This window comes from Microbacterium sp. CFSPD4_SD4 (genome assembly GCF_057364585.1).
In genome coordinates this window covers 386803-441576 of the sequence record NZ_JBNFOC010000002.1, presented here as the reverse complement: position 1 = coordinate 441576, position 54774 = coordinate 386803, and the positions used below count along the sequence as shown (strand labels likewise).

The window sequence follows — 54774 nt, the reverse complement described above, 5'->3', positions numbered from 1 at the left end:
GACCAGCCAGGACCGCGCCGTGTTGACCAGGCCCGCCCCGTCCGGCATCAGCGCGAGTTCGCGTGCACCGATCAAGTGATGCGTCTCCGGCAGGGTCGGGGCGTGCACCGCGACGATCTGCGCACGGCGGAGCGCGTCGTCGAGCGCCACGGGCTCCGCCCCGAGGGACGATGCCTCGGCCGCGTCGAGCGTGGGATCGACGAGCAGCGGCTCGGCGCCCAGGGCACGGAGCAGGTCGAGGTACGCCCGCCCGGTCCGGGAGGCGCCGATGACCGCGATGGGGGCGCCGAGGATCTCGTGCTGCACCCCGACGGCCTCCGCGTCCCACCATCCGTCGCCGGCGCGCAGCGCGTCGTGCATCTCCGGCACCCGGTGCAGCAGGGCGAGCGTGAAGGTCAGCGACACCTCCGCCACCGACCGGGCCATCCCCGCCCCGGCCTGCGTCACCCGCACGCCGCGGTCGAACAGCGCGTCGGTCGCGAACGGCTTGATCGTGGCACCCGTGTGCGCGATGAGCTCCAGCTTCGGGAGCGTGGCGAGCACCGCGTGGTCGAAAGGACCCACGCCCCAGCTCGTCACCACGACGCGCGCCTCGTCGAGCACCGCATCCGCGAGCCGGTCCACCCGCACGAACGTCCCGCCGAGCCGCGCCGCGACGGCCTCCAGACGCGCCGCATCGTCGGGCGAGAAGAACTCGGCGAACAGCTCCGCGGAGACGACCGCGACCACGGTCGGAGCGCTCGTCCCGGCGGTCATCGCAGCCAGGCCTCGAGGTTCTCGGCGATGAACGCGTCGTCGTTGAGCTCCGGGTACGCCTGCCGGACGCGGGCGATCTCCTCCGCCTGTCCCGGGGAGAGGCCCTCGGCCGGGTCGAGGCACCAGGTGCCCTCGAGAAGCCCCTGCTGGCGGAGCATCTCGTGCACCCCGGCGATGACCCCGTGGAAGTCGTTGCCCGGGTCGAACACGGCCTGGTTCACGTCCACCATGTCCGAGGCACGGCGTCCCACCTCGCGATAGGCCTCCGCGTCTCCCGCCAGGGCGCGATGCACCCGCTCCAGCAGCGCGACCGCCGCGTGCGTGCCGACCGCCCACTGACCGAGCAGCCCGCCGACGAACCGGAGGGTGCGCCGCCCGGACGGGGAGTCCACGTGGAACTCGGAGAGCAGGTCGGCGACGATCGCGTCGTCGTTGCCCGTGTACAGCGCGATCTCGTCGGCGCGGCCCGAGGCGGCCACGCCCCGTACGAGCTCCAGCGTGCGATAGCGGTCGAAGGGAGCGGCCTTCACCGCGACGACGGAGGGGATCGCGGCGAACTCCCGCCAGAACTCGCGGTCGAGCACGGGTCCGCCGATCGCGGTCTGCAGGTAGAAGCCGACCAGCGGCAGCACCTCGCCGACGGCGCGGGCGCGGTCGAGCAGGGCACGCTCGTCCGCACCCGCGACGCGGGGACTCACCAGCACGGCGTCGTAGCCGAGGGAGCGGGCGAGCTCCGCCTCGGCGACCGCCTGAGCCGTGTCGCCCGCCACGCCGGCGATACGGACGAGGGTCGCATCGTCGCGGGCGTCCATCTCCTCCGCGGCCAGTGCGAGCACCGGCTCGAAGAGCGCATGCTCCGGGTCGCGGATCTCGAACTGCGTCGTGTGCACGCCGACGGCGAGGCCGCCGGCCCCGGCGTCGAGGTAGTAGCGGGAGAGCGCCCGCTGCCGCCGCTCGTCGAGCGTGCGCGCGGCGGTGAGGGCGAGCGGATGGGCCGGGATCACGGCACCGCGGGCGAGGGTCGCGGCGGCCTCAGGGCGCAGCGACGGCACGGTCGCCGTCCGCGCAGCGGCGTCGGTCATCAGAACTTCCCGTCCCGGACGGCCCACTTGGTGGGCTTGGCGATCATGGGCAGCCCGTCGCGGATCCAGCCGGCCTGCATGCGGATGAGCTCCTCGGCGGAGACGGACGGGTAGCCGAACAGGGCCATGCAGCGGCGGGCGTCGCTGAGCAGCGCGGTCGGCTGCGGCTCGTCGACGATCTCGACCTCCCGCTCGAACAGCTCGCCGAAACGATGGGCGATCGAGGAGACGCTGAGCAGCTCCGGACCGGTGAGGTTGATCACGAAGGGGTCGGTGGAGGCATGCACCAGGCTGCGCAGCACGACCTCGTTCGCGTAGCCCTGCCAGATCACGTTGACGTTCGCGGTGGCGACCGAGACCGGCTCGCCCGCGTGCACGGCGCTGCCGATGTCGGCGAGCACCCCGTAGCGGAGGTCGACGGCGTAGTTCAAACGGATGATCGCGACCTTGGTGCCGCGCTCCTGCGCCCCGAACTCGAACACGCGCTCCCGACCGAGGCAGGACTGCGCGTACTCGCCGATCGGCGCGGGCGTGGTCTCCTCGGCGGCACCGCCCGAGGTGGCAGGGACGAACGGATACACGTTCCCGGTGGAGAGCACCGAGATCGCGCTGTCGCGGTAGCGGCGGGCGATGCGGTCGGGAAGAGCCGCGTTGACCTCCCACGCCCAGGAGGCGTTGGTCGCGGCACCGAACTTCGCGCCCACCATGAACACCACGTTCGGGGCATCGGGGAGACCGGCGAGGTCGTCGTTCTCGATGAGGTCGAACGGCACGACGCGGACCCCCGCGGCCTCCAGGCGCTCGCGGATGGCGGCGTCGCCGAAGCGGGAGACCGCGTACACGGCGTCGTCCGTGCGGCCGACGGCGTCCAGGCCGCGCCGGGCGAGCATCGCCAGGGTCGGTCCCATCTTGCCGCCGGCGCCGAGGATCACGAGGTCTCCGGAACCCTGGGAGAGGTCGGCCACGAGCCCGTCGCTCGGGGTGGCCAGCGCCTCCTCGAGCTCGGCCTCGGAGGCGAATGCGTACTGCGTCATTGTCGTGCGATTCCCTTCTTCTCAGCCCTTGATCCCGGTGCCGGTGACGCCCTCCTGCACGTACCGCTGAGCGATGAGGTACGCGAGGAAGATCGGCAGCAGCGCCACGACGGAGCCGGCGAGCATGGTGCTGAGCGGCACATCCTGCTGCTGCAGCGACGAGATGCCCACGGTGAGGGTGAACATCGAGTTGGACTTGGCGATGATGAGCGGCCAGAGGAAGTCGTTCCAGTGCCAGAGGAAGACGAAGATCCCGAGCGTCGCGAGGATCGGCTTGCACAGCGGCAGCACGATCCGCAGGAAGATGCGGAACTCGCCGGCCCCGTCGATGCGGGCGGCCTCGAAGAGCTCGTCGGGGAGGCCCTGGATGAACTGGCGCATGAGGAAGACCGCCTGCGCGTTCGCGAGCGTCGGCAGGATGAGGCCCCAGTAGGTGTCGATGCCGCCGAGGTTCGCCATGAGGATGAACGTCGGGATCAGCGTCACGTGGAACGGCACCATGACCATCGCCAGGAACGACCAGAACATGACCTCCTTGCCGCGGAAGCGCTTCTTGGCGAAGGCGTATCCGGCGAGCGCGGAGAGGAACAGCACCGCCACGACCGACACGAGCGAGTAGACGAGCGTGTTGAACAGCCAGACGAGGATGTTCTGCCCGGCGAGCACCTGCTCGTACGCCTCGAACGAGATGTCGTTCCAGGGGAGCAGCGAGCCGGGGAGCTCGACGAGCATGCCCGGCTTCAGGCTCAGCACGACCATGGCGTAGAAGGGGAAGAAGCTGAGGATGCCGGCGATGCTCAGCCAGATCCAGCGGACGGCGATGCCCCAGCCGGTCGGCTCGAGCGCGCGGAACGAACGGCGCTTCCGCGCGGCGGGACGGGTCGCGGGCGCCGTCGTCTGCGTCGGCGGCTGCAGGAGGGCGGTCATTTCTGCTTTCCGATCACGAGGCGCTGGATGAGGGCGACCACGAGGGTCATGAGGAACAGGGCCACGCCCACCGCGGCCGCGTAGCCGTAGTCGAAGTAGCGGAAGCCCTGGTCGTAGAGCATGTAGACGAGGGAGTAGCTGGCATTCGCCGGCCCGCCCTGGGTCATCACGTAGATGACGTCGAAGACCTGGAAGGCGGCCGTGGTCTCGATCACCGCGAGGAAGAAGAAGGTCGGGCGCAGGTGCGGGAGGATGATCCACCGGAAGCGCTGCCAGGCGTTCGCGCCGTCGACCAGCGCCGCCTCCTCCAGCTCGCGCGGCACGTCCTGCAGGGCGGCGATGAGGATCATCATCCCGTAGCCGAACCGGGACCAGACGCCCACGACGACGATCGCCGGGATCACGAGCACGGTGCTGCCGAGCCAGGAGCCGCCGAGGCCGAGTGGGGTCATCAGCGCGGACCAGGGACCGTTGGCGGAGAAGATCCAGACGAAGATCGAGCCGGCCAGCACGAGCGAGGTGATGACGGGGAGGAAGAAGATCGAGCGGAAGAACCGGGCGCCGCGGAAGGCGCGGCGCACGCCGAGGGCCATGATCGTCGACAGCACGAGCGCGATCGGCACCGCGAAGACCGTGTAGATGAGGGTGGTCCCCAGCGCCCGCCAGAACAGCGGGTCGGCGACGAGGCGCTGGAAGTGGTCGAGGCCGCGCCAGGCGATCTCGCCGGAGATGTCGTAGTCGAAGAAGCTCAGCGCCACACCCGCGATGCTCGGGCCGAAGCGGAAGGCGATGAACAGCAGGAAGGCGGGGAGCACGAACAGGAACGCGACGCGCGCTTCCCGTCGGGCGAGCACCCGGGCGACCCGTCCTGCGGGCTTCGGCGCCGTGGTGGCCGTCGTCATTGTCGATTCCTCACGTGGGGGGCGGGAGAGAGGGGGCGTGCGGCGGGTACCCGCACGCCCCCGGGTGTCACTTCTGCAGCAGCGGGGCTGCGGCGGCCGCGGCGTCCTTCAGGGCGTCGGCCGGGGACTTCTGGCCGAGCAGGGCGGCCTGGATCTCCGGCGAGAGCACGCCCATGAGCGCACGGGAGCTGGCGTCGAGCTCGCCCACCGTGGTGTCGGGGACGTACTTCTCGACCTCACCGAGGAGCGGGTCGTCGGCGTACAGCGGCTCGGTGGTGCTGAGCGCGGAGAAGTAGCCGGCGGCCTTGAGGTACGGCTCGACGACGTCGGCGCCGGTCGCGAACTCGGCGAACGCGGCTGCGGCCTCGGGGGCCTTCGAGCCCTTGAGCACGGACAGGGAGCCGACGGTGCCGTAGGCCACGGACTCCTTGTCGGTCAGCGGCGCGAGGACCTTGACGTTCTCCTCGCCCCAGAACGGCGCGACCTCGGTCACGGCGTTGTTCCAGGTGCAGGCGACCTTGCCCTGGGCGATGGCGGTCTGCTCCAGCGGGACGTTGGTGGTGAGGGCCTCCGGGTCGAGCGCGCCCTCCTCGGCCAGGTCGGTCAGGAAGGTGAGCGCCTCCTCGCCGGCCTTGCTGTCGAAGCCGACCTCGCCGTCCTCGGTGTAGACCTCGCCGCCGGCCTGCCAGAGCAGCGGGTAGTAGGTGAGGTTGAGGGTGTTCTCGGCCGACGCCGGGTAGTTGAGGGCGTACATGCCCTTGTCGATGAACGCCGGAGCCATCTCGGCGATGTCGTCCCACGTCTCCGGGTACTCGGTCACCCCGGCCGCCTCGAACGCGGCTGCGTTGCAGATGAGCGGCTGCGCGCTGGTGAGGATCGGGGCGCCGAGGATGTCGCCGCCGAGCGTGACCGACTCCTTGACGTTGGGGAGCAGGTCGCCCTGGCGCTCCTCGCTGAGCAGGTCGTTCAGCGGGGCGATCGACTTCTGGTACGCCGCGAGCTGGTCGGGGATGAGGTAGACGACGTCCGGTCCCTTGCCGGCGGCGATCGCCGTCTGCAGGGCCTCGTCACGGTTCGCCCACGGGAAGATCTCGTACTTCACGTTGACGTTCTCGTTCTCCTTCTCGAACGCCTCGATGGTCGAGTCCCAGAAGTCCTTGTGCACCGCCTCGTCGGCGATGACGGGGTAGAGCCAGACCGTGATGTCCTGCTCGCCCTCTGCGGTGTTGCCTCCGCCGGCCGAACATCCGGCCAACAGGGTGGCGGCCGCGACTCCCGCGACGACGCCGGTGATCTTGCTGACGCGCATGGTGCTCCTTTGCGTAAACCGTGCTGAGTACGGTTCATTATGACATTGGCTTTGGATAATTCGTCAAGCACAAGTTCTCAGAGCCTTGTTTCGGCCGTGTTTCTCGGCCGTGAACAACAATCCCCGATCTGAGAATCGGGTGTGCTAATTTGATCGCACCAACGGCGGAGACGAAGGAGGGACCCGATGGGCGCGACCAGTCCGCTCTCGATCGTGGCGCGGTCCGCACTCCGGCTGCGCGACGCCGGACCGGCGACGGTCAGCGACCTCTCCCGGTCACTCGAGGTCTCCCGCACCTCCGTCGAGAACGCCGTGGCGGTGCTCTCCGACTCCGGCCTCCTCGTCGACGCCCCGGCGCAGGTCGGCGGAGGTGCCGGTCGGCCCGCCCGCCGCTACTCGTTCCACACCGCCGCCGGCGTGGTGGTGGGCGTCGACATCGGCGTCGCGAGCGTGCGCGTCGTCGTCGCGGATCTCGCGGGCGTGGTCATCGCTCAGCGCACCTTCCCCGGCGTCGCCGAGCAGCCCGACGGCCCGGCCAAGCTCGCCGCCGTGATCGACGACGTGCGACGCACGCTCGCCCGGCTCTCGCTGCCGCGCACCGGTCTGCGGGCGATCGGCGTCTCCCTGCCCGGCATCGTCGACGACGACGGACGGGTCACCACCTCGGTCGTCATCCCGGAGTGGTCCGGCATCGACATCGGCTCGCAGCTGCGCCAGGCGTTCGGCTGCCCCGTGGCGGTCGACAACGGTGTGCGGCTCGCGGCCGTCGCGGAGCATCACCTCGGCGTCGCGCAGCTCGTCGATGACGTGATCTATCTCTCGGTCGGCAATCGCATCGCCATGGGCCTCATCCTCGGCGGCCGCCCCCGGCGCGGCATCCACAACGCGGCGGGAGACATCGGCCGCCTCGCCTTCCGGGGGCTGAACACCGAGACCGGGCAGATCTCGTGGCGCACCGCCCCGACCGCCGCCGAGGTGTTCGCCCTGGCGCGCAGCGGAGAGCGGGCCGCCCGGGAGGAGCTCGACGGCTTCATCGACGAACTCGCCCATGGGATCGCGACGCTGATCATGACGGTCGATCCGGCCATGGTCGTCATCGGCGGCGGACTCTCGGCCGCGCACGAGCAGCTGCTCGACCCCCTGCGCGCCGCTCTGCCCGGCCACCTCGGGCTGCCGTTCCAGGTGCCCGTCGCGGAGGCGCGGCTGGGAGCGGAAGCCGCCGCCCACGGCGCCGTCGTGCATGCGTTCCAGCGGCATCCGGGCGACATCTACGGCATCGAGGACATGCCCGCCCCACCGATCACCCCCCTGCCGCACGACCCCGCGGCCGGCGACGACCCCGAGGAGAAGCAGTGAGCACGTTGAAGGTCGGACTCATCGGCGCGGGCGGGATCTCCCGCGTGCACGCCGACGCCTGGAGGGCGCTCGGCGTGCAGGGCTTCGTCACCTCGAAGGAGGGCGCGGAGGAGATCGCCGCCGAGTACGGCTTCGAGGTCGTGGCCGACGTCGACGCGCTCCTGGAGCAGGTCGACGTCGTCGACATCGTCACGCCGAGCAGCACCCACGCCGACTTCGCCCTTCGGGCCATCGCCCGCGGGGTCGACGTGATCTGCGAGAAGCCGCTCGCCGCGACCGCGGATGCCGCCGCCGAGGTGACCGCGGCCGCAGCCGCCGCGGGAGTGCGGCTGTTCCCCGCCCACGTCGTGCGCTACATGGGGGAGTACGGCCGGATCAAGGCCGGGATCGACGCCGGGCAGATCGGCACCCCCGCCGTGCAGCGCTTCCGTCGCCTGGGCGCCGCGCCGCAGGCCCCCTGGTTCTTCTCGGAGCGGGCGGGCGGCGGCGTCATCCGCGACCTCATGATCCACGACATCGATCAGGCGCTGTGGTTCGCCGGCCCGGTCGACAGCGTCTACGCCGTGCAGAACCCGCCGACGGTCGACGACCGCGTGCCCGCCCCGGTCACGGCGCATGTCGTGCTCACCCACCGCAACGGGGTCATCAGCCACGTGCACGCGAGCTGGGTGCAGCCCGGCATGCCGTTCCGCACGAGCGTCGAGGTCGCCGGATCCGAGGGGCGCCTGCGCTACGACAGCGCCGAGGACCACACGCTGAGAACCGACGCCGTGCTCGTCGAGGGCGCGACCGACTACCTGCCGCCGATGTCACCGGAGGAGAGCCCGTACTACGCGGAGATCGCCGACTTCGTGGCCGCCATCGCGGAAGGACGCGACGCCGCCGTCACCCCGGAGGACGGCATCCAGGCGGTCGCGGTCGCCGAGGCCGCCTACGCCTCGATCGCCTCCGGAGCCCCGGTCGCCCTCCCCGCTTCGTCCCCCGCCGTCGCCGTCGCCGAGGAGGCCACCCGATGACCGCTCCCCGTCCGCTGCGGATCGCCGTGCTGTCCTTCGCGCACACGCACGCCCTCAGCTACGTGCACGCGCTGCAGCAGATGCCCGGTGTCGAGCTGATCGCCGCCGACCCCGAAGGCGCCTCCGCCCCGGACGACGCTCCGCGCGGTGCCGCCCTGGCCGCGGAACTCGGGGTGGCCTATGTGGAGACCTACGACGAGGCCTTCGCCTGGGGTCCGGACGCGGTCGTGGTGGCCGCCGAGAACTCCCGTCACCGCGCCCTCGTCGAGCAGGCCGCCGCGGCCGGCGTGCACGTGCTGTGCGAGAAGCCGCTGGCGACGACGGTCGAGGACGCGATCGCGATGCGCGACGCCTGCGACCGGGCGGGCGTGCTGCTCATGGTGGCGTACCCGGTGCGCTTCTCTCCCGCGGTGCGCGATGCCGTCGCCGAGCTGCGCAGCGGACGCCTCGGGACGATCCTCGGAGTCACCGGCATCAACAACGGCAAGCTCCCGCAGGACCGGGCCTGGTTCACCGATCCCGCGCTCGCCGGCGGCGGTGCCCTGGTCGACCACGTCGTGCACTGCGCCGACCTCCTCGACGAGCTCCTGGGCGAGCGGGCGCAGACCGTCCGCGCGGTGTCGAACAGCATCCTGCACGGGGAGCGCGACCTCGCGGTCGAGACCGGGGGCCTCGTGACGATCCAGTACCCGAGCGGCGTGATCGCCACGATCGACTGCTCGTGGAGCTGGCCGCTGAGCTCGCCGACCTGGGGCGGCCTCACCCTCGAGGTCGTGGCCGAGCGCGGGACCGTGACCGTGAGCCCCTTCGCGAAGGGCGTGGCCGGACACGATGCCCACGGCGAGACCTGGACCCCGGTCGGGGCCGACCTCGACGCCCTGCTGCTCGAGGAGTTCGTGCAGGCCGTGCGCGCGGGCCGTCAGCCTCAGCCCGACGCCGGTGTCGGCATCCGCACCGTCGAGATCGTGAAGGCCGCGCAGGAGTCCGCGTCCCGCGCCGGCACCCCCATCCCCCTCTGACCCCCGCCCCGTCCCTCGACCCCCGCACCTCGCGGGATCGAAAACGCTCCCCTTCCGGTCTCCCCCGGCACGTTTCCCGTCCCGCACCGTTCTCCCGCGCCCCGAGTTCCCCCCCTCGCGGGATCGAAAACGCTCCCCCCTCCGCCTCCTCAGGAACGTTTCCCGTCCCGCACGGGACGGTGCGCGCATGCCGGAGTCCCAGCCCCTCCCGTCCCGGAGCGAGCGGGCGGGCATGAAACCGGCGCGACGGGCGTTGCACCGGAGGTCGCAGCGACACGGAGGAGACAACATGCGCATCGACCTCGCCGGGAAGACCGCCCTCGTCACGGGTTCCACCCAGGGCATCGGACTCGCCATCGCCACGACTCTGGCCGACGCGGGAGCACGGGTCGCCGTCAACGGCCGGAACCCCGAGACGGTGTCGTCGGTCGTCGCCGCACTGCAGGAGGAGAATCCGGACCGGAACCTCGTCCCTGCTCCGGGCGACGTCACCACGGAGGACGGCGCCGCCCGCGTGCTCGCCGCCACCGGAGACGTCGACATCCTCGTCAACAACCTCGGCATCTTCGGGGCCACCCCCGCGCTCGACATCTCCGACGACGAGTGGCGCCGGTACTTCGAGGTGAACGTGCTCGCCGCCGTCCGGCTCATCCGCGCGACCCTGCCCGGCATGACGGAGCGCGGCTGGGGTCGGGTGCTCGACATCGCCAGCGACTCCGCGGTCGTGATCCCCGCAGAGATGATCCACTACGGGATGTCGAAGACCGCGCTGCTCGCCGTGTCCCGGGGCTTCGCGAAGGAGGCGGCCGGCACGGGGGTGACCGTGAACTCGGTGCTCGCGGGGCCGACCCACACCGGCGGCGTGGAGGACTTCGTGTACTCGCTCGTGGACCCGGAGCTGCCGTGGGAGGAGGCGCAGCGCGAGTTCATGCACGTGCACCGCCCCCAGTCCCTGCTGCAGCGGCTCATCGAACCGGAGGAGATCGCGAACATGGTCGCGTACCTCGCGTCCCCGCTCGCCTCGGCGACGACGGGTGCCGCCGTCCGGGTCGATGGCGGCTACATCGACGCGATCGTCCCCTGACCTTTCGAATCGCGCACATGGCGGCATCTGCGGCCGGAATGGGGCCATTCGGGCGATTTGAAACGGAGGGGTAAGCTGGCCCCCGGAGAAGCACGGAAAGGCGGTGATGGCGATGTCCGACGATAGTAACGACGCCGCCCTCGCTGCGTCGCGCTTCCCCGCGCACACGCGTTGAGCTCCTGCTCCGCGTGCGCGCCTCTCGCCTCGCAGTCATCGGCGGCGTCTCCCGCCCCCTGACGAATCCGCACGGACCCTCGCATCCGTGCGCCCGCGAGAACGGAGCCGCATCATGGCGCTCATCGACAACGGCGTGTACGTCCACGGACGTCGCGTGGAGACCCCGAAGAACCTGGACGAGACCTACCGGATGCTGGATGCCGCCGGCGGGATCGCGTGGATCGGCCTGTACCGACCGAGTCCGGAAGAGGTCGCTTCCGTCGCCCGCGAGTTCGACCTGCATCCGCTCGCCGTCGAGGACGCGCTCTCGGGGCATCAGCGCTCGAAGGTGGAGCGCTACGGCGACACCCTCTTCGCCGTGCTGCGCCCCGCCCGCTACCGCGACAAGGAGGAGTCGATCGAGTTCGGCGAGCTGCATCTGTTCATCGGCCCCGACTTCGTGGTGACGATCCGCCACGCGGAGTCGCCGAATCTCGCCGCGGTCCGCCGCCGGATGGAGGCGAACCCGGAGCTGCTCGCGATGGGACCGGAGGCGGTCTTCTACGCGATCCTCGACGAGGTCGTGGACGAGTACGAGCCCGTGGTGGCGGGCCTGGAGAACGACATCGACGAGATCGAGGACCAGCTCTTCGGCGACAGCGACGACGACGCCCTCTCCCGCCGCATCTACGAGCTCTCCCGCGAGGTCATCAACTTCCAGCGCGCGGTGCACCCGCTGAGCGGCATGCTGGAATGGCTGCGCCGCGGGTCGGAGAAATACCGCATCGACGAGGAGCTGCAGCGCTCCCTCCGCGACGTGCTCGACCACACGATCCGCGTGAACGAGCGGGTCGACTCGTTCCGCGCGATCCTGGAGAACGCCCTGACGGTGCAGTCGGCGCTGGTCGCCCGGCGGCACTCGGAGGCGGGGCTCGCCCAGAACGACGAGATCAAGAAGATCTCCTCGTGGGCGGCCATCATCTTCGCGCCCACGCTCGTCGGCACGGTCTACGGCATGAACTTCGACGTGATGCCCGAGCTGCACTGGGCGTTCGGCTATCCGATGGCGATCGGGGCGATGGCCGCGTTCGCGGTCGGGCTCTATGGGGTGTTCAAGTACAAGAGGTGGCTCTGACGCGCAGGCGGTCACGGGGAACGCCGGAACGCGGCCGATCTGCGGGCACGGAGCGCGCCCAGGAGCTCCCTCCGGCGTGAAGAACCAGGGCCCACGGCGGGCGAGATGCGCGAGACTGGAAGCATGGCGCTCGATCTCCTCCTGTCCCGCATCGTCGAGAGCGGTCTGCTCGAAGACCCCGTCTCCGAGAACGGTCTCGTCTACGGCCGGGCGAGCCTGGATGCGGCCGGCACCGTCGTGAACGTGAACGTCGACCCCGAGCTGGAGGGCGACGAGACCGGGGAGGACCTGGATCCCGACGAGCTCGTCGCGGCCATCGCGCGCGTGCTCTCGATGAGCGAGAAGCGCTGGCGAGCGATCGTCGAGGAGGTTGCGATTGACATCGAGGACGCGGTGGAGGACGAGCCCGTCGTCGAACAGATCGACCTGCGGGACGACCTCGAGGCCACCTCGATCGTCGTGTTCGCGGATGCCGTGCTGCTCGCGTTCGTCGCCCCCAAGCAGTTCCCGGAGTCGCGCATCCTCGTGCAGCTCGACGAGGAGCTGGAGGTCGACGGCATCGAGGTGCGCGAGCCCGACGGCACCGAGGTCATCGACGTCGACACGCTCGACGAGCTGATGGACCTCATCAGTCGCGCCGACCGGGACTGACGGGCGCGGGGGGCGGGCAGGGTTTCGGTGACGGTGCTCATCAGACCTCCACGGCGACGGATCCGTTGACGACGACGTGGGCCTCCGCGTTGCGGCGTGTCTTGGCCCAGCCGTTCTTGCGCCGGACGATCCGCAGGAAGGCCCGCGCGATGCAGATGTACATGTAGTAGACGTAGAGCCACACACCGAGACCCCACCCCAGTGCCGTCAGCCAGCTCGCCTGGGGTTCGCAGCGGATCTTGTACACGAACCCCCAGACCGCGAACGGGGTGACGGAGAACGCGAACAGCAGCCCGAGGACGCCGACGATGTCGCCGAGGGCGACCTGGAAGAGCTCGGGCTCCCGCACCCACCAGCCGACCTGCGCGCTGAAGAGGATGAGGAAGGACAGGCCGCCGAGCATCTGGAGGAACGGCAGCACGAGGTAGTACACGGTCTCGATGACGCCGGCGTTGTCGACGAACGGCGACTTCACCACCTCGCGGATGTACTTGACGCACTGGATGTTGCCCTGCGCCCACCGGGTGCGTTGCGTGAGCAGACGACGGATCGAGGGCAGCGCCTCCTGGTTCACGTGCGTGTCATAGACGTGCCGTACCTGGTAGCCCGCGAGGACGACATGGACGCCCAGCTCGTAGTCCTCGAGCAGGGCGCCGTGCCACGGTTCGCCGAAGCTGTCGCCGATCGCGTCGAGAACGGAGAGCCGCGTGAACTGTCCGTTGCCGCCCAGCCCCACCGTGCCCGTCTTCGCCCGGAGCGACTGCATGGCGGCGATCGTGGTGCGGAACTCCAGATCCTGCATCCGCAGCAGGAACCGCGCGAAACCGTTGGCGAACCGCCCGCCGTGCGGGTAGGGCTTCGGATCGTCCCGGTTCTTCATCCAGACCGCGATCTGCGCCGCCCCCACGCTCTCGTCGCCGAAGATGTCGTCGGCCGCGCAGATCTCCAGCGCGTTGGGCTCCATCTCGCCGTCCGCATCGATGACGACGATGACGATCTGGTCGTGGTCGGCATCGGCGGGGAGCCATGCGAGCAGTTGATGGTAGGCGGCGTTGAGCGCGTCGCCCTTCCCCGTCCGCGCCTGGGGTCGTCGGCGCTGGACGAGGTGCACGTGCTCGTCGTCCTCGGCCCATCGGCTGACGATCGCCGCCGTGGCATCCTCGCTGTCGTCGTCGATCACCCAGACGTGGGCGCCGGGGAAGTCCCGTCGCGCCCGGGAGACGGTCGTGTCGATCACGGCCTCCTCGTCGCGGCACGGGATGAAGAAGTGCCACTCGAAGTGCGCGGGGTCACCGGGGACGGTGTGCGGATAGCGGAGGTACGAGATGAGGATGAACAGGACGTACGTGACGAAGGCGACCCCCAGCAGCACGGTGAACGCACTCAAGACCGGGAGCATCAGGGTGTCCTCCCCTGCGCGGGGCCGTCTTCCCGTGCGGTGCTCCGGCGCGTCACCGCTATCACCCAGGTGGTCATCGATTCCGGGCCGGTGACGGCGAGGACGCCGGCCGTGGCGAGCGGGGTGGTCAGAGCGTTGCTGTACATCAGGACTCCTCGGGGCGGGGCGAGACGGCGGCGCGGATGTGCGCCGCGATCCGCGCGGTGGCGTGACCGTCGCCGAAGGGCGACGGCAGGGTGGCGAGCCGGGCGAGGGCCGGTCCGATCGCGCCGAGCAGGGCGGACGCGGCGGGCGCCAGCTCCTGCGGGGTCACGAGCCGGGTGAAGGATCCCAGCGCCTCGGGGCGCTCCGTCGAATCCCGGACGACGAAGACGGGACGGCCGATCACGGTCGCCTCCTCCTGGATGCCGCCGGAGTCGGAGACGAGGAGCGCTGCGTGCGCGGCGAGCGCGAGGAAACGCTCGTACGGGAGCGGCTCCTCGGCGATCAGGGCGTCGAGGAGGTGCGTGGCGTCCAACGAGGCGAGCATCGCCCTGGTGCGGGGGTGCACCGGGAAGACGACGGGCCACCCGGAGGCCGCGATCGCGGTGAACGCACGGAGCGTGGCCAGCAGGTTCTCCGGGGTGTCGACGTTCTCCTGGCGATGCAGGGTGGCGAGTACGTAGCCATCGGGGTCAAGCCCGAGCTCGGCGAGCACGTCGGCGTCGGCGGCCCCCGCGCGCTGCGCACGCACCGCCTCCACGACCGGGTTCCCGGTGACGAGGATGCGCTCGTCGTCGATGCCCTCGGCGAGAAGGTTCGCGCGGTTCGCCTCGGTCGCCGCGAACAGATCGTCGGCGATGTGGTCGACCATCACCCGGTTGTGCTCCTCGGGCATCCGGCGGTCGTTCGCCCGCAGCCCCGCCTCGACGTGCCCGAGACGCACGCCCGCCGCGTTCGCGGCGAGCGCGGCGGCGAATGTCGCATTCGTGTCCCCCTGGACCACGACGTACCGCGGTTCGAAGCGCGTGACGGCCTCGGCGATCTGCTCGGCGGCGCGCCCGATCTGGGCCGCCCGGGGGAGACCCCCGACGTGGAGCTGGAGGTCGACGCGCTCGATCCCGCAGGATCGCAGGAACACCCGCGACATGCCCGGGTCGTAGTGCTGCCCGGTGTGGACGACGTACGCGGCGTCGCCCAGTTCGCGGACGAGAGGGGCGAGTTTGATGATCTCGGGACGGGTCCCGAAGACGATCATGACGGAGCCTTTCGGCAGCGGGAGGGACGAAGTGGACGGTGTGGAGTGCATTTGTGGGTACCTCGATCAGCCCCCGGAGGGAGGTCCCCCGTGGCTGACGCGATCAGTGGTTTATCGGTGGGTCGTGCGGCGCGCGGCGACGACGAGGAGCAGAGCCCCACCCGCCAGCAGCGCGTTCGTAGGGGAGGGGGGAGAGCGGCGTGCCGCCGGTCTGCGCGAGACCCGCGGCGGGGCGAGCTCGGACGACGGCCGCCGCGCACGTCCGCTGCGCGTCGTCCGCGCAGGCGTGCGAGATCGTTTCCTCATGGCGATGTGGTTCCAATCTCGATCAGTTCATCCACCGGTTTCCGGAGAGGGCGGACTCCTACAGGACAGCGATGCGCAGGGGTGATTACGCGCGGCGCCGAAATCAATCCACGATCACCACCTCGGCGGTCGCCGCCCCAGAGATCCCGGCGACGGTGGACTGCGCGAAGCTCAGGGTCACCGCGGTCCCTGCGGGGACCGGGTACGCGTCGACCTGGAAGCTCGCCTGCCACCGCTCGTTCGCCGCGCACGTCCCCGCCGCCAGGGTGGCGCCGTAGGCCGACACCGTCAGGTCGGCACCCGGTTCGCACGCCACGGTGACGGAGAGCAGGTCGGTGCGGGAGACCTGTCCTGGCACGGCGATGAGGACCGGCGGGCTCGGCACGGCCGCCTCGGGGACCGGGTCCGGTGCCGGCTCCGAGGGGGGCGCCGCCGGAGCCGGCGGCTCGGATTCGGCCGGAGGCGGCGCGGTCTCGACCGGGGTGGCCTCCGGGGCCGGGGACGCCGAGGGCGATGACGTCGGGGTCGGCACGGTCCACGTCACGATCTGGCTGGCGGCCGGGGCCGCGACCACCGCGGTGCCGCCCACCACCGTGGCGGCGACGGTCGCGGCGAGGGTCGTCGCGGCGACCGCGGCGACGATACCGACGGTGGCCTTCGCCGCGGCCAGACCCGCGACGGGGGCCGCGATCGCGGAGGGCAGCGGAGCCGCGCTCGCGGAGAGCCCTGCGGCGGTGAGCGACTGCCAGATCTGGGTACCGGCCCCCACCGCGATGCCCGCGGGGAACAGGACGGACAGCATGCGCGAGCTGGCGTGGCGCGCCTCCTCGGCCTTGGCTCGGCAGTCGGCGCACTCGTCCAGGTGGGCGTGCACGCGCGCGGTGTCCCGAGGCGCGAGCCGCTGACGCGCATGCGCTCCCAGCTTCCCCATCGTCCACTGGCACTCCCGCGACGCCGGGGGCCGGGCCGCGACGTGCGCCGTGATCCAGGCCTGCCGGAGCCCCTCCCTGGCCCGGAAGGCGAGGACCGCGGCCGCCCGCTCGCTGATGTCGAGGCGCTTGCCGATCTCCTGCATGGAGAGGTGCTCGACCTCGCAGAACCACAGCACGTCCTGCCAGCGCTCCGGCAGGGCGAGGATGGCCTGGGAGACCAGGGACGCGTCGAAATCGGCGTCCGCCGCGGCATCCGTGCTGCTCGGGTCCTCCACCGCCTCGATGTACTCGATGGGAACCTCGCGGCGGGCGCGGCCCCAGCTGATCGCGAGGTTGCGCATGGTGGCGAACAGGTACGGCTTGAACGCGGCCGTCGGCCCCTTCCCCGCCTGGATCGCCTGATAGATGCGCGTGAACGATTCCGCGACGAGGTCGTCGGCGTCGGCCGACCATCGGTAGCTGCGGGCCACGGCAACGGCGGCGGGGGCGTAGCGCTCCCACAGCTCCGCATACGCCTGCTCATCGCCGCCGCGGACGCGGTCCAGCAGGTCGGCGTCGCGTTCCCTCTCGTCGTCTCTGCGTTCGTCACTCATGGCGTTCCCTTCCCCGAGGCATCTGTCGGCGAGGTGACGGACCTCGCCCGTGCGTTCGGACGGGTGGCGAGTGGGTCAGCATGTGTTCCTCCGGTGACAGCCGTGCACACGCGACGTGGGCACGGTCGAAGATGAGACACGGCGGGGCCCGACGTACTACGCGGGTTCCGCAGGATCGCGGAACCCGACCATGCCCGCCGCACGCGTCTCCCCTCCGCGCGGCGTCGCATCCGCCGCCCGCGGCGATCCCGCGGACCTCTCCGCCGGCCTGCAAGGTTCCCCTCCCTCAAGCAGGCCGCCCACGACGGTACCCCCCGCGCGGCCAATCACATGCCGTAGGAGCCACGCGAATATCGGCGTTCCGGAATGGGTACGCTGCGCGCGGCCGACGGCATGGGAGGTGCGGCCGGCCGGAGGAGCAGCCCGCCGCACGAGAGCCGCGCCCCTCGGGAAACAGGACGGGGACGGCGCCGCGGTACTACGCTCCCGCGCGAAGCAGAAGGCGGGCGACGGATAAGCTCTGAGGCGTGCCGATCGCCCCTTCCGCCTCCCCCGCCACCGCCTCCGACGACCTGGGTCGCCTCGCCGCCGCCCTCCGCGACCCCGCACCGTTGAACTGGATCATCACCGGCGACTCGATCACCCATGGCCTCGTGCACACCCAGGGCGGCCGCAGCTACCCGGAGCACCTCCACGAGCTGATCAGGGGCGAGCTCGAGCGCGTCCGCGACATCGTCCTCAACACCGCGATCAGCGGCAACCGGATCGTCGACATCCTCGACGACTGGGAGCGTCGGGTCGCCGGCTGGCAGCCGGACGTGGTCACCCTCATGGTCGGCACCAACGACGCCTCGGACGGCGGGCCGCGACCGGTGATCTCGCCGGACGACTACGCCTCCTCCCTCCACGACTTCGTGCGCCGGGTGCGCGAGCTCGGCGCCATCCCGGTGCTCCAGACGCCGCCCGCCATCGACGTCCGCAATGCGCCGGAGCGGGCGCGGATCGCCGACTTCGCCGAGGCCGTGCGCCAGGTCGCGGCCGCGGAGGACGTGATCCTCGTCGACCAGCACGCGCACTTCGCGGAGCTCGGGAACGGCGGCGTGCCGTGGGGCCTCATGAACGACCCGTTCCACCCCAGCGCGGTCGGCCACGCCGCTCTCGCCCTCGAGCTCGCCCGCGTCCTCGGCATCGCGCCGCAGGGTCCGCGCGCCCGCACGGCCGCGCTCCTCGAAGGCCTGGTCGGCACGGCCCGCGTCTTCGGCTGAGAGGCCGGCATTTCACCCGCCCCGGGTGACCGCTCTGGACGGCGGTGACGGCGCGACGCTAGGTTGAGCGCATTCACATCCGACAGTGAGGTGGGGGCATGTCGCACGTCGTCGCAACCGGGGCCGGCAAGGCCATGATGGAACGTCGGAACGATCCGACGCACGAGTACATCCTGAAGCTCACCGGCAAGGAGCGTCCCCGGGTCCTCTTCGTCGGCACCGCCACGGGCGACGACGCCGCCTACATCGTGAGCTTCTACTCCACGTACGACTCCGACAGATGCGCGCCGCACCACCTGCCGCTGTTCCACCGCGCGGTCGACGACCTCGCCGACTTCGTGAAGGGCTTCGACGTCATCCACGTCGGCGGCGGGAACACCGCCAACATGCTCGACGTGTGGAAGCGTCAGGGCCTCGACGAGATCATGCGCGAGATGTGGGAGGACCCCTCCTCGAACGTGGTGTTCACCGGCGGCAGCGCGGGCGGCATCTGCTGGTTCGAGGGCGGCACGACCGACAGCTACGGGCCCACGCTGCAGGTGCTCCCGGAGGGCCTGGGCTTCCTGCACGGCAGCTTCTGCCCGCACTACGACGCGGAGGACCAGCGCCGGCCCCTCTTCCACGCCTCGCTCCTCAGCGGTGAGCTGTCCACCGGCTATGCGGTGGGCAACCTCCAGTCGCTGCACTTCGAGAACGGCGAGTTCGTCACCGCGGTCAGCCCGGTCGAGAACCCGCTGGCGCTGAAGGTCGAGGCGGTCGACGGGGCGATCGTCGAGACCGAGCTGCCGGTGGAGGTCCTCACCGGATCGGCGCCGATCGTGAAGGGGCCGTCGTCGTGAACGACAGCGTCTGGATCCTCGTCGCCGAGCTCATCGTCGTCGTCCTGGCGATCTTCATGGGCACCCGCACGAGCGGGATCGGCCTGGGCGTGTGGGGCCTCGTCGGCGTCGCGGTGCTCGTGTTCGTGTTCGGGGAAGCCCCCGGCAACGCCCCGGTCGACGCCGTGTTCATCGTCATCACGGTCATCACCGCGGCCTCGACCATGCAGGCCGCTGGCGGTATCGACTGGATGGTGTCGGTGGCCGCCAAGGTCATCCGCAAACGCCCGAAGTCCGTCGTCTTCCTCGCGCCGGCGATGTCGTTCCTCTTCACGGTCGGCGCGGGCACCGGCAACATCTTCTATCCGCTGCTGCCGGTGATCTACGACGTCTCGTACCAGCAGAAGATCCGGCCGGAGCGGGCACTGTCGGTCTCGGCCGTCGCCTCGCAGGTCGGCATCCTGTGCTCTCCGGTCTCCGCGGCCACCGCATCGATGGTCGTGCTGCTCGCACCGCAGGGCGTCGATCTCGGCGGCCTGCTCCTCATCATGTGGCCGGCCTCGATCGCCGGCCTGCTCGTCGCCGCGCTGGTCATGATGCGCCACGGCAAGGACCTCGAGGACGACCCGGAGTACCAGAAGCGCCTGGCGGAGGGACAGATCAAGCCGCCCGTGGTCGACGCGCACGAGAACAAGCTCCCGGCGACCGCCGTGCTCTCGGCCTCGCTGTTCCTCGCCGGCGTCGCGGTGATCGTCTTCTTCGGCCTGTTCGAGAACCTCCGTCCGGTCATCGGCACCGACGACGACGGCGATCCGCTGCGCCTGAGCGTCACCGTGATCATCGAGGTCGTCATGGGCATCATCGCCGCACTGATCTTCGTGTTCTGCAAGGTGAAGGCCGCCGACGTGCCGAAGCAGTCCACCTTCCCCGCGGGCATCGTCGGCGCCATCGCCCTGTTCGGCATCGCCTGGCTCGCGAACACGTTCGTCGCCGCGAACCAGACCCTCATCGTCGACGGACTCGGCTCGGTGGTCTCCGGATCCTCCGCCTTCCTCGGAGCGCTGCTGTTCGCGCTGGCGCTGTTCGCGGTCGCCATGCTCACGACCAGCCAATCGAGCGCCACGAACGCGATCGTCCCGATCGGCATCACGATCGGGCTGCCCGCCTCTCTGCTGGTGGGACTGTGGCCGGCTGCGATGGGCATCTACACGCTGCCCGCCAACGGCAGCCAGGTGGCCACGGTCGCGTTCGACCAGACCGGGACGACGAAGATGGGCAAGTTCGTCCTGGACCACTCGTTCCAGCTGCCGAACCTCGTCTACGTCGGCACGGCCATCGTCGTCGGGGTGGCGCTGTCGTTCCTGTTCTGGTGACATGACCGACGTCGTCGACCGTTCGGCGCTGCGGCAGTTCCTGCTGGGGCTGGCGCAGGGGATGAACGCGTCGGCGGAGTCCGTCGACCGCATCCGGGACACGATCGCCGAGGTCGCCACGGCGTCGGGCGGAGACGGCGCCGACTTCGTCGTCCTGCCCACCATCATCATCGTGGAGACGGGGGACGCGGAGGAGCAGCGGGTCGCCTTCCGCTCGGCCACGAACGCCTCGTTCCGCTTCGATCAGATCGCCGCGCTGTACGACCTCATCGCGCAGGCGAAGACCGGCGACGTGGACCCGCTGGACGGCATCCGGCGGCTCAACGAGATCGGTGCGATGCGTCCGCGCCTCGGCTGGTTCACCCGGACGCTGGGCCATGCCATCCTCACGACCGGCCTGGCCCTCCTGCTCGCACCGACCTGGCAGGGCGCCCTCGTCGCCTTCGTGCTCGGATTCGGGATCGGCCTGCTCAAACTCGTGCGCTCTCCCACCCTGCAGCTCGTCATGCCCATCGCCGCGGCCTTCGTGTGCGCGGCTGCGGTGTTCCTGCTCGCGGAGGTCATCGAGATCGGCGACCCGATCCGCCTCCTGATCGCCCCGCTGGTCACCTTCCTCCCCGGCGGCGTGCTGACCACGGCGACGGTCGAGCTCGCGGCCGGGCAGATGATCTCCGGTGCCTCCCGCCTCATCTACGGGTTCGTGCAGCTCGCGCTCCTCGCGTTCGGCATCCTCGCCGCCGGCGCCGTTGTGGGCGTCTCGAGCGATTCGTACGAGGCCCTCGACGCCTCCTCCTCGTACCTCCCCTGGTGGGTGCCGCTGCTCGGCATCCTCGTGTTCGCACTCGGCAACTACCTGCACTTCTCCTCCCCGCCGTCCACGTTCGGGTGGGTGCTGCTCGCCCTGGTCGTCGCGTACCTCGGCCAGTGGGCGGGAACCGAGTTCATCGACCCGGCGGTCGGCGGCTTCGTCGGCGCGGTCGCCGTCACGCCGGTCGTGTTCTGGATCGCCGGGCTGCGTCACGGAGCCCCGTCGCAGCTGACGTTCCTCCCGGCCTTCTGGCTGCTGGTGCCGGGCGCCGCCGGGCTGGTGGGGCTCACCGAGGCGGTCGCGACCGACAACGGCCTCGCCGACTTCACCGCGGCCCTGGTGTCGGTCATGTCGATCGCGCTCGGCGTGCTCATCGGCACGGCGCTCTATCGCGTCGTGCACCATGGCGCGGAGGAGTTCGTCCAGTTCGCCGTCGCCCCGCCGCCCGCCGAGGACGAGGAGCCCGCGCCGACCCTCTGGCACCGCCTGTCCGCTCCGCTGCGCCGCTTGCGCCGCCGCGATCGCTAGCGATAGACCTCGCGACGGTGGCCGGCGTGCACGACGACGACCGTCAGGATCCCGTCCTCGATCCGGTAGAGCACCCGGTAGTCACCCGTCCGCACCCGCCACTCCGGTCGGCCGGTGAGCCTGCGTGCCGCGGGGGGCCGCGGGTCTTCGGAGAGGAGCTCGATGACGGCCTGGATACGTCGCCTCGCCTCGGGAGGGAGCTTGCGGATCGCCCGCACGGCGACAGGCAGGACCTGGACGTCGTAGGTCACGGCACGAGCCCGAGGTCCCGCTTCACCTCTTCCCACGGGATCGGCGTCTCGTCGAGTCGCGCGGTCTCGTCCCAGGCGGCATCGACCGCGCGGATGTCGGCCAGCTCCTCCGCATCTTCGAGGAGTCGCTCCAGCAGGCTGGCATCGACGACAGCCGCCACCGGGAGGTTTCGTCGGGTGAGGTAGACGGGCTCGTCACGCGCCTCGTCGATGATGGACGCCAGCCGCGCCCGGGCTTCCGTGATCGCGATCTCGCTCATGAGTACATGATAGTGCGAAACGTACAGAACAGCGCGGTAAGGACGATCGCAAACGGGCGACGGGCCCCGCGCCGCGGAGGCGACGCGGGGCCGGGTGCCGATCAGAGCGTGGCGAGGATCTGCTTCATCTCCGCGATCTCGGCGGTCTGCGCGTCGACGATGTCCTGCGCGAGGGCGACCGCGTCGGCGTTCTCGCCGTCCGCCACCTCCGCCTCGGCCATCGCGACCGCGCCCTCGTGGTGCGCGATCATCTGCTCCAGGAACAGCCGGGACGCCTCCGGGCCCGCGGCGGCCTCGAGCGCGGCGAGGTCGCCGTCGCTCATCATGCCGTCGCCGTGGTCCATCGCGGCCGGGTCACCCGCCTCGGCACCCCAGTCGTCGAGCCAGCCCTGCATCTTCTCGATCTCCGGACCCTGAGCGGCCGTGATCCGCTCCGCGAGGTCGGCGACCCGGGGGTCGACGTCGTCCTTCGCGAGCACGATGTCCGACATCTCGACGGCCTGCTCGTGATGGACGATCATCATGGACGCGAACATCGCATCGGCCTCGTTCGCGCCGGCCAGCGGAGCGTCCGAGGTGGAGTGCCCCATGCCGGAGTGGTCGGCCGGCCCCGCGGGTGCCGTCGAGGCGCATCCCGCGAGCGCGAGGGTTCCCGCCAGGACGAGGACAGCGGCGGCAGTGGTTCGATTGGTCATTTCTCTCTCATCTCTGTCTGTCGGAAGGGCGTCCGCGGTCGCGGCGCCCGGGCGCATCGGCGCCGATCAGGTCCGACTGATGCAGAGGACGTGGAGTGAGGGAGGACGAAGCGGGGCGGCGGCCGCGTCCACGAGCGAGCGGAGAGCGCGGAGCAGAGGTCCGGTCAGGAGAGCGCGAGACGGGCGCAGCAGCAGGAGGAGTCCGCCGAGCAGGGCGAGGACGCAGGCCGCCCCGCCGTCGTGCGCAGGGTCATCCGGGACGACGGCCTCATCCGCTCCGCCCGCCTCATGCGCTGCCGACGCCGCAGGGTGCGCGGGGGCCGCGTGCCCCGCGACGGCATGCGCCCCCGGGGTGCCGTGGGTGTCGAGGGCGTGCATGCCGAGGAGGCCGAGGAGGACGCCGCCCACGAGGAGGACGGCGAGCAGCGCCCCCTGGAGCACGCGACGACCGACCATGTGCTCATGGTACCCCGTGGGGGTATGTCGACCGGCATGCCGGCTCAGCGGGCGACGCCAGCGCGCCGCAGCAGTCGGCGGACGGCGAGCACGACACCCGCCACCGCGAGCTCCCCCACCACCCGGCCCAACAGCGTGGCGACGAGCACCGGCGGAACGAGGTGCTCGGGCGAGAACACCGGGAGGGCGACGACGAAGAGCACCGCACCGGTAACGGCGCCGGCGAGCAGGACCCGGGCCGGGCGGACGGGGGCGTCCCGCCGGAACGGCAGCGCCAGGTCGAGGACCACGCCGCCGAGGACGAGCGGCACGACGCCGAGCAGCCCGATGGGCGACACCGCGACCGTCAGCACGCCGGTCACGAAGGCAGCCAGTGTCGCCATCCCCGGCACGCGGGTGACGACGCGCGCGAGGAACGGCAGCGCGGTGTGGACGCCCGCGACCACCGCGTACGCGGGAGGGGACGTGGCGGCCAGCACGCTCGTGATCGGCACGACGCGGTGAGCAAGCACATCGGCAACATCTTCGCCAAGCTCGGGCTCGCCGCCACCGACAGCGGCCACCGCCGCGTCCTCGCCGTGCTCGCCTACCTCCGCAGCTGACGCCTCCGCTCTGGTGCTCGGCACGCTTCGATGCCATGCTGACCGGGATGAAGCGCTCCACCACGATCACCGCCGCCGTCGTCGCCGTCGCCGTCGCCGGCCTGGTCGTCGCGGCCGCTCCTGTCGTGGTCAGCGCCGCGTCCACCGTGTTCGACGTCACCTCGTGGGCGTCGGAGCGCTTCGCCGCCGAACCGTCACCGACCCCCACCCCGGCGGCCTTGAAAGCCGAGGACACGGCCGAGGACGAACTCGTCGACCTGGGTGACGGCATCAGCGTTCCCGCCGGCGGACCGGGGGACTGCTCCACCAACGCGTTCATCAACATCGGCAGCGACGACGGCTCTGCGCATCATGCGAAGCTTCTCGGCGAGCTCGTCGACATGGGCACGTCGGAACTGGCGCGCGGTCCCGTCACCCGGGATGCGGACGGGCGGATCTTCTCCTACGAGGTCCAGTCCGGCGACAGTCTGATCGCGATCGGCGAGCGCTTCTGCGTCGACTACGTCACTGTCGGCAACTTCAACCATGTGCGCGGCTTCGAGCCGATCGCACCCGGCGACGTCCTCTACCTCCGCCCGGACCCGGCTCTTCCGTTCGTCGACATCTACGCGCCGTACAACGCCCCGCCCGGCTCGTCCACCATCCCGTACTACGACGGCGTCGCCGCGTTCTCGACCGCCGTCGCGACCGCCGACCTGGGTGCCGCGCGGTGGCTGTGGCAGCGCCTGGAGAAGGACATGCCTCCGGAGACGGCTGCCGTGATCACGCAGGCGCTCCACGACGACGACCTCCCCCTTCTCCGCCGCCTCTTCCCCTAGCCCCCTCCTCCCTCCCCCCCGTCTTCCGCCAAGACCCCGGGCTGTCGTCGACACCCCGGGGTTTCTGCGTCTGTCGCCCGGGGTCTCGCCGCGTACCCGGGGTCTCGGCGGAAAGAGGGGTGAGAAAGTTCAGTATTCGGTGTTGCTAAGTACCGGTACTCAGTGTTACTTTGTACCGGTACTCAGCAACACTGAGTACCGAACGGAAGACACAGGAACGAGAGGAGGGACCGATGGGCAAGCAGATGACCGAGATGCTCAAGGGAACCCTGGAGGGCATCGTGCTGGCCCTCCTCGCCGAGCAGCCGGCCTATGGATACGAGATCACCACGCGTTTGCGGGAGCACGGCTTCACCGACACCGCGGAAGGCACCGTCTACGCCCTGCTGGTCAGGATCGAGCAGAAGAAGCTCGTCGACGTCGAGAAGGTGCCGAGCGAGAAGGGCCCGCCCCGCAAGGTGTACACCCTGAACGCGCAGGGCCGACAGGAGCTGGAGGAGTTCTGGACGACCTGGGACTTCCTCCGCACGCACATCGAACGACTCAACACGAACACCACGAACACCACGAACAAGGAGAACTGACATGGCCGCGAAGTGGATCGAAGCGCTCACCGGATCGCTCGAGCAGAAGAAGCAGTACAAGCAGGCGAAGGCGCGGATCGAGGCTCTGCCGGAACCGTACCGCACGGTCGCCAACGCCCAGCACCGCTACACGATGTACTACGGGGGGATCACCGACGGGGACACCCTCGTGCAGATCTTCCTCGACCTCGCCGACCTGTGGGAGCGCGCCGCGATCGACGGCACCCCGATCGACGACATCATCGGCGACGACCCCGTGCAGTTCGCCGAGAACTACGCCGAGGCCTACGGCGGCACGCAGTGGGTCGACAAGGAGCGCGCGCGGCTGAACAAGGCGGTCGCGGAGGCGAGGAAGAAGGAGGACGAGTCATGATGACGCCAGCCCTCTCGGTGCACGGCATCGAGAAGTCGTACAAGGACCTGCACGTGCTGCGCGGCGTCGACTTCGAGGTGGAGCGGGGATCGATCTTCGCCCTCCTCGGGTCGAACGGCGCGGGCAAGACCACCATGGTGCGCATCCTCTCCACGCTGCTGAGGGCCGACGCGGGCACCGCGACGGTGCAGGGCATCGACGTCGCGGCGAACCCGGTCGGAGTGCGCGAGCGCATCAGCCTCACCGGACAGTTCGCCGCGGTCGACGAGATCCTCACCGGACGCGAGAACCTCGTGCTGGTCGCGAAGCTGCGGCATCTGCCCGACGCCGGCGCGGTGGCCGATCGGCTTCTCGCGCGCTTCCGGCTCACGGAGGCCGGGGGCCGCAAGGTCGGCACGTACTCCGGCGGGATGCGGCGACGGCTCGACATCGCGATGAGCCTGGTCGGCGACCCCGAGGTCATCTACCTCGACGAGCCGACCACGGGCCTCGACCCCGAGTCGCGCATCGAGGTGTGGGACGTCGTGAAGGAGCTCGCGGGCGGTGGCACGACCGTGCTGCTCACCACGCAGTATCTCGACGAGGCGGAGCAGCTGGCCGACCGCATCGCGATCCTGCACGAGGGCCGCATCATCGCGAACGACACCCTCGCCGGACTCAAGCGGCTGCTTCCGGCCGCGAAGGTCGAGTACGTCGAGAAGCAGCCCACCCTCGAGGAGATCTTCCTCACCCTCATCGGCCCCTCATCCGGAAAGGAGAAGGCAGCATGACCACGCACTTCGCCGCCGACACGGCGACGCTCACCGGCCGCTCTATGCGGCACATCTTCCGCAGCCCCGACACGATCATCACCACCGCGGTCACCCCGATCGCCCTGATGCTCCTGTTCGTGTACGTCTTCGGCGGCGCGCTCCAGCAGAGCACCGGCGCCGAGAACTACGTGAACTACCTGCTGCCGGGGATCCTGCTCATCGCGATCGCGTCGGGCATCGCCTACACGGCGTTCCGGCTGTTCACCGATATGCAGAGCGGCATCTTCGAGCGGTTCCACTCCATGCCGATCGCCCGGTCGAGCGTGCTGTGGGCCCACGTGCTGACGTCGCTCACCGCGAACGCCATCACCCTCGCGATCATCTTCGGCGTCGGATTCCTCATGGGATTCCGCACCGGGGCGAGCGTCTGGGCCTGGCTCGGCGTGATCGGCATCCTGATGCTGTTCACACTGGCACTCACGTGGCTGGCGATCATCGCGGGCCTGAACGCGAAGACGGTCGACGGCGCGAGCGCCTTCTCATATCCGCTGATCTTCCTGCCGTTCATCAGCTCGGCGTTCGTGCCGACCGACACCATGCCGGCACCGGTGCAGTGGTTCGCCGAGAACCAGCCGGTGACCTCGATCGTCGACACCATCCAGGCGTTGTTCGCGGGGGAGCCGGTCGGGTCCGACATCTGGGTCGCTCTCGCCTGGTGCGTCGGGATCCTCGTGGTCGCCTACGTGCTCGCGATCATCTCGTACCGGAAGAAGGTCAGCTGATCGACGTCAAGCGAGACGGAACGCTCCGCCCGGGGACTCTCCCCGGCCGGGGCGTTTCGCCGCGCTCGGCGGCCGTTCGAATCGCCTGAATGGCTCCATCCGGCCGGGATTTGCCGCACAGTGCGCGACTCGAAGTCAGCGGAGGCCGACCGGACCGAGCACTACGCGGCGACCGGTCCGCACCCAGACCGCACCGTCGGCACGGTGCTCGGCGCGGGTCGTGAAGCGGTAGCGGTACGACACGGCGCGCACCCATCGCGGCCGCTCGCCGTGGAAGGGGTCCACGCGCAGCATCCGCAGCGTCGGGGCATCCGCCTCCAGCAGCCGCACGAGGAACACGGAGAACCAGTCGTCCAGCGAGTGCCCGAGCGGCAGGAACCACATGAGCCAGTCCAGCCGCAGGTGATACGGGGCGAACTGCCGCGGGATCCGCCGCACGTCCCCGGGCTTCCCACGGAACTCGTACTCGCGCCAGTGCCGGCCCTCCTCGTCGTCCGACCCCTCCACGACGATCTCGATCCGCTCCCGCGTGACCGTGCCGAAGGCTCCGTAGGCGTTGGCGAGCTGCCAGCGGTGGAAGCTCGCGTTCATGAGCTGTCGTCGCGCGAAGAGGTTGCGCACGGCGGGCACGCTCAGCACGACGAACAGCGCCCCGACCACCGAGGTCACCACGACCCACCACAGCGGCATGCCGGACACCGTCCACGGCAGCGAGGTCTCCGGCGTCCGCTCCGGAGTCCCGATGCCGGGGAGGCCGATCGCGGAGAACCCGAGCACGATCGTCGCCCAGTTCAGCCACGCGAAGTTCCCGGTGAGCACGAGCCACAGCTGCGTCGCGATCACGATCCCGCCCGCGACGGCACCGACCCACGCGACCCCTTCGACAAGCTCAGGGACCCAGCCACCGCTGTCGGGGAGCCACAGCGACAGCAGCGGGGCGAAGAGGAAGAACGGCACGACGAGCTGCGCGACGTGGTTCCCGACGACCTCGAGCTTGTGGAACCACCGCGGCAGCAGATGCGCCTGGCGGCTCAGCGGCCCGGGCATCGGCTGGGTCTCGTGGTGGAAGGTCATCGCGGTGAGGTCGCGCCACTCGCGTCCGCCGCGGATCTTGATCATCCCGGCGCCGAACTCCAGCCGGAACAGCAGCCACCAGAACAGCACGATCACCACGGTCGGCGGCGGCTGGTCGTTCGAGCCGAGGAAGGCCGCGAGGAACCCCGCCTCCAGCAGCAGCATCTCCCACCCGAACGAGTAGAAGGTCTGCCCGATGCTCACCACCGACATGTAGCCGAACCACAGGGCGAGGAAGGCGAGCATCGGCACCCACGGCGGCCCGAGCTGGGGCACCCCGGCGATGAGCAGGGCGGCGATGACGATCCCCGCCCAGGACAGCGCGACCAGACGCCGGTCGGTGTAGCGGACGCGGGTGAAGAGCGTGGGGTGCAGCAGCTTCCGGCGCTCGCGCTTCTGCGCCACCCAGTCCAGCAGCACGGGCGCGGGCAGGAGTCCGTGCTCACCGAGGAGCGGACGGAACTGGTTGAGCGTCGAGACGAACGCGACGAGGTACAGCGCCGCGATGCCCCGCTGCAGGACCTCGCGGGCGAACCCGAAGTCGACCGCCGCGAACCCGTCCACGGCCACAGGCTAAGCCGCGGCCGCCCTCCCGATGAGGGGGTTGCGCGGAGCGGAGATCAGTTCTGCATCGCGATCTGCTGCCCCTTCACGAGCGGGTACGCCGCGAGCTCGGAGCCGTCGAGATCCTCCTTGTGCATGTCCACACCGGTGATCTGGCTGTTCTCGTAGGTCGTGTAGTAGTACACGCCCGTCGCCGTGTTGGCGCACGACGAGTAGATGGTGATCTCGTACTTCTCCTCGTCGCCGACCTGCACGCACCCGCGCTGCTGGGCGACAGAGCCGAGGATCTGGAAGAACTGGCTGATCGACTCCGACTCCGACGTCCCGCACACCGAGTTCATGCGCGTGAACACCGCCTTCACGAACCGGGACGACGACGACAGGTCTCCCGGCAGCCCGATCCCGCCCATGCCGCGACTGTAGAGGTCCATCGGCACGTCCGAGGCGAACGTGTTCTCCGGCTGCCGCTTCGAGAGGTGCTGATAGTCGTTGAGCCGGAAGCTCTGGATGTCGAACGTGGGGTTGTTCGTGAGCACGCCCCACGGGTTGTCGTAGACCTTGAGGCCGCCGCGCACGCTCTCGACCGTGATCGATGCGCTCTTGTCGGCGATGATCCAGTGCAGCGGCGACAGCGGGAACTCCGGGCTGAAGTTGATGTCGACGAGGCTCACCGACCGGAGGGCCTCCTTCACCTCGGCCACCGTCTCGAACTGTCCGAGGACCCAGGGGATGAACTCGAACGGGGTGACCTCGGTGTCCCCCGACCCGGCGCCGGGTAGTGCGCGTTGTCCGGGAAGTTGAGCCCCGCCATGCCGAGCCCCTTCTCGTTGACCGCGTCGTAGTAGAGCGGGTAGCCGTCGGCGATCGTCGCGATCCCGATGATCGCGTGGTGCGTCGGCATCGACGGCAGCCGGTGGAACGGGAACGGGAAGTTCCGCGGTGTGACGGTCACGGTCTCGTTGTACGAGAACTCCAGATCGAGATTCCTCCCGAAGTAGTGGTCGGCGGTCGTGAAGCTCAGTCCTGTGCACATGGTCGTGTCCCCCCATCCGCGGGCCGGTCGACCCGCCGGTTTCGCGCCATGCTTCCACCTTCCGCCCCCGAATGTAAGTGGGGTCACCCATGACGAAGGAGGGCCTCCCGCTGCGGGAGACCCTCCTTCGAGACGTGCGACGGGTGTCAGCTCGTGACGGTCCAGTCGAACTGGTCGCCGTACTCCTCGAGCCAGGCGTCGACCGCGTCGGCTTCCTTGCCCTCGCCGTACTCGTTGACCACGAGGTCTTCGAGCGCGCCGTACTGCTCGTCGTCGAGCTTGATCTTCTCGATCAGCTCCGCCGCCTCGGGGAACTCGTCCGCGAAGCCCGCGGTGCCGAGGAAGTGCAGGCCCTCGGCCTTGCCCATGGCGCCCTTCGGGTCTTCGAGGTCCTTCACGGGGAAGGCGTCGTTGGCCCAGAACGGACGCCACAGCGTGACGACGATGTCCTCCTTCTTGTCGGTCGCGGTCTTGAGCTCGGTGAGCATCGCCGCGGTCGACGAGGTGACGAGCTCGTACTCGCCGTCGAGGCCGTACTCGGGCATCATCTTCTGGGTCTGGGCGGTCAGGCCCGCACCCGGCTCGATGCCGTAGATCTTGCCGTCGAAGTCGGCGCCCTTGCCCGCGAGGTCCTCGATCGAGGTGAGCTCGGAGTACTCCGGCACCGCGAGGGTCAGCTTGGCGTTCTCGTAGTACGTGCCGAGGTCTTCGATGTCGTCGCCGTACTTGTCCATGTAGGAGGCGTGGGTGAGTTCCGGCCACGCCGACGGGTACATGTCGACATCGCCCTGTGCGAGCCCGGTGTAGAGCGGGCCGGCCTCGGTGAGCGTCTTCATCTCGACCGTGTAGCCGATCTTCTCGAGCTGGTCCTGGAGGAGGTAGGCGGTGCTGAGGCCGTCGGTCCAGGAGGGCAGGAACCCGAGGGTGATGGTGCCCTTGTCCTCGGCACCGTCGCCGCCGCCGCTCGTGCCACCGGCGCCGTCGCCGCTGCATCCGGCGAGGGTGAGCGCTGCGGCAGCCCCGAGGGCGGTGATGGTCAGGATCTTCTTCTTCATGTGACTCTCTCTCTTGCGTTCCGTATGTGATTCAGGAGGTGCGGACGAGGCCGCGGGACAGCTGTGCCGGGATCGAAACCGTGCCGGGATCCGCGCCCCGACGCCCCATTTCCGTCCCGCACCGGACGTAGCGGGGTGGGACGGAAACGGGGACGCGCGGGCTCAGGCGCGGGCGAGCTCGGATTCGGTCGAAGCCTCCTCGGCGGGTGCGGAGGCGGCGGGCTCCGACGCCACGGGGGCGGACGGCCGGGACGAACCGCGGCGCTTCAGCATGCCGAGGAGCGAGGAGCGGTTCTCGCCGGGCGCGCCCAGAGCGGCGGTCACCCGGTCAAGGAACACGGCGATGAGCACGACGCCCAGACCGGCCTCGACACCCTTGGGGATGTTGATCGTCGAGATCGCCTCGACGACCATCTTCCCGAGGCCGTCGGCACCGGCCATACCGGCGATGACCGCCATCGACAGCGCGAGCATGATGACCTGGTTGACGCCAGCCATGATGGTCGGCATCGCGAGCGGGAGCTGGATGCCGCGGAGGATCTGCCCCGGCGTCGCTCCGAAGGCGTGTCCGGCCTCGACGGTCTCCGCGTCGACCCCGCGGATGCCCAGCTCGGTCAGACGCACGCCGGGAGGCAGCGCGAAGATCACGGTGGCGACGAGTCCGGGCACCACGCCGATGCCGAAGAACACGATCGCCGGGATCAGGTACACGAAGGCCGGCATGGTCTGCATGAAGTCGAGCACCGGCTTCAGCGTCGCGCGCACGGTCGCATTGCGCGCCGACCAGATGCCGAGCGGCACCGCGATCAGCACGGCCACGACGGCGGCGACGAGCACCAGGGCGAGCGTCTGCATCGCCGGCACCCAGAGGTCCATGGCGACGATGAGCCCGAACGACAGGATCGTGCCGATGGCGAGCTGCCACGAGCGCACGAGCCAGGCGATCAGCGCCGCGATCACGATGATGACGGCGAAGTGCGGCGTGAGGAGCAGACGGGTGAGACCGTCGACGAGGAAGCTCACCACGAACGAGACCGCGTCGAGCAGGCCGTCGAGGTTGGCGGTGATCCAGTCGACGCCGGCGGCGACCCAGTCGCCCACGGGGATGCGGAAACCGTCCATCAGCGCACCTCCTCCGCCTGGGCCTCTGAGCCGAAGCCACCCTGTGCCTCTGACCCGAACCCATCCTGGGTCCCTGAGCTCGTCGAAGGGCCGGGCTCGGCCGTCCATCCGTCGTCGAGCACGGCGTCGATCTCGGCCTGGGGCATGGGGGTCATCGGCAGCAGGATCTCCTCGGTCGCTCCGGGCCCGGGACCGAGCGCCGCGAGCAGGGTGACGCGCGGGATCACTCCCGCGAGGCGGCCGTCGGCATCCGTCACCGCGAGGGGCAGCGGCGACTCGACGGCGGGAACGAACAGGTTCATGAGGACGTCGTCCTCGCGCACGCTCTGCAGCACCGGCTTGATGATCGAGTCGAGGCGCGTGGCGCCCTGCCGCACGAGCTTCACGGCGTCGCGGTCGGTGACCACGCCGACGAGCTGGCGATCCTTGCCGACCACGTAGGTCGCCGACATGTAGGCGTCGCGCATCTGGCGGAGCGCGGTGCGAGGACCGGCCGACTCGGCGACGACGGGGCGCGGACGCTCCATCACGTTGGCGGCGGTGAGCACGCGGGCACGGTCGACGTCCTGCACGAACTGCTCGACGTAGTCGTTCGCCGGGTCCATGAGGATGTCCTCCGGCGTGCCGATCTGCACGATGCGGCCGTCGCGCATGACGGCGATGCGGTCACCGAGGAACATGGCCTCGTTGAGGTCGTGCGTGATGAAGACGATGGTCTTCTGGAGCTTCTGCTGCAGCTCCAGAAGCTGCTCCTGCATCTCGCGGCGGATCAGCGGATCGAGCGCGCTGAAGGCCTCGTCCATGAGCAGGATGTCGCTGTCGGCCGCGAGGGCGCGGGCGATGCCCACGCGCTGCTGCATGCCGCCGGACAGCTCGGACGGCAGCTTGTCGCCCTGACCCTCGAGCCCGACGAGGGCGAGGATCTCCTCGGCCTTGGCCTGGCGCTCGGCCTTGCCGACGCCCTTGAGCTCGAGCGGGTAGGCGACGTTCGCGGCGACCGTGCGATGCGGCAGCAGCGCGAAGTGCTGGAACACCATCGAGATGCGGTCGCGGCGGATCTCCCGCAGGCGGGCGGCCGGAATGCCCGTGATCGGGTCGCCGCCCACGGTGACGGTGCCCGCGGTGATGTCGTGCAGCCCGTTGAGCATGCGGATGATGGTGGACTTGCCCGATCCGGACAGGCCCATGATGACGAAGATCTCACCGCGGTTGACGGTGAAGCTGGCGTCGATGACGGCGGCGGTCCCCGCGTCGGCGACGGCGGCACGGCTCTCCCCTGCCTTCAGCCGGCGGACGGCGGCGCTCGGATTCCTCCCGAACACCTTGTACAGATGGCGCGCTTCGAGTGCTGTTTCGGACACGTTTCCCCTGCGGCTCGGCCTTCGGGTGGCTGAGCCTGCTTCGGTCACGCCCGGGTGATCCTCACGAGGCCGTTCGACGTCTTCGCTGTGGCGGCACAGGCGGCGGATTTCGGATCCGCCGCAGAGGGGATCGACCGTACGCCCACGCCTCTTCGCCGCACAGCTCATCGAAGGAAGGACGTGACCGCGGACTGGTCTATGGGCCGTCAGGCCCGCAGACCAACGTAACGAAATGGCCGGTCAGCGGCAAATCCTGCACTGCGGACGTGCCCGGGTTTCCGGCGCTGACCGGGGGATAGTACGAGCGTCTAGCAATCTCGGCGCACCGTGCTCACGGGCGACGAACGGAGCGCGTCACCGTGAACTTCGGGGTGCGCCGGAGCTGCTCGGTGGGGCCGATGAGCCGTGTCAGCTCGGCCCGGTAGCCGAGGCTCGAGTTGTACACCGTGAACAGCTCCCCGTCCGGTCGGAGCAGGCGCGCGGCGGCCTCGAACAGGCGGGTCGCGGCGCCGGTGTGCACGCTGGCGCCGAGGTGGAACGGCGGATTCAGGAGCACCGTGTCGAAGCTCCCCGCGGCGAGCGCCGAGCCCGCATCATCGTGCGTGACCTCGACCCGATCGGCCACCCCGTTCGCCGACGCGGTGGCGCGGGCGGAGGCGACGGCGGCGGCCGAGCGGTCCGTGGCGACGACCCGGTCCCGCGGGGAGGCGAGTGCCCAGGACACGGCGAGCGCGCCGGTCCCGCAGCCGAGGTCGAGGACACGGCGCCCGGCGTTCCCGTCGAGGTCGAGCACCTCGAGCAGCGTACGGGTGCCGATGTCGAGGCGGGCACCGGCGAACGCGCCGCCGTGGGCGACGAGGACGAGGTCGCCGTGCCGCGCCGAGACCGGAAACGGCGGGGACTCCGGCACGGGAAGGGGCTCGGTGGCGATGAGCAGCCGCGACTTCCGCTCCGCACGCTGGGCCTGGACGTGCGCGAAGCTCCGCCCCAGGACATCGTTCTGACCGAGGGACATGTGCTTCACGCGGCCTCCCGCGACGAGCACCACCTCCGGGGCGGCCCAGCGGGCCACGGCGTCGGCGATCTCCTCGAGTTCAGCGAGGGCCTTCGGCAGCTGCAGCAGCACCAGTCTCGCTCCGGCGAGCAGATCGGCATCGAGCTCGTGCGGCGCGAACCCGCCGATTCCGAGCTCCTCCGCGTTGCGAGCGAGGGCGCGGCGTCCGGTCGCGAGGTCCTGATGCACCCGGACACCGGAGCGCCCGGCCGCCGTGAGCGCCAGCGTGATCGCGCCGTACTCGTCACCGATCACGACTGTCTCTGACCCCGGCACGTCGAGCGCGAGTGCGCGCTCCACGAGCAGGAGGTCGGTCGCATCGTGGGCCTGGAGGTTGTCCGCCTCGACGTCGGGCCAGCGACGCAGGCGGCTGTAGAGGAACTCCGGCACCAGCCCACTGTACGCGGCCCGCCCCACCCCCTCCCCGTGCACAACTTCGGAGCTGACGGCCGACACGCCGCCGGAACCGACCGTCAGGCGGCATGTCGGCGGAGATCTCCGAAGCTGTGCCCGCCCACATCCAGAGGGGTTGACACCGTGGCCGGTTCCGTGGTTACTTAGTCAAGTAAGTAACCCAGCAACCACGGAGGACTCGTGATCGAAGAAGGCAAGCCGCTCTTCCTCCAGATCGCCGAGCAGATCGAGGACTCCATCCTCGACGGCTCGCTGGCCGAGGAGGCGCAGGCCCCTTCGACGAACGAGCTCGCCGCGTTCTACCGCATCAACCCCGCCACCGCTGCGAAGGGAGTCGCCATGCTCACCGACAAGGGAGTGCTCCACAAGCGCCGAGGCATCGGCATGTTCGTCTCGGAAGGCGCCAGGGAGCTGCTCCTCGGCGAGCGCCGCGCGGCCTTCGCCGACCGCTACATCGACCCGCTCCTCGCGGAGGCCCGCACGCTCGGCCTCGGCGCGGAAGACCTCGCGGACCTGCTCCGGCAGCGCGCCGCATCCGCCCCCACCCCAGAAGGGAAGAACCCCGCATGACCGCCGTCATCGAGGTGCAGAACCTCACCAAGCGCTACAAGGAGAAGCGGGCGCTCGACAACGTGTCGCTCGCTCTCGAGGGAGGCTCGATCTACGGGCTCCTCGGCCGCAACGGCGCCGGGAAGACGACACTCATGTCGATCCTCACGGCCCAGAACTTCGAGTCCTCCGGCACCGTGAGGGTGTTCGGCGAGCACCCGTACGAGAACGCCCATGTGCTCGGCCGGATCTGCTTCGTGCGGGAGAGCCAGAAGTATCCGGACGATGCGACCCCGCGGCACGCGTTCGCCGCCGCCCGCCTGTTCTTCCCGCACTGGGACCAGGCCCTCGCGGACGAGCTCATCGCGGAGTTCCAGCTGCCGATGAAGCAGACCATCAAGAAGCTGTCCCGCGGGCAGCTCTCCGCGGTCGGCGTCATCATCGGGCTGGCCTCCCGCGCCGAGATCACGTTCTTCGACGAGCCGTACCTCGGGCTCGACGCGGTCGCCCGGCAGATCTTCTACGACCGTCTCGTGGAGGACTACGCGGAGCACCCGCGCACGATCATCCTCTCCTCGCACCTGATCGACGAGGTCGCGAACCTCATCGAGAAGGTCATCGTGATCGACAACGGCCAGATCCTCCTCAACGAGGACACGGATGCCGTCCGCGACCGCGCCGTGACCGTCGTCGGGGATGCCGCGAAGGTCGACGCCTGGGTCGGCGATCGCGAGGTGCTGCACCGCGACGAGCTCGGTCGCGTCGCCTCCGTCACCGTGCTCGGCGCCCTCACCGCCGACGATCGCGCGGAGGTGCGGGCCGCCGGCCTCGACCTCGCCCCCGTCTCCCTGCAGCAGCTCATCGTCCGCCTCACCCAGAAGGCCGAGACCCGCTCCGGCACCAGAGCCGACGCCACCACGGAAGGAGTCCGCTGATGCGACGCACACTCAACGTCATCCGCCTGCAGCTCATCAACCGGCAGACCTTCGTCTGGGTGCCGTTGATCATCCTCGCCTCGGCCGTGGTGATCTCGGTCCTCATCTACGCGATGATCCCCGGCGACGCCCCCAAGTACGGCGGAGGCGGCCAGGCACCGCTGTGGTACTTCTTCGCGATCGGGCTGTCGGCCATGACGCTGACCTTCCCGTTCTCGCAGGCCATGAGCGTCACGCGGCGCGAGTTCTTCATCGGAACGCTGCTGACCGCGATCCTCGGCAGCGCGCTGCTCGGGATCCTCTTCCTCCTGGGCGGCGCGATCGAGCTGGCCACGAACGGGTACGGCGTGAACGGCTGGGTGTTCCACCTGCCGTGGCTGTGGGAAGCCGGCCCGCTCGGCGCCTTCGTCGTCTACTTCACGCTCGCGCTGTTCTTCTTCGTGGTCGGGTTCACCGGCGCGACGATCTACAAGAGCTGGGGTCCGATGGTGCTCACCATCGTCGGCGTCGCCCTGGCGCTCCTCCTCGTGGGGGTCGTGTTCCTCGTGACACGGCTCGAGCTGTGGGGCGACGTGTGGCTCGGCATCCTCGACCTCGGGGCCGTGGGCCTCGCCCTCTGGGGGCTCGTGGTCGTCGCCGTCCTCAGCGTCGTCTCCTTCCTCGCGTTCCGTCGGGCCACGCCCTGACGCGACGACCGGAATCCGCGGATGCCGCGGCCGCGCACCCCGCGCGGTCGCGGCATCCGCGTTCGGCCGCCCTCTACCCGGCGACCCGAGCCGGGGCAACCCGGTGGCCGCACGCCGCCTGCGGGCCCTATCCTCGCCGGACAGGACCACCCGACCGCCGCGAGGAGAGGATGCCGTGACGCCCGACCTCTCGCGCCTGCGCGTCCGCGAACGCCGCTCATACCTCGCCCGCAGCGTCCGCGAGGCCGTCCGCCCCGCTCGTCTGCTCCTCGTCGTCAAGACGGCGCTCGCCGTCGGGCTCGCGTGGACCATCGCGCCGCACATGCCGGGGGTCACCGACGAGTACCCGTATTACGCACCCTTGGGCGCGCTCGTGAGCATGTACCCCACGCTCATGGGATCCATGCGGTCGAGCCTGCAGACCCTGTTCGGTCTGGCCACCGGCATCGGTCTGGCCGCGCTGATCGTGCTCACGGTCGGGCCGACGTGGTGGACGATCCCCCTCGTGGTCGGCCTCGGCGTCCTCGTCTCCGGCACCGGCTGGTTCGGCGTCGGCAAGGAATACGTCCCGATGGCGGCGCTGTTCGTGCTCATCATCGGCGGTCAGAACGCGGACGACTACTCCCTCGGCTACCTCGCCCAGATGGGGGTCGGGATCGTCATCGGTCTGGTGGTGAACCTCCTCTTCGCCCCCGCCCCGCTCATCGGATCGGCCGAGGCGCGGGTGGAGGAGTTCCGACGACAGCTCGCCGGGCACCTCCACGACATCGGCTCCGCGGTCTCGGAGTCCTGGCCGCCGGAGACCGCACAGTGGGCCGACGATGCCGCAGCGCTCGCCGAGACCACCGCCGACCTCCGTGCCGCCCTGGCCGAGGCCGACGAGAGCGTCCGCTACAACCCGCGCGCGCGACGCCGGCATGCGGGCACCGCCCACATCCACGAGCAGCTCTCCACGCTCGACCGCATCGCGCACCTCATCCGGGACATCGCCGACGCGACGGCCGACACGATCTGGGAGCGTCCGGCGGCCATGCCCCTGGATCCGGCGCTGCCCGAGCCGTTGTCGGCGGCCTGCCACGCCGTCGCCGACGTCATCGCGGAGGACGACCCCGCCTCGAGCGCGGCGCATCGCCGCCGCGCGGAGGCCGCGCGGGCGATCCGGCTCCTGCTGGAGAAGGTCGACGACCGCACGTTCGACGTGCGCAGCTCGATGGGACCGGGCGTGCTCACGGCGATGCACCTCCGCCGCATCCTCATCCTCAGCGGCGAGCGCCTCGACGACGAAGACGAGTGAGTCAGATGGTGTCGTCGGCGACGACGATGTCCAGCTGCCAGTGACGGCCCGCGGGGTCGGTGTCGTCGTGCGCGTCGTCGGCGGCGGAGAGCACGTCATCGATCTTGTGCATCACGTCGTCGAACTCGGCCTCGGTCAGTCGGATGGTGCGCTGCACGAACGACGCATGCACCTCGGCGGTGCGACCGGACACGTACTCGGGCGTCCAGGCCACCACCCGGCGCAGCAGGTCGACGTGGTCCTCTGCGAGCGCGGCCACCACCGCATCGCCGAGCGCCTCGTCCGCGACCGGATTCTCCGGACCGCCGACGGTGAGGGCCCCCTTGCGTCCCGTCCACACGCGGTCGCGGCGGTCTCTGGCCTGCTCCGGAGCCTCCTCGATGAGCCCCGCCTCGGCGAGCACCCGCAGGTGGAAGCTGGCGCTGTTGGCCGGCACGTCGAGCGCACCGGCGATGTCCGCGGCGCGCAGGAAACCGCGGCGTGCGATGAGGCGGAGGATCTGGCGGCGCAGCGGGTGCGAGTAGGCCTTGAGCATGGCCGAGGTCATGAAGGCGGCGTCCTCCCGAGAGGTCTTCTCCGCGTCGTCAGCCATTCCCCGATCCTAGTCACGCAAATGCGCACGAACAGTTGCGCAATTATTCTTGCGGAACTATCGTCGAGCCATGAGCACGACGACCACGCCGCACCGCCTGTGGCAGAACACGCGCTACCTCACCTGGCTCGTCAGCGACACGAGCAAGGGGCTCGCCTCGGCGCTCTTCGGGTTCGCCGTCCCGCTCCTCGCGCTCGTCATCACGAACGACCCCGCACAGGCCGGCATCATCGCGGGGGCGGGCATGGTGGCGCGGGTGCTGCTCACCCTCGTGGGCGGGATCATCGCGGACCGGCACCGGCGCATCGTGCTCATGCTCGTCGGCTCGATTCTGGGGATCGTGCTGGCCGGGGCCTTCACCCTCCTCGCCCTCGGCGGCGCCCTCACCTTCGCGACCCTCCTCGTGATCGACGTGCTGCTGGCCGCGCGGAGCGGCCTCTTCGACGTCGCCGGCGAGAGCGCGCTGAAGGAGATCGTCCCGGACGACGCGATGGGGCGCGCGCAGGCCGCGAACCAGGGGCGCGATGCGGCCCTCCAGCTCGCCGGCGGCCCGCTGGGCGGCCTGCTCCTCGGGGTGGGCGGCTGGCTCGTCGGCGCGGTCATGACCCTGTGCCACCTCGTCGCCGCCGTGACCGCCGGGCTCCTCGGGCGACAGGTCCGGCGCGCGGGCATCGCCGACGTCGGCGCTCTGGACGAGGACGACGGCGGCGCGCCCCCCGCGCGCCCGAACGCCTGGCGGGAGTTCCGCGAGGGCTTCGGCTGGCTGCTGTCCCGCCCCGACCTCGGCGGCGTCATGCTCATCATGACCATCGTGAACCTCGGCTTCAACGCCGCGATCACCACGGCCGTCTATGCGCTGCAGCAGGCGGGCCATTCCGAACTCCTCATCGGAACCGTCAGCGCGGCCATCGGCGCCGTGATGCTTGTCGGCGCGATCGTCGCCCCGCTCCTCGTGCCCCGGATCCCGGCGGGCGTGCTCACGATCGGCGGGCTCGCAGTGGTCGCCCTCGGCGCCGTCGTGCTGTCGTTCGCGTCGGCACCGTGGACCGTCGCCGCCGTCCTCGGCGCCACGGTGCTCCTCGTCCCCGCCCTGAACGCCGGGATGATGGGCTACTTCATGGTGGCCACGCCATCACGTCTGCTGGGACGCGCGAACAGCGCCATGGCGGTCCTCGCGATGGGCGCGATGCCGCTCGCCCCGCTCATCGCCGGCTTCGGCCTGGCCGGGCTCGGACGACAGGGCACCATCCTCATCTGCGCGGCCCTCTGCGTGGTGGCCGCCGCCCTCGCGATCGGGAACCGCGCCCTCCGCAGCCTCCCGGTCGAGTCTCGCTGGGCCGCGCACGCCGCCCGGTACGAGGGGGACTGAGGTGGAGACACTGCGCTAGTCGCCTGGCGTCGGGCCAGTGACGTCGGCGGCACCGAACAGCAAGCTGTCGACGACCTGGTCGCGCCGGGCCGGCCGCGCGGTGGTGTACCTCAGCAGATCTTCGAAGTGAGAGAACACGACGACCGCTTCTTCGAACTCTGGCTCGGAACCGTGGACGACTGCTCCGTCGTCTCGCACCGCCAGGTACTCGTATCCGTTGCGAACGGAAAGCAGGATGGGTGCGTGGCGCCTCCAGAAACGGGAGACCGCGACCGCCTCATCATCCGTCGTCGCAGCCTGGATGCTCAGCAGTTCACACTCGTTCCACGCGAACGCCCCCTCCGCGCCGGTCGAGTAGTCGTCGCGGGACAAGAACCACACCGTCTCGTCTGAGCTCGACAGGAGTGAGAACGAGGACACCCAGCGGATCACCGTTTCGGGTGCCGCGCGCAGCGGGGAGGGAACGCCGTTCTCCATCGACGTCGGCGGCTCAAACGTCCACCCGGCTTCCTGCAAGCTTCCGGCGGCACTTCGGAAGAGTTCCGGCATGCTCCCAGGCTACCGATCCGCACGAATCACCCTTCAGCAACCAATCCTGCGACAACCGCCGTGCCGATTCTCCCGATTCTCGTCTTGTTCAAAGACGTCTAGCGCGTAGAGCTGAACACATCTCGCCGGCGGCTCACCCGGGACAGTGGTCGCGATCGATGTCGGTCGCCGTCACATCAGAGCCGATAGGAGACCACCGGTTCATGGCGCGAGCGCGAGCACGGTGATGCCCGCCGCCGCGGAGGCCACGGCCAGCACCAGCGCGATCGCGATGAGGATGACGTGCACGCGGAGGAACGGGGTGGCCTTGCCGTTCTCGTCCCTGGCACGCGGGTCCTTCGCGACGCGGCTGTAGAACCGCGGCCAGACGAGCACGTTGAAACCGGCGTTGAGGAACAGCACGACGACGAGAGCGATCACCCCTCCACGCTAGCGAGGGCGGCGTCGCACCACGGATCCGGCCGTCGGAATTCTTGGACGGCGACATGTATCACCGAGCCCTTGCCGTGCTCCTGGTTGGTGTGATCACAATGGGCTTCATGATCGACGGTGCCCCCGGCGCCGCCTTCGATCCGGCATCCGACGACGGGCGCGCACGCTGGGAACGCGCCGCGGACCTGTTCGATGCGTGGCGCGATGGCGACGGCCGCTCGATGGACGACCTGGTGCGGCTGATGACGCCCGTGCTCTGGCACGTCGTGCGCGCCTACGGCCTCGAACGCACCCTCGCGGAAGACGTCGTGCAGACGACCTGGCTTCAGCTCGTGCGCGGCCACGGCGCCATCGCCGACTCGCGTGCCGTCTCCGCCTGGCTCACGACCACCGCCCGCCGCGAGGCCTGGAAGGTCGGCAAGGCCGTCGGTCGCGTCGACACCGCGGAATCCGACGACCTGGACGCCCTCCTCCCGGAGCAGGCGTCCGCCGAGGAGCACGCCGCGCTCGACGACGAGAACCGCCGACTCTGGGCCGCCGTCCGCCGCCTCGCCGAGCGCTGTCAGCGCCTGCTCCGGGTGATCGCCTTCGAGGACCGCCCGGACTACGCGCGCCTCGCCCGCGACCTCTCCATGCCGGTCGGCAGCATCGGCCCGACCCGCAGCCGCTGCCTCGCGAAGCTCCGCGACCTCCTCGACGCCCCGGCCACCCGGACGGAGGGACGATCATGAGCGATGAGGACGACGCCCGGCTGTTCGCCCGCCTGCGCAGCCTCTGGAGAGAGGTCGATCCGGTCCCGGCCGGCCTCATCGACCGGATGGTCGCCGCGGTCGCCGCGGACGGGCTCAACCGCGAGTACGCGCTGCTCACGCTCGTGGAAGGCCAGCTCGGCGCGGTCCGCGGCGAGACCGACGCCCTCACCCTGCAGTTCAGCGACGGCAGCACGAGCATCCTCCTCCACGTCACGACGACCGCGTCCGGGCGACGGCGGATCGACGGCTGGGTGGACACCGCCGCCGCGGAGATCCTGTTGCTGCAGGGCGAGCGCGAGCGCCGCACGACCCCGGCGGAGACCGGCCGATTCGTGTTCGACGAGGTGCCGTCCGGGCTCAGCCGCGTGCGCCTGACCGCGACGGTCGGCGATGAGACCCGCACCCTGGAGACCCCGCAGTTCGAGTTGTGACCCCGCATCGCCGGCGCCGTCGCCGGCGATCCCCACGGAGAGGATGACCGATGGAGCAGCCCCAGGGATGGACCTGGCAGGACCGCGCGGAGGGATCGATCCGCCGCGGCACCGCCCTCGACCCCAGCACGGAACCGGTGGATGGGATCCGCGCGTTCCCCACCGCGTACCTGCCCGAGCGGCTGCTCATCACGCGTGCCCTCGGCGAGGAGGAGGCGTACGACCGCGAGCTGCGCGCCCTGAGGGATGCCGCGGACTCCTTCGGCTGGCGGCTGGAGCTGGAGTCGCCGGAGCGAGAGATCGGGAACGGCGAGCTCGTCCCGGGTGTCGCGGGGTTCCTGCGGGCACGCCTGACCACGCCGGATGAGCCGACCAGGGGCGAGTCCCCCGTGGCGCCCGACGCCTGGCGGGTGCTGCAGCGCGCGCGCCGACTGTCGCGCTCGACCATGCCGCGGACCAGCCTGGAGCACGTGCTCTCGATCGACCCGGTCGGACTCAACCCGTTCACCCGGACGAACCCGTTCACCCGGACGAACCCGTTCACGCGGACGAACCCCGTCCGCGGTGCCGCTCCCGGCGGAGGCGGCAGCGACGACTACCTGGAGCCCGGACGCGGGGCCCGGCAGCCGGTCACCTGGCTCGGCCCCGCTCCGGCTCGAGCAGCCGCTCCGAAGCGCGGACGACGACCGGTCGTGGCGATCCTCGACACCGGCTGCGGCGAGCACGCCTGGCTACCGTCCGACATCGTCACCCGGCACGTCGAACTCGACGGCGTCCCCGTGGGCTTCACGGACGACGCCGACCCCGAACGCTACCCCGACCTGTACGGGCAGCTCGACGGCGAGATCGACGCGGTGGCCGGTCACGGCACCTTCATCGCGGGCCTCGTGCGTCAGGCCGCCCCGGACGCCGACATCCTCTCCATCCGCGTCGCCGGCGCGCTCGGGGTGGTCGACGAGAGCACGCTCCTGGAGACCGTGGCGCAGGTCGTGGAACTGCTGCGGCGGCACCGCGAGGACCCGACGACCGGCTTCCCCATCGACGTGCTCAACCTCTCCCTCAGCTACTACCACGAGACCCCGACCGACGGGCTCTTCAGCAGGACCCTGTACGAGCTGCTCGCGAAGGCCAGGGAGCTCGGCTGCGTGGTCGTCTGCTCGGCCGGCAACGACGCGATCGATCGGCCCTCGTTCCCCGCCTCGCTGTGGCCGTGGCCCGGCGCCGACAACGGGCTGCCGTCCGACGACGGCGCTCCGCACGTGTCGGTCGGCGCCCTGAACCCGTCGGCGCACTCCGTCGCCCTGTTCTCGAACGTCGGCCCCTGGGTGCAGGTGTACGCCCCGGGCGCCGCCGTGGTCAGCACCTCGCCCGCCTTCGTCGGCGGCGCGCAGGCCGCGACCCGTGCGGACATCGACGGGCTGCCGCGCGAGACGCTCGACCCGGACGACTACCGCGGCGGCTTCGCGGTGTGGAGCGGCACCTCCTTCGCCGCTCCGTACATCGCCGGCCGGGTCGCGGCCCAGCTCGGCGCCGTCCCGGCCGCGGGGGTGAAGCCCGCCGTCGCCGCGAAGGCCGTCGCCGCCGTGCTGAAGTCGCTGCCGACTCCGCACGAGCGGCTCTGACCCCTCGCACCCTTCCGCACGACCGCTCCGGCACGGCATCCTGGACGGATGCCCCTGTCCGCGAGCGCGCTGCACCGACGCGGCGTCCAGGCGGCCAACGCCCGGCAGTTCACCCGTGCCAGGCGAGAACTGGAGAAGGCCGCCGCCCGCACCGACGACGCGGACCTCCGCGCCCGCATCGACGGGACGGCCGCCTACGTGCTCGCGCAGACCGGCGAGCCCGCGGCGGCGGAGGCGCTGTGCCGGGAGGCGCTGGCCAGGTCCGGGCTGCAGGCCGAGACGGTCGCCCTCCTCGGCGGGCAGCTCGGCGCCCTCCTTATGCACGGGGGCAGGATGGAGGAGGCCGAGGCGAGCCTGACCACCGCGATCGACGCCCTGGCCGCGACCGGGACCGAGACCCCCGCCCTCGCCAACTGCCTGATGAACCGGGCGGTGGTGCGGATGCAGCGCCATCAGCTGGACACCTGCATGGCCGACCTCCGCCGTGCGATCGGGATCTACGAGGCGCACGACGAACGGGACTCCCTCGCCGAGGCCACGCACAACCTCGGCTATGCCGCACTCCTCGGCGGCGACCTCGTCTCGGCGCTGCGCCTGATGGCCGCGTCCCGGCCGACGTTCGCCGCCACCAGTGCCCTCGCCACCGCCATCAGCGACCTCGACCGCGCCGAGGTGCTCCGCGACGCCGGGCTGACGACCGAGGCGGAGGCCCTGCTCGCCCAGGTGGCCGTGCAGTTCGGTGCCCAGCGGATGCGCCAGGCCCGTGGGGAGGCGGAGTTCCACCTCGCCCGCTCGCTCGTCCGCCACGACCCGCGAGCCGCGGCGCGGGCGGCGAGGACGGCCGCCCGCCGCTTCACCGCCCTCGGCAGCAGCGGCTGGGCGGCCCGCGCCGCGGCGGTGGAGCTGGAAGCCCGACAGCGGATCCGGCCCGATCGCCCGCTCGACGCCGCCGCGTGGGAGCAGGTGGCGCAGGAGCTCGACCGGAGCGGCTTCCGCACCGAGGCCACGGCCCTGCGGTTGAGCGCCCGCCGCGACGGCACCGGCCGCCTCCCCCGCATCCCCGCTTCGGCCCCGACGCCGCTCCGACTCCGCGCGCAGGAGGTCCGCGCCGCCCGCGCCGGCCCGGGCGCGGTCGGCGACGGGGACGCGCTGCGCGCCGCCGCCACCGGGCTCGACCTGCTGTCGGCATGGCAGCGCTCGTTCGGCGCCCTCGACCTGCAGGCGTCCGTCGCCATGCATGCCAGCGACCTCGTGTTCACGGGACTCGCCGCTGCCGTCCGCCGTCGCGACCCGGCGACGCTCTTCGAGTGGTCCGAGCGCGCCCGGCACCTCAGTCAGCAGGTCGCCCCGGTCCGCCCCCCGCACGACGACGCCCTCGCCGCCGACCTCGCCGAGCTCCGGATGCTGCGTGCCGACCTCGCGGGGGCGGACTGGACGACCGACCCCACCGTCCGCGCGCTCCGCGACCGGGTGCGCGAGCGGCAGTGGTCGGCCACCGGCTCCGGAGCGACGAGGGAGCGCCGAACACTGGCGGAGACCACCGCGCTCCTCTCGGCCGATACCGCGGCGCTCGCCTTCGTGTTCACCGGCACCGGACTGCACGGGGTCGTGGTGCAGCCGGACGGCGCGACCCTCGTCGACCTGTCCTGGCCGCGGGTGCGGGCCGCTCTCGACGGCCTGCGCGCCGACCTCGACATGGCCGCCCTCACCCGGGACGGCGCGATGGGGCCGGTGACCGCGCGCGCTCTGACGGCGCGTCTCGCTGTCCTCGACGACGAGCTACTCGGGCCGATGCGCCGGGCCGCCGCGGGCGCCGCGCGGTTCGTGATCACCGTTCCCGGGATCCTCGGCGGGGTGCCGTGGGCCATGCTCCCTGGCATGCACGGCGTGCCGTTCACCCTCGCGACCTCGGTCTCGCGCTGGTTCGACGGGGAGGCCTCTGCTCCCTCAGCCCCGAGCGTCGGGTTCGCGGCGGGACCGCGCGTGCCGCGGGCGGCGGAAGAGGTCCAGCGCGCGGCGGAGTCGTGGGCGGGACGGGGAACGACCCGGACGCTGCAGGACACCACCGCGACCGTGAGCGCCGTCACCGCGCTGGCGGCCTCCGTCGACGTGCTCCATATCGCCGCGCACGGGCGTCACGCGGTCGACAATCCGCTGTTCTCCGGGTTCGAACTCGCCGACGGCGTGCTCTTCGGCTACGACGTCGACCTCATCGACCGGGTGCCGCGGACCGTGATCCTCTCGGCGTGCGAGCTGGGTCGGTCCTCCGTGCGCTGGGGCGAGGAGGCCCTGGGCATGACGCGCGTGTGGTTGCACGCGGGCGCGGAGGCGGTGATCGCGGCTCCCGTCACGGTGCCGGACGACGACGCGTGCGAGCTCCTGACGGCGGTCCACGAGGGCCTCGCCGGCGGCGCGTCCCCCGCCGACGCCCTGGCGAGCGCCGCGCTCAGGACGGGGGTTTCCGCCCCGTTCCAGTGTCACGGCAACGGATTCTGACTTTTTTCCCGGATCGGGGTATCAGAATCGCACCCGCCTTCTCCTGTTCTTCGGAAGGTGTCGAGCGAAAGGCCTCGAAGGGAGAGGCACGAGGGAGGCGCCGTCGGTTCTGGGGAAACGCCGCTGGGGAGCGGGAAGACGAGACGGACACCATCTGCTCCGGGAGCGTCGCGGTATGCAGCCGCGATGCTCCCGCAGGGCCTCGGCGATCTGGGGACGCCGAGGCCCTCGGGGCGTCCGCGTGCGGCCTGAGGCCTCAGGCGAGCAGGACCGTGTAGCCCGCAGCGCGCAGCGCGTCGACGGCGGCCCCGTCGGCCCCTCGATCCGTGATGACCGTGGCGAAGAGCTCCGCCCCGCCGACGGTGGAGAAGGCCTCAGCCCCGAGCTTGCTGCCGTCGGTCACGACGACCGCCCGCCGCGCCCGCTCCGCCATCATCCGGTTCACCGCCGCCTCGCGCTCGTCCTGCGTGGTCGCCCCGGCTGCCGCGTCCATCCCGTTCACGCCGATGAACGCGAGGTCCAGCCGCACCCCGCGGAGGAGCTGCTCGACGAACGGGCCGACGAGCTCGTAGGTGCGCGAGTGGATGACCCCGCCCGTGACGACCACCTTCATCTCCGGCCGGGTGGCGAGCTGGGCGGCGATGTTCACGGCATTGGTGACCACCGTGATCCCGCCCTCCGCCGCCAGGTCCTCGCGGGCGGCGAGCGCGGCCGCGATGGCGGTGGTCGTCGTGCCGCCGGAGAGGCCGACCACCATGCCGGGGGTGATGAGCGCCGCCGCGGTCTGCGCGATGCTCTCCTTCTCGTGCGTGCGGAGATGGCTCTTGTAGCGGAGCGGCAGTTCATAGGCGACGGTCTGGGCCACGGCACCGCCGTGCGTGCGAGTGAGCAGCCGCTGCTCGGCGAGGGAGTCGAGGTCGCGGCGGGTGGTGGCCGGGGAGGCCCCGAACCGCTCCACCAGCTCCTCCACCGTCACCTCCCCGTCCGCCGCGAGGAGGTCGAGGATCGCGTGCAGTCGGGCCGCGCGCTTCACCGGTCGTCGTTTCGCGTCGAGGTCGCAGCCGTGCCGGGAACCTCTGCGACCGGAGCGGGATTCTGCGACGGCAGCAGGGCGAACAGTCGCAGCATCCGGGCGGCTTCGTCCGCGAGGGCGGCGCGGGCGGGAGCGAGGTACTTGCGGGAGTCGACGAGACGCTCGTCGGCGGCGAGCACCTCGCGGACCGCGCGGGTGAAGAAGCCGTTGAGGTGGGTGGAGACGTTGACCTTCGTCATCCCGGCGCGCACGGCATCGGCGATCACGGCGTCGGCCACTCCGGACGAGCCGTGCAGCACCAGGGGCACGTCGGTCCCGTCCGCGGCGGCGCCACGCAGAGCCGCACGCAGGCGGCCGATGAGGTCGAGGTCGAGGGAGGCGGTGCGGTCGGTCATGGCGTGCGACGACCCCACGGCCACGGCGAGGGCGTCCACGCCGGTGGCGGCCACGAACGCCCGCGCCTCGTCCGGATCGGTGCGCACACCGGGGGCGTGGGCGCCGTCCTTCCCGCCCACCTCGCCGAGCTCGCCCTCCACGTACACCCCCGCCGCGCGGGCCCGGGCGGCGACCTCGGCGGTGACCGCCACGTTCTCGTCGTAGGGCAGCGCGCCGCCGTCGAACATGACCGAGCCGAAGCCGAGGGCCACGGCCTCGTCCACGAGCTCCGGCCGCTCCGCGTGATCGAGGTGCACCGCCACCGGGGTCTCCGCGCGTCGTGCCGCGGCGAGCGTCGCGAGGGCGACCGGCTCCAGACCGCCGTGGTAGTCGGCGCAGTTCTGCGAGATCTGCAGGATCACGGGGAGCTGGGCGAGCGCGGAGGCCCGCACGAGGCCCTCTGCGGTCTCCAGGTGGATGACGTTGAACGCGCCGATGCCGGTGCCGGCGGTGGCAGCCGCGGAGACGAGTTCCCGAGCGGAGACGAGGGTCACGAAGGGTCCTTCCGGAAGGAGGCGGGGTCGGGGCGGGAGACGCGAAGCTGCTCCTCGAGCGCGCGCCAGCGGGGGGAGATGTCGCCGGCGAGCGGCATGAGGACGGCGGCTGCCGACCACGCGGTCGCGCGACGGAGGATGACCTCGGGGTCGCGCTCGCCCTCCGCGGTGAGCACGGCGCAGGCCGCGACCGCGGCGTCTCCGGCGCCGGTCGGGTTGCCGGAGAGCGGCTCGTCGAGTCGGGCGTGCAGGAGATCGGTCGCGGTGACCGCGAGCATGCCGTCGGCACCGAGCGACAGGAGCACGAGCTCGGCACCGCGGGCCAGCAGCGAGCGCGCGCCCTCGACGGGGTCGGCGATCCCGGTGGCCTCGGCGAGCTCCGCGGCGTTGGGCTTGAGCACGGTCGCCCCGGCGTCGGCGGCGCGCAGGAGGGCCGGGCCGGAGGTGTCGAGGATCACCGGGACGCGGGCGTCCGCACCCACCGCGACGAGCATCGGCACGAGCGACTCCGGCGCCCCGGGCGGAAGGCTCCCTGAGACGACGAGGACCGCGGCGCCGGGAAGCCGGTCGACGACCTCCGCAAGAAGCCCGCCCCACTCGGCATCGGTCGGGTTCACCCCTCGCTCGTTGACGATCGTGGTGTCGCCCGCGCCCTCGTCGACGAGGGCGATGCTGCGACGCGTGTCGGCCGCGACGGGCACGAGCACATGGGGCACCCCGCTGGCCGTGAGCTCCGCGGCGAACTCCGCGCCGACCGGACCGCCGGCCGTGGTCAGCGCGAGGACGGAGGCCCCCTCGGCGTGTGCGACCCTGGCGACGTTGAGGCCCTTGCCGCCGGCGCGGGACGCCCCGGTCTCGGCGCGGTGGGTCCCGCCGGCCACGAGCCGATCGACCTGCCAGGTGAGGTCGAGCGCGGGGTTCGGGGTGACGGTGAGGATCATGCGAGCTCCCTGGCACGGAGGGCGGCGCCGATCAGGCCCGCGTTGCCGGACAGCTCGGCGGGGACGAGCGCGGGGAGGCGGTGGAAGCTGAGGCGGGCGGCGAGGCGGGTGCGCAGCTCGTCGAAGAGCGCGCCGCCCGCCCGCGACAGTCCGCCGCCGATCACCACGGCCTCGGGGGCGACCACGGCGGTCAGCTGCGCGAGCGACAGGGTGAGCGCGTCCAGAGCCGAGTCCCAGATGTCGGCGGCGACCCGATCCCCGGCGGCCGCTCGGGCGATGACGTCCTTGGCGCCGTCCGGGGTCGTCCCCGTGGCCTCCCGGTAGCGGCGCGCGATGGCGCCCGCCGAGGCGACGGCCTCCAGACAGCCACGGGCACCGCACGGGCACACCGGTCCGTCGGCGATCGGGGAGTGCCCGATCTCGCCGGCGTAGCCCCCGGCCGTGTAGGGGCGGCCGCCGACGAGCAGGGCGCCGGCGATGCCGGTGCCGATCACGAGGATCACCGCGTCGTCGTAGGCCCGCGCGCCGCCCAGCTCGTGCTCGGCCCAGCTCGCGGCGCGCACGTCGTGGTCGAACGCGACGGGAAGGCCGAGACGTTCCGCGGCGAGCGCGCGCAGCGGCGCGTCCCGCCAGCCCATGTTGCTCGCGAACACGCCGACCCCGGCGGCCGCGTCGACGATCCCCGGCACCACGAGCCCGGCGGCGCGCGGCGTCACGTCGGGATGCTCGTCGCGGAGCTGCGCGGCGAGCACCTGCAGTCGGTCGAGCAGCGCGGGGGTGCGGTCGCCGGCGGCCGTGGGGGTGGGCGTGCGACGGAGGCCGAGCGCCCGCCCGTCCGCATCGAACAGCGCCGACTTGATGTCCGTCCCGCCGACGTCGAAGGCCAGGACGGGCGACCCGGCGCCGAGCGTGCGCACCGCGGCGAGCTTCTCGCCGGCCTCGTCCCTCGCGACGTCGGGGATCGCGTCCGCGGCGTCGTTCGGGGTCATCGCTCGGCTCCGGGGATCGCTGGCGTCATGCATCCAGGATGACGGATCGCGTGAGGTTGCGCGGCTGGTCGGGGTCGAGCCCGCGGGCCACGGCACGGTCGAGGGCCGTCCGGTGCAGGCGCACGAGGTCGGCGAGCGGGTCGATAGCCCGGTGCTCGAAACGGGCGCCCGTGGCGCGCACCTCCGCGGCCAGGCCTTCCGGTGCCTCTCCGAACTGCCACGTCACCCGGCCCGGCGCGGCGATGGCGATCGGACCGTGACGGTAGTCCATCGACGGGTACGCCTCGGTCCACGACTGCGAGGACTCGCGCAGCTTCAGGGCGGCCTCGTGGGCCAGGCCGATCGTCCAGCCCCGCCCGAGGAACGTGTACTGCTCGGCGTCGCGCAGCTCGGTGTCGTCGCCCTCCTCGGCGAGCACGGCGGTGGCGTCGGCGATGGCTCCGGAGAGGTCTTCGCCCAGCGACGCGCGGAAGAGGGCAAGCGCGGTCGTGGCGAAGCGCGTCTGCACGACCGACTGCTCGTCGGCGAACGGCAGCAGCACCGCGTCGTCGACGAGCGAGACGAGCGGGGAGTCGGGGTCGCCGATCACGCCGATCGTGCGGGTGCGCGCCTTGATGCGGTCGACGAGTTCCAGCACCTCGGTCGTGGTGCCGGAGCGGGTGAGGGCGACGACCGCGTCGTAGCCGCGGTCGATGAAGGCCTCGGACGCCGCGAAGGCATCGGTCTCGCCATGGCCGGACGATTCGCGCAGCGCGGCGTACGACTGGGCCATGAACCACGAGGTGCCGCAGCCGACGACCGCGACCCGTGCCCCGCGGGTCGGCAGGAGGGCCTGCTCGGCGGTGAGCTCGGCGGCGGTGGCCCACATCTGCGGCTGGGAGCGGAGCTCTTCGCGCATGTGCGCGCCGGGCAGCGAATCGGTCATGAGGAGGCCTTTCGGACGAGTTGTTGCGTACTTGTGATTGTTTCGGGCGTGATCCGATCATAGTATTTCGTCCCAAGAGAGCAACATCTTGATTTGTTTGTTTGCCTGACAAATAATCGGGACGAGTTCCCCCGAGCCCCCGCTCGGACGATCGCGACCACCTCGGCGGCGTGATCAACACGCACCGTCGCGTGGAGTGTTCTGCGACTGTGCACCACCCCCCTCTCCGGAGAGCGGATCCCGCCCGCTGGAGCAGCACCCACAGTGAGGAATGCAATGCCCATGAACAAGTCACGGCGATACGGGGCCGCAGCGGTCGCGGCCGTCGCCACGCTGTCGCTCGCATCCTGCGGTTTCGGTGGATCGGGAGGAGACAGCGGCGGCGGCGACGACGCCAGCACGCTCGACCTGCTCGTCCCCAGCTACTCCGACGCCACGAAGGGTCTCTGGGAAGACGTCATCGACGGTTTCACGAAGGACAACCCCGACATCACCGTCAACCTCGAGGTGCAGTCGTGGGACAACCTCGAGAAGGTCATCTCCACGAAGGTCCAGGCCGGCGAGGCGCCCGACATCTACAACGGCGGCCCCTTCGCGGGCTTCGTCGAGGACGAGCTGCTCTACCCGGTCGAGGAGGTCGTGTCGGACGACGTCTACTCCGACTTCCAGGACTCCTTCCTCGCCAACGCCGAGGTCGACGGCACCGCGTACGCCCTGCCGATGATCGCCTCCGCGCGTGCCCTGTTCGTCAACAACGACCTCCTGTCCCAGGCGGGCGTCGAGGCGCCGACCGACTGGGACTCCCTGCTCGACGCGGCGACCAAGGTGTCCGGGCTCGGCGGCGGTGTCGCGGGCTACGGCATGCCGCTCGGCTCGGAGGAGGCGCAGGCCGAGGCCGCCGTCTGGCTCTGGGGCGGCGGTGGATCCTTCGGCGACGCGTCGGAGATCACCATCGACACCCCGGAGAACCTCGTCGGCGCCGAGCAGATCAAGAAGATGATCGACGCCGGGGCGACCCAGGCCGATCCCGGCTCCACGCAGCGCTCCCCGCTGATGGACATCTTCATCCAGGGCAAGATCGGCATGCAAGTCGGCCTGCCGCCGACGGTCGGCCAGATCGCCGACAACAACCCGGACCTCGACTACTCGATCGTCCCGATCCCGACCAAGGACGGCTCGCCGTTCACCCTCGGCGTCATGGACCAGCTCATGGCGTTCGAGAACGACGGCGACAAGCAGGAGGCGATCACGAAGTTCCTCGACTACTTCTACTCGCCCGAGGTCTACGTGCCGTGGGTGCAGGCGGAGGGCTTCCTCCCCGTCACGAAGTCCGGCGCCGAGGAGCTGTCCGGCGAGGAGGCCCTCAAGCCGTTCCTCGACGTGCTGCCCGACGCGCAGTTCTACCCGTCGACCAACCCGAAGTGGTCGGCCGCGGACGGCGCCTTCAAGTCGCTGTTCGGACAGATCCAGGATCAGCCGGCGGCCGATGTGCTGAAGCAGATCCAGGACCAGGTGGACGCGGGCTGACCCGCGGAACGGAGAGGTTCGGGAATCCCCCATGAGCCAGACGACAGAATCCTCGAACCTCGCGGGGGCGGCCACCGGCCGCCCCCGCACCCCGGACGCCGGGACGGCCGTGCGCGGTCGCCCCGGCGGGCGGGACCTCCTGCAGGCGCTGCCGTGGATCGCCCCCGCGCTGGTGCTCATCATCGGCGTGGTGCTGTTCCCCGCCGGCGTCATGTTCTTCAACTCCACCCGCGACATCTCGCTGTCGGGCCTGGACAAGGGCTCGGTCGGCTTCGACAACTTCGTGACCGTCTTCACGTTCCCGGAGTTCTGGCCGATCTTCGTCCGCACGATCGTGTGGGTCGTGTCGGTCGTGCTGTTCACGGTCGTCATCTCGCTCGGACTCGCGCAGATCCTCAACAAGGCGTTCCCGGGTCGCCAGCTCGTGCGGATGGCGGTCATCGTGCCGTGGGCCGCGTCCGTGGTGATGACCACGATGGTCTTCTACTACAGCCTCGAGCCGTACTTCGGGGTCTTCAACAAGTTCCTCTACGACATCGGGCTCTCCGACGACGCGGTGGGCTACGGCTGGACGAAGAACCCGACGACGGCGTTCGCCTGGTCCATCGTCATCGCGGTGTTCGTGTCGCTGCCCTTCACGACCTACACGATCCTCGCGGGGCTGCAGTCCGTCCCCGCCGATGCGATCGAGGCCGCCAAGATGGACGGCGCCGGAGCGGCCCGCACCTACTGGTCGATCGTCCTGCCGCAGCTGCGGAGCGCCCTCGCCGTGGCGATCCTCATCAACATCATCAACGTCTTCAACTCGCTGCCGATCCTCAAGGTGATGACCGGGTCGATCCCGGGCTACGGCGCCGACACGATCATGACGCTCATCTTCAAATACATCGAGCTGCAGAAGAAGGTCGACGTCGCGAGCGCCCTGTCGGTCGTGGCCTTCCTCATCGTGATCGCGATCGTCGCGGCCTACGTCAAGATCGTCAAGCCCATGAAGGAGGTCTGATCATGACCGTGACCGAGACCGCCCTCGTGACCACCGCCGACTCCCGCGGACGACGCACCCCGCCGATCCCCGGCCGCCGGCGCCGCTACACCGCGGATCAGGTGACGCTGCCCCGGGTGATCCTGCGCACCGCCGCCGGGTTCCTCGTGCTCGCGGTCTTCGTGCTGCCGTACCTCATCATGTTCTTCGGATCGGTGAAGACGAAGGCGCAGATCCGCTCGGTCGACCCGACCTACCTCCCGGTGGAGTGGCACTGGGAGAACTACCTCACGATGTGGTCGACGCCCGAGACGCCGCTGCCGTACAACCTCGTCTCGACCATCGTCATCTCCGTGTTCGCGACGCTCCTGGTGCTGCTCGTGTCGCTCCCGGCGGCGTACTACACGGCCCGGTTCCGGTTCCCCGGCCGCATGGTGTTCCTGTTCCTCGTGATCGTGACGCAGATGCTGCAGCCGGCGGTGCTCACGTCGGGCCTGTTCCGGCAGTTCACCGTCCTCGGCCTCGGCGACACCTGGACCGCGATGATCTTCATCAACGCGGCCTTCAACCTGTCGTTCGCCGTGTGGATCATGCACTCGTTCTTCGCCGGCATCCCCAAGGAGGTCGACGAGGCGGCGCAGATCGACGGTGCCGGGCGCCTCACTGTCCTGTTCCGGATCAACCTCCCGCTCGTCTGGCCGGGCATCGTCACCGCGATCGTGTTCACGTTCGTGGCCTGCTGGAACGAGTTCGCCGCCTCGCTGGTGATCCTGTCGACGGACAAGAACCAGCCGCTGTCGGTCGC

At 70.8% G+C, this 54774-nt stretch carries 57 protein-coding genes (2 of these 57 cut by a window edge); 27 read left to right on the top strand and 30 right to left on the bottom strand.

Features of this window, described 5'->3' with window-relative positions; all coding sequences use genetic code 11:
• The 6 genes from AC2W7E_RS06200 to AC2W7E_RS06175 form a co-directional block, all read right to left on the bottom strand.
• Positions 1 to 756: the 5' portion of a hydroxyacid dehydrogenase gene (locus AC2W7E_RS06200; RefSeq protein WP_485988749.1), read on the bottom strand. The gene continues 258 nt to the left of window position 1, outside the view; only the first 756 of its 1014 coding nucleotides appear in the window; it begins with the start codon at positions 754 to 756; its stop codon lies off the left edge, out of view.
• The gene (locus AC2W7E_RS06195; protein ID WP_051582230.1) at positions 753 to 1838 is read right to left on the bottom strand and encodes a dihydrodipicolinate synthase family protein; all 1086 of its coding nucleotides are present in this window, start codon (positions 1836 to 1838) and stop codon (positions 753 to 755) included. The genes AC2W7E_RS06200 and AC2W7E_RS06195 overlap by 4 nt, the downstream gene beginning before the upstream one ends.
• Positions 1838 to 2872 (bottom strand): NAD-dependent epimerase/dehydratase family protein, encoded by a 1035-nt coding sequence (locus AC2W7E_RS06190; protein ID WP_485988748.1) that lies wholly within the window; start codon positions 2870 to 2872, stop codon positions 1838 to 1840. Before AC2W7E_RS06190 ends, AC2W7E_RS06195 begins: the two co-directional genes overlap by 1 nt.
• Positions 2873 to 2893: 21 nt before the next feature.
• Positions 2894 to 3799: a carbohydrate ABC transporter permease gene (locus AC2W7E_RS06185; protein WP_085604394.1), complete on the bottom strand. Its 906-nt coding sequence runs from the start codon at positions 3797 to 3799 to the stop codon at positions 2894 to 2896.
• Positions 3796 to 4701: a carbohydrate ABC transporter permease gene (locus tag AC2W7E_RS06180; protein ID WP_062633348.1), complete on the bottom strand. Its 906-nt coding sequence runs from the start codon at positions 4699 to 4701 to the stop codon at positions 3796 to 3798. Before AC2W7E_RS06180 ends, AC2W7E_RS06185 begins: the two co-directional genes overlap by 4 nt.
• A 67-nt stretch (positions 4702 to 4768) precedes the next feature.
• Complete coding sequence (locus AC2W7E_RS06175) at positions 4769 to 6010, bottom strand: ABC transporter substrate-binding protein (RefSeq protein ID WP_102208546.1); 1242 nt, start codon at positions 6008 to 6010, stop codon at positions 4769 to 4771.
• A gap of 186 nt (positions 6011 to 6196) precedes the next feature.
• On the opposite strand from AC2W7E_RS06175, the gene AC2W7E_RS06170 reads away from it, so the two are divergent.
• From AC2W7E_RS06170 to AC2W7E_RS06145, 6 genes are all read left to right on the top strand, one after another.
• Positions 6197 to 7366 carry an ROK family protein gene (locus tag AC2W7E_RS06170; RefSeq protein ID WP_485988747.1) on the top strand — a complete coding sequence of 390 codons (1170 nt, stop codon included), beginning with the start codon at positions 6197 to 6199 and terminating at the stop codon, positions 7364 to 7366.
• Positions 7363 to 8382, top strand: coding sequence for a Gfo/Idh/MocA family protein (locus AC2W7E_RS06165; protein WP_485988746.1), 1020 nt, complete (start codon positions 7363 to 7365; stop codon positions 8380 to 8382). The genes AC2W7E_RS06170 and AC2W7E_RS06165 overlap by 4 nt, the downstream gene beginning before the upstream one ends.
• Entirely contained in the window at positions 8379 to 9401 is a 1023-nt protein-coding gene (locus tag AC2W7E_RS06160) for a Gfo/Idh/MocA family protein (RefSeq protein ID WP_485988745.1), read from the top strand. The genes AC2W7E_RS06165 and AC2W7E_RS06160 overlap by 4 nt, the downstream gene beginning before the upstream one ends.
• A 289-nt stretch (positions 9402 to 9690) precedes the next feature.
• Positions 9691 to 10485: an SDR family NAD(P)-dependent oxidoreductase gene (locus AC2W7E_RS06155; RefSeq protein WP_485988744.1), complete on the top strand. Its 795-nt coding sequence runs from the start codon at positions 9691 to 9693 to the stop codon at positions 10483 to 10485.
• Between the two features lie 289 nt (positions 10486 to 10774).
• Positions 10775 to 11776: a magnesium/cobalt transporter CorA gene (gene corA / locus AC2W7E_RS06150; RefSeq protein WP_025104158.1), complete on the top strand. Its 1002-nt coding sequence runs from the start codon at positions 10775 to 10777 to the stop codon at positions 11774 to 11776.
• 123 nt (positions 11777 to 11899) lie between these two features.
• Positions 11900 to 12427, top strand: a complete 528-nt coding sequence (locus tag AC2W7E_RS06145; RefSeq protein ID WP_374459502.1) for a cytochrome C5 — start codon at positions 11900 to 11902, stop codon at positions 12425 to 12427.
• A gap of 40 nt (positions 12428 to 12467) precedes the next feature.
• Here AC2W7E_RS06145 and AC2W7E_RS06140 read toward each other — a convergent pair whose 3' ends face one another.
• From AC2W7E_RS06140 to AC2W7E_RS06125, 4 genes are all read right to left on the bottom strand, one after another.
• Positions 12468 to 13826 (bottom strand): XrtP-associated glycosyltransferase, encoded by a 1359-nt coding sequence (locus tag AC2W7E_RS06140; RefSeq protein WP_485988743.1) that lies wholly within the window; start codon positions 13824 to 13826, stop codon positions 12468 to 12470.
• Positions 13826 to 13972, bottom strand: a complete 147-nt coding sequence (locus AC2W7E_RS06135) for a hypothetical protein (RefSeq protein ID WP_315109522.1) — start codon at positions 13970 to 13972, stop codon at positions 13826 to 13828. The genes AC2W7E_RS06140 and AC2W7E_RS06135 overlap by 1 nt, the downstream gene beginning before the upstream one ends.
• Complete coding sequence (gene wecB, locus AC2W7E_RS06130) at positions 13972 to 15063, bottom strand: non-hydrolyzing UDP-N-acetylglucosamine 2-epimerase (protein WP_315109524.1); 1092 nt, start codon at positions 15061 to 15063, stop codon at positions 13972 to 13974. Before wecB ends, AC2W7E_RS06135 begins: the two co-directional genes overlap by 1 nt.
• Positions 15064 to 15472: 409 nt before the next feature.
• The gene (locus tag AC2W7E_RS06125; protein ID WP_485988742.1) at positions 15473 to 16894 is read right to left on the bottom strand and encodes a sigma-70 family RNA polymerase sigma factor; all 1422 of its coding nucleotides are present in this window, start codon (positions 16892 to 16894) and stop codon (positions 15473 to 15475) included.
• Between the two features lie 527 nt (positions 16895 to 17421).
• Here AC2W7E_RS06125 and AC2W7E_RS06120 point away from each other — a divergent pair.
• The 4 genes from AC2W7E_RS06120 to AC2W7E_RS06105 all read left to right on the top strand — a co-directional run bounded on the left by AC2W7E_RS06120 (position 17422) and on the right by AC2W7E_RS06105 (position 21686).
• The gene (locus AC2W7E_RS06120; RefSeq protein WP_366215848.1) at positions 17422 to 18159 is read left to right on the top strand and encodes an SGNH/GDSL hydrolase family protein; all 738 of its coding nucleotides are present in this window, start codon (positions 17422 to 17424) and stop codon (positions 18157 to 18159) included.
• A 98-nt stretch (positions 18160 to 18257) separates the two neighbouring features.
• The gene (locus AC2W7E_RS06115) at positions 18258 to 18998 is read left to right on the top strand and encodes a Type 1 glutamine amidotransferase-like domain-containing protein (protein WP_485988741.1); all 741 of its coding nucleotides are present in this window, start codon (positions 18258 to 18260) and stop codon (positions 18996 to 18998) included.
• Positions 18995 to 20350: an anaerobic C4-dicarboxylate transporter family protein gene (locus AC2W7E_RS06110; RefSeq protein WP_025104162.1), complete on the top strand. Its 1356-nt coding sequence runs from the start codon at positions 18995 to 18997 to the stop codon at positions 20348 to 20350. Before AC2W7E_RS06115 ends, AC2W7E_RS06110 begins: the two co-directional genes overlap by 4 nt.
• Position 20351: 1 nt before the next feature.
• Positions 20352 to 21686 (top strand): threonine/serine exporter family protein, encoded by a 1335-nt coding sequence (locus tag AC2W7E_RS06105; protein WP_025104163.1) that lies wholly within the window; start codon positions 20352 to 20354, stop codon positions 21684 to 21686.
• Here AC2W7E_RS06105 and AC2W7E_RS06100 read toward each other — a convergent pair.
• From AC2W7E_RS06100 to AC2W7E_RS06080, 5 genes are all read right to left on the bottom strand, one after another.
• Positions 21683 to 21937: a type II toxin-antitoxin system RelE family toxin gene (locus tag AC2W7E_RS06100; RefSeq protein ID WP_025104164.1), complete on the bottom strand. Its 255-nt coding sequence runs from the start codon at positions 21935 to 21937 to the stop codon at positions 21683 to 21685. The two genes, AC2W7E_RS06105 and AC2W7E_RS06100, sit on opposite strands and share 4 nt — an antisense overlap.
• On the bottom strand, positions 21934 to 22197 hold the full coding sequence (locus tag AC2W7E_RS06095; RefSeq protein WP_025104165.1) for a type II toxin-antitoxin system Phd/YefM family antitoxin: 264 nt from the start codon (positions 22195 to 22197) through the stop codon (positions 21934 to 21936). The genes AC2W7E_RS06100 and AC2W7E_RS06095 overlap by 4 nt, the downstream gene beginning before the upstream one ends.
• A 101-nt stretch (positions 22198 to 22298) precedes the next feature.
• The gene (locus AC2W7E_RS06090; protein WP_485988740.1) at positions 22299 to 22892 is read right to left on the bottom strand and encodes a DUF305 domain-containing protein; all 594 of its coding nucleotides are present in this window, start codon (positions 22890 to 22892) and stop codon (positions 22299 to 22301) included.
• 66 nt (positions 22893 to 22958) lie between these two features.
• A complete protein-coding gene (locus AC2W7E_RS06085; protein ID WP_025104167.1) occupies positions 22959 to 23348 on the bottom strand; it encodes a DUF6153 family protein in 390 nt (129 codons plus the stop codon).
• Between the two features lie 44 nt (positions 23349 to 23392).
• Entirely contained in the window at positions 23393 to 23860 is a 468-nt protein-coding gene (locus tag AC2W7E_RS06080; RefSeq protein WP_485988739.1) for a hypothetical protein, read from the bottom strand.
• 137 nt (positions 23861 to 23997) lie between these two features.
• On the opposite strand from AC2W7E_RS06080, the gene AC2W7E_RS06075 reads away from it, so the two are divergent.
• From AC2W7E_RS06075 to AC2W7E_RS06055, 5 genes are all read left to right on the top strand, one after another.
• Positions 23998 to 24768 (top strand): LysM peptidoglycan-binding domain-containing protein, encoded by a 771-nt coding sequence (locus tag AC2W7E_RS06075; RefSeq protein ID WP_485988738.1) that lies wholly within the window; start codon positions 23998 to 24000, stop codon positions 24766 to 24768.
• 233 nt (positions 24769 to 25001) lie between these two features.
• Entirely contained in the window at positions 25002 to 25352 is a 351-nt protein-coding gene (locus AC2W7E_RS06070) for a PadR family transcriptional regulator (protein WP_025104171.1), read from the top strand.
• A gap of 1 nt (position 25353) precedes the next feature.
• Positions 25354 to 25725 (top strand): DUF1048 domain-containing protein, encoded by a 372-nt coding sequence (locus AC2W7E_RS06065; RefSeq protein ID WP_485988737.1) that lies wholly within the window; start codon positions 25354 to 25356, stop codon positions 25723 to 25725.
• On the top strand, positions 25722 to 26495 hold the full coding sequence (locus AC2W7E_RS06060) for an ABC transporter ATP-binding protein (RefSeq protein WP_485988736.1): 774 nt from the start codon (positions 25722 to 25724) through the stop codon (positions 26493 to 26495). The genes AC2W7E_RS06065 and AC2W7E_RS06060 overlap by 4 nt, the downstream gene beginning before the upstream one ends.
• Positions 26492 to 27259, top strand: a complete 768-nt coding sequence (locus tag AC2W7E_RS06055) for an ABC transporter permease (RefSeq protein WP_485988735.1) — start codon at positions 26492 to 26494, stop codon at positions 27257 to 27259. Before AC2W7E_RS06060 ends, AC2W7E_RS06055 begins: the two co-directional genes overlap by 4 nt.
• Positions 27260 to 27394: 135 nt before the next feature.
• Here AC2W7E_RS06055 and AC2W7E_RS06050 read toward each other — a convergent pair whose 3' ends face one another.
• From AC2W7E_RS06050 to AC2W7E_RS06020, 7 genes are all read right to left on the bottom strand, one after another.
• The gene (locus AC2W7E_RS06050; RefSeq protein WP_485988734.1) at positions 27395 to 28897 is read right to left on the bottom strand and encodes a lipase maturation factor family protein; all 1503 of its coding nucleotides are present in this window, start codon (positions 28895 to 28897) and stop codon (positions 27395 to 27397) included.
• 56 nt (positions 28898 to 28953) lie between these two features.
• Positions 28954 to 29628, bottom strand: coding sequence for a linear amide C-N hydrolase (locus tag AC2W7E_RS06045; RefSeq protein WP_485988759.1), 675 nt, complete (start codon positions 29626 to 29628; stop codon positions 28954 to 28956).
• Positions 29586 to 29930, bottom strand: coding sequence for a linear amide C-N hydrolase (locus AC2W7E_RS06040; protein WP_485988733.1), 345 nt, complete (start codon positions 29928 to 29930; stop codon positions 29586 to 29588). The genes AC2W7E_RS06045 and AC2W7E_RS06040 overlap by 43 nt, the downstream gene beginning before the upstream one ends.
• A gap of 146 nt (positions 29931 to 30076) precedes the next feature.
• Positions 30077 to 30985 (bottom strand): glycine betaine ABC transporter substrate-binding protein, encoded by a 909-nt coding sequence (locus AC2W7E_RS06035; RefSeq protein ID WP_025104177.1) that lies wholly within the window; start codon positions 30983 to 30985, stop codon positions 30077 to 30079.
• 162 nt (positions 30986 to 31147) lie between these two features.
• Positions 31148 to 32107, bottom strand: a complete 960-nt coding sequence (locus AC2W7E_RS06030) for an ABC transporter permease (RefSeq protein ID WP_060923286.1) — start codon at positions 32105 to 32107, stop codon at positions 31148 to 31150.
• Positions 32107 to 33468, bottom strand: a complete 1362-nt coding sequence (locus tag AC2W7E_RS06025) for a quaternary amine ABC transporter ATP-binding protein (RefSeq protein ID WP_253247372.1) — start codon at positions 33466 to 33468, stop codon at positions 32107 to 32109. The genes AC2W7E_RS06030 and AC2W7E_RS06025 overlap by 1 nt, the downstream gene beginning before the upstream one ends.
• 331 nt (positions 33469 to 33799) lie before the next feature.
• On the bottom strand, positions 33800 to 34912 hold the full coding sequence (locus AC2W7E_RS06020) for a class I SAM-dependent methyltransferase (RefSeq protein WP_315108944.1): 1113 nt from the start codon (positions 34910 to 34912) through the stop codon (positions 33800 to 33802).
• Positions 34913 to 35116: 204 nt separating this feature from the next.
• Between AC2W7E_RS06020 and AC2W7E_RS06015 the strand changes: the two genes are divergently transcribed.
• From AC2W7E_RS06015 to AC2W7E_RS06000, 4 genes are all read left to right on the top strand, one after another.
• Complete coding sequence (locus AC2W7E_RS06015) at positions 35117 to 35506, top strand: GntR family transcriptional regulator (protein WP_025104181.1); 390 nt, start codon at positions 35117 to 35119, stop codon at positions 35504 to 35506.
• Positions 35503 to 36420: an ABC transporter ATP-binding protein gene (locus AC2W7E_RS06010; RefSeq protein WP_303709613.1), complete on the top strand. Its 918-nt coding sequence runs from the start codon at positions 35503 to 35505 to the stop codon at positions 36418 to 36420. The genes AC2W7E_RS06015 and AC2W7E_RS06010 overlap by 4 nt, the downstream gene beginning before the upstream one ends.
• Positions 36420 to 37106, top strand: coding sequence for a hypothetical protein (locus tag AC2W7E_RS06005; RefSeq protein ID WP_071327961.1), 687 nt, complete (start codon positions 36420 to 36422; stop codon positions 37104 to 37106). Before AC2W7E_RS06010 ends, AC2W7E_RS06005 begins: the two co-directional genes overlap by 1 nt.
• A 175-nt stretch (positions 37107 to 37281) precedes the next feature.
• Entirely contained in the window at positions 37282 to 38400 is a 1119-nt protein-coding gene (locus AC2W7E_RS06000) for an FUSC family protein (protein ID WP_485988732.1), read from the top strand.
• A 1-nt stretch (position 38401) separates the two neighbouring features.
• On the opposite strand, the gene AC2W7E_RS05995 is transcribed toward AC2W7E_RS06000, so the two are convergent.
• Positions 38402 to 38992, bottom strand: coding sequence for a winged helix-turn-helix domain-containing protein (locus tag AC2W7E_RS05995; RefSeq protein WP_025104185.1), 591 nt, complete (start codon positions 38990 to 38992; stop codon positions 38402 to 38404).
• A 70-nt stretch (positions 38993 to 39062) separates the two neighbouring features.
• Here AC2W7E_RS05995 and AC2W7E_RS05990 point away from each other — a divergent pair, with 70 nt between their 5' ends.
• The gene (locus AC2W7E_RS05990; RefSeq protein ID WP_315108048.1) at positions 39063 to 40361 is read left to right on the top strand and encodes an MFS transporter; all 1299 of its coding nucleotides are present in this window, start codon (positions 39063 to 39065) and stop codon (positions 40359 to 40361) included.
• 15 nt (positions 40362 to 40376) lie between these two features.
• On the opposite strand, the gene AC2W7E_RS05985 is transcribed toward AC2W7E_RS05990, so the two are convergent.
• Together AC2W7E_RS05985 and AC2W7E_RS05980 are read right to left on the bottom strand one after the other, a co-directional pair.
• Positions 40377 to 40910, bottom strand: coding sequence for a hypothetical protein (locus tag AC2W7E_RS05985; protein WP_025104187.1), 534 nt, complete (start codon positions 40908 to 40910; stop codon positions 40377 to 40379).
• 201 nt (positions 40911 to 41111) lie between these two features.
• Complete coding sequence (locus AC2W7E_RS05980) at positions 41112 to 41330, bottom strand: SCO4848 family membrane protein (protein WP_025104188.1); 219 nt, start codon at positions 41328 to 41330, stop codon at positions 41112 to 41114.
• 119 nt (positions 41331 to 41449) lie between these two features.
• On the opposite strand from AC2W7E_RS05980, the gene AC2W7E_RS05975 reads away from it, so the two are divergent.
• The 4 genes from AC2W7E_RS05975 to AC2W7E_RS05960 are packed head-to-tail and all read left to right on the top strand — an operon-like array spanning position 41450 to position 46643.
• On the top strand, positions 41450 to 42073 hold the full coding sequence (locus AC2W7E_RS05975) for an RNA polymerase sigma factor (protein ID WP_231729557.1): 624 nt from the start codon (positions 41450 to 41452) through the stop codon (positions 42071 to 42073).
• Positions 42070 to 42525, top strand: a complete 456-nt coding sequence (locus AC2W7E_RS05970) for a hypothetical protein (RefSeq protein ID WP_025104190.1) — start codon at positions 42070 to 42072, stop codon at positions 42523 to 42525. Before AC2W7E_RS05975 ends, AC2W7E_RS05970 begins: the two co-directional genes overlap by 4 nt.
• Before the next feature lie 50 nt (positions 42526 to 42575).
• Complete coding sequence (locus AC2W7E_RS05965) at positions 42576 to 44147, top strand: S8 family peptidase (protein ID WP_485988731.1); 1572 nt, start codon at positions 42576 to 42578, stop codon at positions 44145 to 44147.
• A 48-nt stretch (positions 44148 to 44195) separates the two neighbouring features.
• On the top strand, positions 44196 to 46643 hold the full coding sequence (locus tag AC2W7E_RS05960) for a CHAT domain-containing protein (protein ID WP_485988730.1): 2448 nt from the start codon (positions 44196 to 44198) through the stop codon (positions 46641 to 46643).
• 256 nt (positions 46644 to 46899) lie between these two features.
• Here the strand turns inward: AC2W7E_RS05960 and AC2W7E_RS05955 are convergent, their stop codons facing one another.
• From AC2W7E_RS05955 to AC2W7E_RS05935, 5 genes are read right to left on the bottom strand one after another with little or no spacing between them, the layout of a single operon-like run.
• Positions 46900 to 47676 (bottom strand): DeoR/GlpR family DNA-binding transcription regulator, encoded by a 777-nt coding sequence (locus AC2W7E_RS05955; protein ID WP_485988729.1) that lies wholly within the window; start codon positions 47674 to 47676, stop codon positions 46900 to 46902.
• Positions 47673 to 48605, bottom strand: coding sequence for a class II fructose-bisphosphate aldolase (locus tag AC2W7E_RS05950; RefSeq protein WP_303709601.1), 933 nt, complete (start codon positions 48603 to 48605; stop codon positions 47673 to 47675). Before AC2W7E_RS05950 ends, AC2W7E_RS05955 begins: the two co-directional genes overlap by 4 nt.
• The gene (locus tag AC2W7E_RS05945; protein WP_485988728.1) at positions 48602 to 49546 is read right to left on the bottom strand and encodes a 1-phosphofructokinase family hexose kinase; all 945 of its coding nucleotides are present in this window, start codon (positions 49544 to 49546) and stop codon (positions 48602 to 48604) included. Before AC2W7E_RS05945 ends, AC2W7E_RS05950 begins: the two co-directional genes overlap by 4 nt.
• On the bottom strand, positions 49543 to 50535 hold the full coding sequence (locus tag AC2W7E_RS05940; RefSeq protein ID WP_303709599.1) for an ROK family protein: 993 nt from the start codon (positions 50533 to 50535) through the stop codon (positions 49543 to 49545). Before AC2W7E_RS05940 ends, AC2W7E_RS05945 begins: the two co-directional genes overlap by 4 nt.
• A gap of 25 nt (positions 50536 to 50560) precedes the next feature.
• On the bottom strand, positions 50561 to 51460 hold the full coding sequence (locus tag AC2W7E_RS05935; protein WP_085604321.1) for an SIS domain-containing protein: 900 nt from the start codon (positions 51458 to 51460) through the stop codon (positions 50561 to 50563).
• 282 nt (positions 51461 to 51742) lie between these two features.
• On the opposite strand from AC2W7E_RS05935, the gene AC2W7E_RS05930 reads away from it, so the two are divergent.
• The 3 genes in view from AC2W7E_RS05930 to AC2W7E_RS05920 are tightly spaced (at most 31 nt apart) and all read left to right on the top strand, a layout consistent with a single transcriptional unit that may run on beyond the window.
• Positions 51743 to 52987: an extracellular solute-binding protein gene (locus AC2W7E_RS05930; RefSeq protein WP_431789724.1), complete on the top strand. Its 1245-nt coding sequence runs from the start codon at positions 51743 to 51745 to the stop codon at positions 52985 to 52987.
• Between the two features lie 31 nt (positions 52988 to 53018).
• Positions 53019 to 53990 carry a carbohydrate ABC transporter permease gene (locus tag AC2W7E_RS05925; protein ID WP_025104199.1) on the top strand — a complete coding sequence of 324 codons (972 nt, stop codon included), beginning with the start codon at positions 53019 to 53021 and terminating at the stop codon, positions 53988 to 53990.
• Between the two features lie 2 nt (positions 53991 to 53992).
• Positions 53993 to 54774, top strand: partial view of a carbohydrate ABC transporter permease gene (locus tag AC2W7E_RS05920; protein WP_205807853.1) — the 5' portion only. Its footprint extends 145 nt past the window's final position; the window shows 782 of its 927 coding nt (coding positions 1-782); it begins with the start codon at positions 53993 to 53995; the stop codon falls past the right edge of the window.

Excerpts from the sequence above, each read along its gene's own strand:
- AC2W7E_RS06005 (WP_071327961.1), top strand. The coding sequence starts at position 36,420 with ATGCGACGCACACTCAACGTCATCCGCCTGCAGCTCATCAACCGGCAG.
- AC2W7E_RS06135 (WP_315109522.1), bottom strand. The coding sequence starts at position 13,972 with ATGTACAGCAACGCTCTGACCACCCCGCTCGCCACGGCCGGCGTCCTC.
- AC2W7E_RS05965 (WP_485988731.1), top strand. The coding sequence starts at position 42,576 with ATGGAGCAGCCCCAGGGATGGACCTGGCAGGACCGCGCGGAGGGATCG.
- AC2W7E_RS06055 (WP_485988735.1), top strand. The coding sequence starts at position 26,492 with ATGACCACGCACTTCGCCGCCGACACGGCGACGCTCACCGGCCGCTCT.
- AC2W7E_RS05930 (WP_431789724.1), top strand. The coding sequence starts at position 51,743 with ATGAACAAGTCACGGCGATACGGGGCCGCAGCGGTCGCGGCCGTCGCC.
- AC2W7E_RS06145 (WP_374459502.1), top strand. The coding sequence starts at position 11,900 with ATGGCGCTCGATCTCCTCCTGTCCCGCATCGTCGAGAGCGGTCTGCTC.
- wecB (WP_315109524.1), bottom strand. The coding sequence starts at position 15,063 with ATGATCGTCTTCGGGACCCGTCCCGAGATCATCAAACTCGCCCCTCTC.
- AC2W7E_RS06065 (WP_485988737.1), top strand. The coding sequence starts at position 25,354 with ATGGCCGCGAAGTGGATCGAAGCGCTCACCGGATCGCTCGAGCAGAAG.
- AC2W7E_RS05995 (WP_025104185.1), bottom strand. The coding sequence starts at position 38,992 with ATGGCTGACGACGCGGAGAAGACCTCTCGGGAGGACGCCGCCTTCATG.
- AC2W7E_RS06085 (WP_025104167.1), bottom strand. The coding sequence starts at position 23,348 with ATGGTCGGTCGTCGCGTGCTCCAGGGGGCGCTGCTCGCCGTCCTCCTC.
- AC2W7E_RS05925 (WP_025104199.1), top strand. The coding sequence starts at position 53,019 with ATGAGCCAGACGACAGAATCCTCGAACCTCGCGGGGGCGGCCACCGGC.
- AC2W7E_RS06105 (WP_025104163.1), top strand. The coding sequence starts at position 20,352 with ATGACCGACGTCGTCGACCGTTCGGCGCTGCGGCAGTTCCTGCTGGGG.
- AC2W7E_RS06175 (WP_102208546.1), bottom strand. The coding sequence starts at position 6,010 with ATGCGCGTCAGCAAGATCACCGGCGTCGTCGCGGGAGTCGCGGCCGCC.
- AC2W7E_RS06155 (WP_485988744.1), top strand. The coding sequence starts at position 9,691 with ATGCGCATCGACCTCGCCGGGAAGACCGCCCTCGTCACGGGTTCCACC.
- AC2W7E_RS06070 (WP_025104171.1), top strand. The coding sequence starts at position 25,002 with ATGGGCAAGCAGATGACCGAGATGCTCAAGGGAACCCTGGAGGGCATC.
- AC2W7E_RS06090 (WP_485988740.1), bottom strand. The coding sequence starts at position 22,892 with ATGACCAATCGAACCACTGCCGCCGCTGTCCTCGTCCTGGCGGGAACC.
- AC2W7E_RS05985 (WP_025104187.1), bottom strand. The coding sequence starts at position 40,910 with ATGCCGGAACTCTTCCGAAGTGCCGCCGGAAGCTTGCAGGAAGCCGGG.
- AC2W7E_RS06115 (WP_485988741.1), top strand. The coding sequence starts at position 18,258 with ATGTCGCACGTCGTCGCAACCGGGGCCGGCAAGGCCATGATGGAACGT.
- AC2W7E_RS06060 (WP_485988736.1), top strand. The coding sequence starts at position 25,722 with ATGATGACGCCAGCCCTCTCGGTGCACGGCATCGAGAAGTCGTACAAG.
- AC2W7E_RS06160 (WP_485988745.1), top strand. The coding sequence starts at position 8,379 with ATGACCGCTCCCCGTCCGCTGCGGATCGCCGTGCTGTCCTTCGCGCAC.
- AC2W7E_RS05960 (WP_485988730.1), top strand. The coding sequence starts at position 44,196 with ATGCCCCTGTCCGCGAGCGCGCTGCACCGACGCGGCGTCCAGGCGGCC.
- AC2W7E_RS05935 (WP_085604321.1), bottom strand. The coding sequence starts at position 51,460 with ATGACCGATTCGCTGCCCGGCGCGCACATGCGCGAAGAGCTCCGCTCC.
- AC2W7E_RS05975 (WP_231729557.1), top strand. The coding sequence starts at position 41,450 with ATGATCGACGGTGCCCCCGGCGCCGCCTTCGATCCGGCATCCGACGAC.
- AC2W7E_RS06075 (WP_485988738.1), top strand. The coding sequence starts at position 23,998 with ATGAAGCGCTCCACCACGATCACCGCCGCCGTCGTCGCCGTCGCCGTC.
- AC2W7E_RS05945 (WP_485988728.1), bottom strand. The coding sequence starts at position 49,546 with ATGATCCTCACCGTCACCCCGAACCCCGCGCTCGACCTCACCTGGCAG.
- AC2W7E_RS05940 (WP_303709599.1), bottom strand. The coding sequence starts at position 50,535 with ATGACCCCGAACGACGCCGCGGACGCGATCCCCGACGTCGCGAGGGAC.
- AC2W7E_RS06170 (WP_485988747.1), top strand. The coding sequence starts at position 6,197 with ATGGGCGCGACCAGTCCGCTCTCGATCGTGGCGCGGTCCGCACTCCGG.
- AC2W7E_RS06095 (WP_025104165.1), bottom strand. The coding sequence starts at position 22,197 with ATGAGCGAGATCGCGATCACGGAAGCCCGGGCGCGGCTGGCGTCCATC.
- AC2W7E_RS06180 (WP_062633348.1), bottom strand. The coding sequence starts at position 4,701 with ATGACGACGGCCACCACGGCGCCGAAGCCCGCAGGACGGGTCGCCCGG.
- AC2W7E_RS06140 (WP_485988743.1), bottom strand. The coding sequence starts at position 13,826 with ATGCTCCCGGTCTTGAGTGCGTTCACCGTGCTGCTGGGGGTCGCCTTC.
- AC2W7E_RS06195 (WP_051582230.1), bottom strand. The coding sequence starts at position 1,838 with ATGACCGACGCCGCTGCGCGGACGGCGACCGTGCCGTCGCTGCGCCCT.
- AC2W7E_RS06185 (WP_085604394.1), bottom strand. The coding sequence starts at position 3,799 with ATGACCGCCCTCCTGCAGCCGCCGACGCAGACGACGGCGCCCGCGACC.
- AC2W7E_RS06030 (WP_060923286.1), bottom strand. The coding sequence starts at position 32,107 with ATGGACGGTTTCCGCATCCCCGTGGGCGACTGGGTCGCCGCCGGCGTC.
- AC2W7E_RS06040 (WP_485988733.1), bottom strand. The coding sequence starts at position 29,930 with ATGTGCACAGGACTGAGCTTCACGACCGCCGACCACTACTTCGGGAGG.
- AC2W7E_RS06010 (WP_303709613.1), top strand. The coding sequence starts at position 35,503 with ATGACCGCCGTCATCGAGGTGCAGAACCTCACCAAGCGCTACAAGGAG.
- AC2W7E_RS06125 (WP_485988742.1), bottom strand. The coding sequence starts at position 16,894 with ATGAGTGACGAACGCAGAGACGACGAGAGGGAACGCGACGCCGACCTG.
- AC2W7E_RS05970 (WP_025104190.1), top strand. The coding sequence starts at position 42,070 with ATGAGCGATGAGGACGACGCCCGGCTGTTCGCCCGCCTGCGCAGCCTC.
- AC2W7E_RS06190 (WP_485988748.1), bottom strand. The coding sequence starts at position 2,872 with ATGACGCAGTACGCATTCGCCTCCGAGGCCGAGCTCGAGGAGGCGCTG.
- corA (WP_025104158.1), top strand. The coding sequence starts at position 10,775 with ATGGCGCTCATCGACAACGGCGTGTACGTCCACGGACGTCGCGTGGAG.
- AC2W7E_RS06035 (WP_025104177.1), bottom strand. The coding sequence starts at position 30,985 with ATGAAGAAGAAGATCCTGACCATCACCGCCCTCGGGGCTGCCGCAGCG.
- AC2W7E_RS05990 (WP_315108048.1), top strand. The coding sequence starts at position 39,063 with ATGAGCACGACGACCACGCCGCACCGCCTGTGGCAGAACACGCGCTAC.